The sequence below is a fragment of the Mangrovicella endophytica genome (assembly GCF_002893625.1).
Taxonomy (GTDB): Bacteria; Pseudomonadota; Alphaproteobacteria; order Rhizobiales; family Rhizobiaceae; genus Mangrovicella; species Mangrovicella endophytica.
The window spans coordinates 558671-616341 of record NZ_PKMZ01000002.1; the positions used below are offsets into that span (position 1 = coordinate 558671).

Here is a 57671-nt window from a genome sequence, read left to right on the forward strand (position 1 = left end):
ATGTTCCCGAGACGGAGGAGTACGGCGTCCGCTCCTTCGTCTACCGCGAGCGGCGGCCGTTCGACCCGGCGAAACTTGCGGCGTTCGTCAACAGGCCCTGGCCGGGCGTCGTGCGGGCGAAGGGCTTCTTCTGGCTCGCCACGCGACCGTACCATGTCGGCGAGCTCAGCCAGGCGGGCGCCTTGGTTAGGACGGCGAAGCGCGGTCTCTGGTGGGCCTCGGTGCCGAAGCACCAGTGGCCGGCCAATCCGGAATGGCGAGCGTCCATGAGGCCGTATCTGGATCCGGTCTGGGGCGATCGCCGGCAGGAGATCGTGTTCATCGGCTGCGATCCGATGGACGAACAGCGGATCTGCGCCGAGTTGGACGAGTGCCTCGTTCCGGCCGATGGCTTCACGCCAGCGGCATGGACGCGGCTGCCCGACCCATTTGCAAGCTGGTCGAACTGAGCCGCTGCTGCGCTGGCGAGGAACGTCCCGCTAGCCGGGGCGTCTCGCTAGGAGTTTGTCGAACGGGGGTGATCCGACTGGCTGCCCACCCGCCGGCGGGAGGTTCTCCTGCCGGCGGGTGACTGCTTATATCAGGCGATCCGGCCGCCGCCCTGCTTGGTGATGGCGAGCACCGAGGGGCGCACCGGCATGTCGTCCCGGAAGTCGGGCCAGCGGGTCGACAGGTCCTCGTAGTAGGAAGGACGTCCAAAGCCGTCCCAGTCATCGCCCCCATCGCCAGGATGCTGCACGGCGACGAAGGCCGTCTGCTCATCCGGCAGGATCAGCGGGCCGCACATCTCGGCGCCGACCGGCACCCGGAAGAACAGCTTCGACGTCCCGCGTGCATCGCCTTCGGTGTCCACCGCCCAGAGGCCGTCGGTGCGGCCGGTGTCCTTCGGCGAGTTGCCGTCGGTGGAAACCCAGAGGCGCCCGCTCGTGTCGACATGGCAGTTGTCCGGCATGCCGAACCAGCCATTCTTGGTGGTTTCGGTGGAGAAGGTCGCGCCGACCTCGGCAACCGACGGGTCGCCGCACTTCAGAAGCACCTCCCAGGTGCCGGTGGTCGCGGCGAAGTCACCGTCCTTCTCGGCAATCTCGATGATGTGGCCGAAGGCGTTCTTGGCACGCGGGTTGGCCGCGTCGACCTGCTCGTCCTTGCGCTTGGTGTTGTTGGTCAGCATCACGTAGACGCGGCCGGTCTTGCCGTCTGGGCCGATGTCTTCCGGGCGATCCATCGGAGTCGCTTCCAGTAGGTCGGCGGCACGGCGCGTCTCGATCAGCACGTCGGCCTGGCTGGCGAAGCCGTTCGCGTCGGTCAGCGGACCTTCGCCATGAACCAGCGGCAGCCAGGCGATCGTGCCGTCTTCCTCGAACTTGGCGACGTAGAGCGTGCCTTCGTCGAGGAGGTTCATGTTGGCGGCGCGGTCATCCGGATTGTAGGTGCCGGCCGTGACGAACTTGTAGACGTAGTCGAAGCGCTCGTCGTCGCCGAGATAGAAAACGACATGGCCGTTCTTCGACACGATGTTGTCGGCGCCCTCGTGCTTGAAGCGGCCGAGCGCGGTGCGCTTCTTCGGCGTGGAGTTCGGATCCTCCACGTCGACCTCGACCACCCAGCCGAAGCGGTTCGGCTCGTTCGGCTCCTTGGAGACGTCGAAGCGGTCGTGGAATTTGCCCCAGGCATAGGTGCTCTCGGGAATGCCCATGCGCTTGTAGTTCGCGGCCTCCGGGTGATCGGCGGGCAGCTCACCCATGAAGTAGCCGTGAACGTTCTCCTCGGCCATGATGTAGGTCCCCCAGGGCGTGACGCCGCCGGCGCAGTTGTTGACCGTGCCGAAGACCTTGCGTCCGGTGCTGTCGGCAGAAGTCTTCAGGCGATCATGGCCGGCAGCCGGGCCGGTGAGTTCCATCTCGGTCATCGCGGTGATGCGGCGGTTCTTGGCGCCGTCGCGCACCACCTGCCATTTGCCGTCGACCTTGCGGATCTCGACGACGGTGCCGCCATGGGCCGCCATCTCGACATTGACTCGGTTCTCGTCGGCATCGGCCAGTTCGAGCTCGGCGACCGTCTTGGTCGGATCCTTCTCGTCAGGCTTCTGGACGACCTTGACGATGCCCGGGAACATCAGGTGCTCGTTCGTGTACTCGTGGTTGACCACGAGGTAGCCGTGCTCCGAGGAGCCGTCGATCGGGATGAAGCCGACATAGTCGTTGTTGTAGCCGAACTGACGCGCCTGCGCCTCTGGCGTCTGCTTGGTCGGGTCGAACTCAGGTGAATCCGGAAAGAGCGCGTCGCCCCAGCGCAGCAGCACGTCGGCGTCGTAGCCTTCGGCTACATGGTGGTGCGCATCGACTCCCGCTTCCACTTCCTTGAAGTCGAAGCGCGACGTGGCGCCCTGCGCACGAGCGTTGTCTGCCGTGATCAGCGCCAGCGGGCTGACGGTGGCAGCGATCGCCGTGGCTGCCAGCGAGCCGCGCAGGAAGTTGCGGCGGGAGAAGCGTGCTGCGATGATTTCGCCCATCGTGCGGTTCGCGGTCGGGTTCAGACCCTCGCCGTCGGCATCTTCCAACTGGCTGGTGCGGAACGCCGCGCGCATGGAGGTGTGTTCGTTCATGGGACCATCCTCGTCGAAGCGGAGAATTGAAAACCGACGGAGAGGAGCCGTGAGGAGAACTCTCGAACGGTTCTAAAATCGTCTACTGTAACGATATAACAGCCATATGACAGGCCGCTGCGTCAGTCGTTCGTTGAGCTGTCGAGATGCACGCGGGGAGTGCTTGGGGGAGCGCATGGACGCAAGCATCCAGCGAAGATCGTGCTTCCTCGTCGCGCAGGCTGACGACGATGCGGCAGATGTCAGCGCTTCGACAAGTGGCTAGGGAGTAGACAGAGACATCCAACCGGCTGCGTCTGCGGCAGCAGATCCATAAAAACTGTAGCGAATAACGGCTTGAATGGTGGGCGCGACAGGGATCGAACCTGTGACCCCCTCGGTGTGAACGAGGTGCTCTCCCGCTGAGCTACGCGCCCGATCGCGCCGGCAGCAAAGCCGTAGCGCGAGGTGCGGCGATATAAGGCGGGAGGACCGGCGCCGTCAACAGTGCGGCGCATCTTGATCGACTGTCCTGTTGCGGCCATGCCGGCGGCTGACCAGAGCGCCGCGGCTTTCTGCGCAACGTGATGTCTACGCTTGCCCGGCGGACGACCGTTGACCTAACGTCGCCTTCCCGCGGCGACCGGAGCGGCGGCACATCGTCCGCCTTGTCTTCAGCCGCAGACGCATGCCGCTATCGATGCCATCAATCCGAGCCTATCGCCGCATGAGCTGGTGCAGCAGCGCCCCCTTTAGCTCCGAATAGGTCTCGATCACGCGGCTTGCCTTGGCTCGCGCCTCGGCGTCGGGCGCATAGCCGAAGTCGATGAGGATGCTGGGGACGTCAAGCGCCAGGGCGGCGGCGACATCGGTCATCGTGTCGCCGATCATCACGCTCGTCGCCGCGGCCGCGCCAGCGCGCGCGATGGTGCCGCCGAGATGCATCGGGTCCGGCTTGCGGCCGCCGAAGGTGTCGGCCCCGCAGATCGTTGCGAACCGGTCCGCAAGGCCCAACTCTCCCAGGAGCTTGACGGCGAGATGCTCGTACTTGTTGGTGCAGACCGCAAGCGTGAAGCCGTCACGCTCCAGCCGGTCCATTGCGGCGACGACGCCGTCAAAGGGCCTGGAGCGGACGCAGATATGCGCCTCGTAATGAGCGAGAAACCGCACCACCTGCTCGCCGAGTTCGTCGTCGCCAAGCGGACGGTCGACCCACTCATAGGCCTTGCGGATCATCACGCGGGCCCCGTGGCCGGCATGCGGGCGGATCAGCTCCAACGGCACCGGCGCCATGCCAACGGCAGCGAGGCAGTGGTCGAGGCTGGCCGAGAGATCCGGCGCGGTGTCGACCAGCGTTCCGTCGAGATCGAAGACGGCGAGCGGACGCGGTGGTGTTTCAGATCGTGCGGGCTGATCGAAGGATGGGCTCATCAGCCGGCTTTCGCCGCATTCGCGGCGTCGGTCAAGCAAGGCTCGCTTCATCGACAGGCTCTGCCTTTCACGCTATGGCCTGCCGCGAAGAGGCAGGAGCGGTGTGGATGGCGAGCGCCAGTGAACTGAAGACCAGGGCGGCGGAAGCTGCCGTTGCCGAGGTCGAGAATGGGATGCGGCTCGGCATCGGCACCGGCTCGACGGCCGAGATCTTCGTGCGCAAGCTAGCCGAGCGGGTTTCGGGCGGGCTCGAGATCATCGGCGTCGCGACATCGGAACGCACCGAGCAGCTTTGTCGCAGCCTCGGCGTGCCCACCGCCACCCTGGAGACGGTGCCCGAGCTCGATCTGACGATCGACGGCGCGGATGAGATCGATGGCGCGCTGTCGCTGATCAAGGGCGGCGGCGGGGCACTGCTGCGTGAGAAGATCGTGGCGGCCGCTTCGCGGCGCATGCTGGTGATCGCCGACGCCTCCAAGCGGGTCGAGGCGCTTGGCGCCTTTCCGCTGCCGATCGAGGTGAACGGCTTCGGGCTGATGGCGACCTTCCTGGCCATCCGCAAGGCCGGCGAGCGGCTCGGCCTCTCCGGCGACATCATCCTGCGCCGGCAGGGCGAGGAGCCTTACCTGACCGATGGCGGCCATCTCATCCTCGACGCATCTTTTGGCCGTATTCCGGATTCAGAAGCACTGTCCGGAGCCCTTCATGCCATTCCCGGCGTCGTCGAGCATGGCCTGTTCATCGGCATGGCCACGAGCGCGATCCTTGCCGGCGAAGGTGGGGTGGAGAGGCTGGATGCGCCGTCGCGTCGCTGATGGTTTCGCGCCCGCCACGCCCGCTGGGCGCTCTTGCAAGGCCTGATATAAAGCCGTTACTCAGCGCAGCTTCGAGCGAGCGGCCGAAACGGTGTCACACGAACGGAGAAGAAGCTCCCATGATCCTCAGCCTCACGATGCGCCGCGGCGTCCTTGCCGCCGCCGCCCTCGGCCTTCTCTGGGCCGCGCCGGTGCAGGCGCAGGAGTTGAGCCCGGCGCATCTGACGGCAGCGCGTCAGGCCGTCGATTCCATCGATGCGACGGAGCAATTCGACAACATCCTCCTGAACGCGGCTACGCAGATCAAGGCGGAGCTGATCGTCAACAACCCCAATCTGCAGAGCCAGATCTCGGACATGGTGGACGAGGCCGCGCTGGCGCTGGCGCCCCGCCGCGGCGATCTTGAGAACGAGATCGCCCGCGTCTATGCCAAGCTCTTTACCGAGCAGGAGCTGCGCGAGATCGCCGAGTTCTACAGTTCCGAGGCCGGGCAGAAGCTGATCAAGCAGGGGCCGCTCGCAACCCGCGAGATGATGGCATCCGCCGACGTGTGGTCGAACGGCATCGTGCGTGACCTGAGGCAGGCGGCGATCGACGGCATGCGCAAGCTTGCGCCCGAGGCTGCTGCCGCCAATGCTGCGCCGACCGGCCAGGGCACGGCTCCCGCTGGTCAGTGAGCGACCGGTCTCGCGCCGTCTGAGTATTCGAAAGCGGGCGGTCTTCGGGCCGCCCGTTTGTCTTCGTAGCGGGTTCATCCAAGGAGCGGCGCCGTGTCTGGCACGACCTACGACTTCGACCTCTTCGTGATCGGCGGCGGCTCCGGCGGTGTCCGGGCGGCGCGCCGGACGGCGGCCCTCGGCAAGCGCGTCGCCATTGCCGAGGAGTTCCGCTACGGCGGAACCTGCGTCATCCGCGGTTGCGTGCCGAAGAAGCTCCTCGTCTACGCGTCCCAGTTTTCCGAGAGCTTCGTCGACGCCAAGGGTTATGGCTGGACCGTCGGCGAGCGCAGCTTCAGCTGGAGCGAGCTCATCGCCAACAAGGACCGCGAGATCGACCGTCTCGAGCGGATCTATCGCGAGAACCTGGAAAAATCCGGCGCGCAGATCCTGAAGACGCGGGCGGTGCTGGAAGGGCCGCACGAGATTCGGCTGATCGAGACCGGCAAGGTCGTCACCGCGGACAAGATCCTGATCGCGACCGGCTCGCGCGCCAATCCGCATCCGGACCTCCCCGGTGCCGAGCACTGCATCACCTCCAACGAGGCGTTCCACCTGAAGCGCCTGCCGCAGTCGATCGTGATCCTCGGCGGCGGCTACATCGCGGTCGAGTTCGCCAACATCTTCCTCAATCTCGGTGTGGAGACGACGCTCGTCTACCGCGGCAAGGAAATCCTGCAGGGCTTCGACGACGATCTGCGCCACGAGCTGCACCAGGCTATGGCCAAGAAGGGCGTGCGCATCCGTTGCGAGGACTTGCTTAAGGAGGTCGTGCAGAAGGCGGACGGCCGCTTCGAGGCGCATCTGGCCAGCGGCGACGTCCTGGACGCCGACGAGGTGATGCTGGCGATCGGCCGCAAGGCCAACACCGACGATCTCGGCTGCGAAAAGGCTGGCGTCGAACTCGACGCGCGGGGTGCCGTCGTGGTGGATGATTACTCGCGCACCAGCGCCGCGAACATCTACGCGATCGGCGACGTCGTGCATAAGCTGCAACTGACCCCGGTGGCGATCCACGAGGCCATGTGCTTCGTCGACAGCGTGTTCCTGGGGAAGCCGACCAAGCCGGACTACGATCTGGTGCCCACGGCGGTGTTCTCGCATCCGGAGATCGGCACGGTGGGTGCGACGGAGGCTGAGGCCGCCAGGGAATTCGACGAGATCGAGGTCTACCGCGCCAAGTTCAGGCCGATGAAGAACACGCTGTCCGGCCGCGACGAGACCATGCTGGTGAAGCTGGTGGTCGACGCAGCGAGCCGCCGCGTCGTCGGCGCGCATGTGCTGGGTCCCGACGCCGGCGAGATGGCGCAGCTCCTGGGAATCGCGGTGAAGTCCGGCCTCTCCAAGGACGACTTCGATCGCACCATGGCGGTGCATCCGACGGCGGCGGAAGAGCTGGTGACGATGTATACGCCGAGCTACCGCATCCGGAAGGGCGAGAAGCTGGCGGCCTGACCGTCGCGGCTCGCCGGCAGGACGCAGTCCGCGGCTCGTGGGGCGGGCGGGTGAGGAGAGGCGCCGCGGCATGCGGATCCACGACGATCATCCCGACCTCATGCATCTCGCCGCCGGCGGCAACGTGGTGGCTTATTTCGGCTACGGCTCGTTGGTGAACCGGCTGACGCTGCGCACCAAGTTCCTCGCCATACGGCGCGCCGAAGTGTCGGGGTGGCGGCGCTGCTGGATCCCCAAAGCCGCCAATCCCGCGCTGGCGCTCCTGTCGGTGCGGCCGGAACCCGATCATGTGACGCAGGGCGTCGTCGTCTATGACCTCGCTGATCATCTGCCGTCGGTGGACGAGCGCGAGGCCGGCTACGCCAGGCGCATCGTCGATCTCGGCCGCATCGCGATCGACGGCGCGCCCGTGCATGACGTCCCGCTCTACATCTACGAGGCCAATCGCGCGACGCAGGAGGCCGGCGGTGTTGGCGCGGCGATCCTGCAGTCCTATCTGGATGCCGTGCTGCAGGGCTTCCTGGCGCTTTACGGCGAGGCGGGCGTGCGACGCTTCGTGCAGGAGACCGCCGGCTTCGAGACCGATGTGGTGCGTGACCGTTCGGCGCCGCGCTACCCGCGCTCGGTGTCGCTGCAGCGCGGCGAGGCCGCGTTCTTCGACGCGCTTCTGGAGGCGCGTGGGGTGCGGTATGTCGAGCGCGAAGCTGGTGTATCCGCCAATGCTTAGCGTGCTGCGTCATGGGTGACAAAACGCGACTTTGATGCTTAAAGGCGCGCAGCGCCGCTGCGGAAGGGCCGAACCATCGGGCCTCCGGCGATCCCGTCGACAACAACCAACGACAGGGCGGGACGAGCGGTGAAGGAGACAGCCATGGCCAAGAACTGGACGCCGCGGAGCTGGCGCGACAAGCCGATCGAGCAGGTTCCCGATTTTCCGGACCTGTCGGTCCTGGAGGACACGGAGAAGAAGCTGGCGAGCTTCCCGCCGCTGGTTTTTGCCGGTGAGGCGCGCAAGCTGATGCGCAGCCTTGGCGAAGTGGCCGAGGGCCGCGCCTTCCTGCTTCAGGGCGGTGACTGCGCCGAAAGCTTCGCCGAACACGGCGCCGACAACATCCGCGACTTCTTCCGCGCCTTCCTGCAGATGGCCGTTGTCCTGACCTTCGGCGCCTCCTCGCCGGTGGTAAAGGTCGGTCGTATCGCCGGACAGTTCGCCAAGCCGCGCTCATCCAATACCGAGACGAAGAACGGTGTGACGTTGCCGGCCTATCGCGGCGACATCATCAACGGCATCGAGTTCGACGAGGCGTCGCGCATCCCGAACCCGGAGCGCCAGCTCGAAGCTTATCGCCAGTCGGCGGCGACGCTGAACCTCCTGCGCGCCTTCGCGCAGGGCGACTACGCAAATCTGGAGAACGTCCACCAGTGGATGCTCGGCTTCATTTCCGGCAGCCCGCAAGGGGAGCGCTACGGGAAGCTCGCCGACCGCATTTCGGAGACGATGAACTTCATGCGGGCGATCGGAATCACCGCCGAGACGCACCCGGCCCTGCGCGTCACCGACTTCTTCACCAGCCACGAAGCGCTGCTTCTGGGCTATGAGGAGGCGCTGACGCGCGTCGATTCCACCTCCGGCGACTGGTACGCCACTTCCGGTCACATGATCTGGATCGGCGACCGCACCCGGCAGGAGGGCAATGCCCATGTGGAGTTCTGCCGCGGCATCAAGAATCCGATCGGCCTCAAATGTGGACCGTCGATGGACACGGACGGGCTGCTGCGCCTGATCGACGCCCTCAATCCGGAGAACAAGGCGGGCCGGCTGACGCTGATCACCCGCTTTGGCCACGAGAAGGTGCAGGCGCACCTGCCGCGGCTGATCCGGGCCGTGCAGAAGGAAGGCCGCAAGGTCGTCTGGTCATGCGATCCCATGCACGGCAACACGATCACGGTGAACGACTACAAGACCCGGCCGTTCGAGCGGATCCTCGCCGAGGTGCAGCACTTCTTCGACGTGCACCAGGCGGAGGGCACGCATGCCGGCGGCATCCATATCGAGATGACCGGCAAGGACGTGACGGAGTGCACCGGCGGCTCCCGACCGGTGCTCGCCGAGGATCTGTCGGATCGCTACCACACGCATTGCGATCCGCGCCTCAACGCCAACCAGGCGCTAGAGCTGGCCTTCCTCGTTGCCGAGCTCCTAAAGAAGGACCTCGCCGCGCAGGCACCGCGGCAGGCCGCTAACTTCTGAGTTGGCGGCGGCCGTCGGGCCGCCGTCGAGCTGCCGAGGCAGTGCGCCCGGATGCTGCGTCGCTGCGTGGCCCGCGCGAAAGATCTGACGCAGTGAACGCTGCGTCAGGCGCGGGCTCGGCAGACGCATGACGCCCGCTATGGCACTCCTGACGCCGATCGCCGCCGTGATCTTGGAAGCGGCGGCCGGTGCCAGGAGGCTTCCATGGCGGCGATGCCGACCCTCTTCATTTCGCATGGTTCGCCCGACATCGCGATCGCCGAAACACCGGCGGCCGAATTCCTGACAACCCTGGCGCAGTCGCTGCCGCGGCCAGCCGCCATTGTCGTCGCGTCTGCGCATTTCGAGAGCAGCCGGGTGCTCGCAAGCGGCGATGCCCGGCCTGAAACGATCTACGACTTCGGCGGCTTCGATCCGCGCCTCTACCGGATGCGCTATGAGGCACCGGGCGAGCCGGCACTCGCGGCCGATATCGTGGCGCATCTGAGCGCCGCCGGCTTCGATGCATCCGTTGCAACAAACCGCGGCTACGACCACGGCACATGGGTGCCGCTGACGCTCGCCTTCCCGAAGGGCGACATCCCCGTCGTGCAGGTCTCGATCGACCCGGCGCAAGGACCCGAGCACCATCTGCGGCTCGGCGCAGCGCTTGCCTATCTGCGGGAGCGCGGCGTCCTGATCATCGGGTCAGGCTCCTTCACCCACAATCTGCGCGAGGCCTTCACCAATATCCGCGCCGGCCGCCGCAACGTGGAGACGCCTGCCTGGGTGTCCGGCTTTGTCGCCTGGATGAGCGGGCGTATCGAGGCGGGCGACCGCGCGGCCTTGGCCGACTATCGTCGGCTGGCGCCCTTCGCGCGCGAGAACCATCCGACCGACGAGCACCTGATGCCGCTCTATGTGGCGATGGGGGCGGCGGGCGAGGGTGCGCGGGCGGAGCGCCTGCATGACAGCCGCGATTTCGGCGTGCTGGCCATGGAAGCCTACGCCTTCCACTGAGCGCTATGCCTGCCGATCCCGGCGCTCGCTCGACCGGCGCGCTGTGCTCCGGATGCCGGCGAGTTCGCCGCGTTCGTCCCGCATGCGCTGCCGGCGGGCACGGAACCTGCAGGTCACATGACGTTGAAAGAGCGGTCCCCATTGCCGCCACGCGAACCAGAGCGTCAGCGCCACCGCAACGACGCCGAGCGTGATGCCAATGCCCCGCTCGGCCGCTTCCAGCTGCGCGAAGACGCTGCCGATGGAGTAGCCGAAGACGTAGCCGAGCGTCGTGAAGAGACCTGCCCAGATGCCGGCCCCGAGGAAGTTCAACACGACGAAGCGTGGAATGCTGATGCGCGACAGGCCGAGCGCGATCAAACCCGGCATGCGAAGGCCGTAGATGTAGCGGTTCACGATTACGAAGAAGGCCTGGTAGCGCTCGACGAGTCGAATCGCCTTGGCGAATTTTGGCTTCTGCCGCCAGCGCGACACCCAACGATGGCCGGACCAGAATCGCGCGAACAGGAACACGGCGAGATCGCCGAAGAAGGAGCCGATGAAGGCAAGCGCCATCATCGTCTCCAGAGGATAGGCGCCCCGATAGGCCAGGAAGCCGCCGACGATCGCAAAGACCTCGCCCTCGAAGAACGTTCCGGCAAGAACGATCACCGGACCGAACTGCCCGATCAGACTGAGGATCTCGTACACTGTGTCTCCCGGCGCATCAGGACCGTCCCTGGCGTGCCCATTCGTCTGGCTGCTGCGACCATTCGTCCAGCCGCGGCGGCGTTGTTGCAAAGTTTTGCGGCGCGAAAAAGGGGGGGCGTCGCTCGTGGTGAACAAGGTGGGATGCGCCGCCCGCGCTTGCCATGGCAGGGCCGCCGATTAGATCGAGCTCAGAACGGCGTCAGGCTTGGGGATCAAGAAGCGATATGACTGGAATGATCGGGGACAGCTTCAAGCTTGCCGTGGCACAGCTCAACCCGGTGGTCGGTGACGTCGCCGGCAACCTTCAACTGGCGCGGCGGGCGCGGGAGCAGGCGGCGGCAGAGGGTGCCGACCTCGTACTCTTCACCGAGCTCTTCATCGCCGGCTATCCGCCGGAAGATCTTGTCCTGAAGCCGGCCTTCGTCGAAGCCTGCATGGACGCCGTCGCACAGTTCGCGAAGGACACGGCGGACGGCGGCCCTGGCGCGATCATCGGCTGTCCCTATCGCAACGCCGACGGCCTCTTCAACGCCGCGGCAGTCGTGGACGGCGGCGAGATCATCGCCTGGCGTTCCAAGGTCGACCTGCCGAACTACGGTGAGTTCGACGAAAAGCGCGTCTTCCAGGCCGGCGCCATGCCCGGGCCGGTCAGCTATCGCGGTTTGCGACTGGGGATTCCCGTCTGCGAGGACATCTGGGGCGATCTCGGCGTCTGCGAAACGCTCGCGGAATCGGGCGCGGAGATCCTCCTGTCGCCGAACGGGTCGCCCTACTACAAAGGCAAGATGGACGTCCGCCACCAGGTGGTGCTGCGGCAGGTGATCGAGACCGATCTGCCGCTCGTCTATGCCAATGAGATGGGCGGGCAGGACGAGCTCCTGTTCGACGGAGCGTCGTTCGCCTTCAACGCCGACCGGAGTCTGGCCTTCCAGCTGCCCGAGTTCGAAACCGCAGTCGCCATCAGCGAGTGGAAGCGTGTCGACGGCCGCTGGCGGTGCGATGCGGGCGAGTTCGCGGCCATCCCCGAAGCTGAGGAGGCGGTATGGCGCGCCTGCATGGTGGGCCTCAGGGACTATGTCGACAAGAACCGCTTCAAGGGTGTCGTGCTCGGCCTCTCCGGCGGCATCGATTCGGCCGTCGTCGCCGCAATGGCCGTCGACGCATTCGGACCCGAGCGTGTCCATTGCGTCATGCTGCCCTATCGCTACACCGCGCAAACGAGCCTGGAAGATGCGGAAGCCTGTGCGCGGGCGCTGGGTGTTCGCTACGACATCGTCCCGATCATGGAGCCCGTCGAGGGCGTCAACACCGCTCTTGCCGGGCTGTTTGCCGGGCATGCCCTTGATATCACCGAGGAGAACATCCAGAGCCGCATCCGCGGCACCATCCTCATGGCTATCTCCAACAAGTTCGGCGCCATGGTCGTCACCACCGGCAACAAGAGCGAGATGTCGGTCGGCTATGCCACGCTCTACGGCGACATGAATGGTGGCTTCAACCCGCTGAAGGACCTCTACAAGACCGAGGTGTTCCGCCTCGCGCGCTGGCGTAACGAGCATCAGCCGAAGGGTGGCCTCGGACCCGCCGGCGAGGTCGTGCCGAACCGCATTATCGTCAAGCCGCCCTCGGCGGAGCTGCGCGAGGACCAGAAGGACGAGGATTCGCTGCCACCCTATGACGTCCTCGATGCCATCCTCGAGCATCTGGTCGAGCATGACGGCAGCATCGGCGAACTGGTGCGCCGTGGTTTCGACCGCGACACGGTCCGGCACATCGAGCGGCTGCTCTATATCGCCGAATACAAGCGACGGCAGTCGGCGCCGGGCACCAAGGTGACCCGCAAGAATTTCGGCCGCGACCGCCGCTACCCCATGACCAACCGGTTCCGGCAGGGGGCGTGATCCCAGAGGTCGGCAGCCCGTCCGCCTTGCCCACAACTTCAGGAAGTTATACTTTGATATAACTTCGAGGGAGGTACAGGCATGGCGACGTCACGCCTAAGGAAGGTCGGAGGGTCGGTGATGCTCGCCATCCCGCCCGCCTTGCTGGAGCAGGCGAAGCTCGGCGCATCCTCGCTCGTCGACATCTCGCTGGACGAAGCCTCCGGGAGTCTTTCCGTGAGGCCGGCCCGGAGGCGCTACAGCCTGGCCGAGCTGCTGGCTGAGAGCGAACCGGCGGGGGAGATGCCCGATGAGGATCGGTTGTGGCTCGATTCTCCCGCAGTCGGTTCTGAAGACATCTGAGCATGCGGCGCGGCGAGATCTGGCATATCGACCTGGACCCGACACTCGGGACAGAGCAGCGCGGCAGGCGCTACGTCATGATCGTCTCGGCGGACGCCTTCAACAAGGCCGTGGGCCGCGCTGTGGTGGCGCCGATCCGCAGCGGCGGGGGGCAGTCCCGTCACAGAGGCTTTGCCGTGACGCTTTCGGGCGCGGGCACCAACGCGACCGGTGTGATCCTATGCGACCAGATCCGGACCGTCGATCTGCGCGCTCGCAACGGAAAACGCTCCGAAGCGGCGCCCGACTTCATCGTCGACGAAGTCTTGGCTCGGATCGCCGCGATTTTCGAGTAAGGGTGACGGCAGGAATCGAGCTCGCCGCTTGCGGGCTGCAGAAAGAGGTTCGCCCGACGCGATGATCGTCACCGTCCGCTTCGCGCCGTCACCGACCGGCTATCTCCATATCGGCAATCTGCGCACGGCGCTGTTCAACTGGCTGTTCGCGAAAGCTGAGGGCGGCCAGTTCGTGCTGCGCTACGACGACACCGACCGCGAGCGCTCGCGGCAGGAATATGCCGATGCCATCCGGGAGGATCTTGCCTGGATCGGCATCCAGCCCGACGCGGTGCTGCGGCAGTCCGACCGCATCGCTCTTTACGATGCGGCGGCGGAGCGACTGAAGGCGGCGGGGCTCCTTTATCCCTGCTACGAGACAACCGACGAGCTGGACCGCCGCCGCAAGCGGGCTGCGGCCCGCAACCTGCCGCCGGTCTATGGCCGCGAAGCCCTGCGGCTGACTGCCGAGGAAAAGGCGGCTCTGGAGACCGAGGGCCGTCGGCCGCACTGGCGCTTTCTCCTGCCGAATTTTGACGACGATCCGTTCAAGACCCGTCGCACCGAGGTCGCGTGGACCGATCTCGTGCGCGGCGAGCAGGTCGTCGACCTCGCCTCGCTGTCTGATCCTGTGCTGGTGCGCGAGGACGGCAGCGTCCTCTACACCTTCTGCTCCGTCGTCGATGATGGCGACAGCGGCATCACCCATGTGATCCGCGGCGACGACCACGTCACCAACACCGGTGTCCAGATGGCGATCTTCCAGGCTCTCGGCATACCGGCGCCGGCCTTCGGCCACCACAATCTGCTGACGACACTCAGCGGCGAGGGCCTCTCCAAGCGCAGCGGAGCTCTGTCGCTCCGCTCGCTGCGCGAGGATGGCTACGAGGCGATGGCGGTGGCGTCGCTGGCAACGCTTGTGGGTCTGCCGGGTTCGGTCGATGCCATGGCGGATCTCGAAAGCCTCGGGGCGCGCGTGGACCTCACGAAGATCTCGCCATCGGCCTCGAAGTTCGATCCGGCCGAGCTCGACCGGCTGAATGCCGAGCTCGTCCACGCCAAGCCCTATGGAGCGGTCGCCGAGGCGCTGGCGGCGCTGGACGTGCCCGAGCCCAAAGCGGAGGCGTTCTGGCTGGCGGTGCGCGGCAATTGCGAGCGCGTCGGCGAAGCGGCGCTCTGGCGCGACGTCGTTTTCGGCGCGCCAGCCTCTGCAGCCGAGCTGTCGGAGGAGGATCGGGCGTTTGTCAACGCAGCCTTCGACCTCCTGCCGGACGATCCCTGGGACGGGACGACCTGGAAGCGCTGGACGGACGCAGCCAAGGCTGCGAGCGGACGAAAAGGCCGCGCGCTGTTCATGCCCCTGCGCCTCGCACTCACAGGCCTCGATCACGGCCCGGAGATGGGTGCGCTGCTGCCGCTGATGGGCCGCGAGCGGGTGATCTCCCGCCGCCCCTGAGGCTTCCCCTCATCGTCCGCCGCCAGCAGTCAGCCGCGGCGGACGATGCTGTAGCCTCAGCTGCCGCGCTGGACGGCTTCGGCGACGGCGATAGCCGCGATGTTGACGATGCCGCGCGAGGTGACCGACGGCGTCACGATGTGCGCCGGCGACGCCGTGCCGAGGAGGATCGGCCCGACATGCAGCGCTTCCGTCATCGCCTTCACGACGTTGAGGGTGATGTTGGCGGCGTCGAGGTTCGGGAAGATCAGGAGGTTCGCCTCGCCGGTGAGCGCCGACGTCGGCATGGCTCGTGCACGGATCGGCTCGTTCAGCGCGGCATCGCCATGCATCTCGCCATCGATCTCGAAATCGGGCGAAGCCTTGCGGATCAGGGCCAGCGCCTGCCGGAGCTTGCGGGTCGCCTCGGTGTCGTCGCTGCCGAAGTTGGAGTGGGAGACGAGAGCGGCCTTGGGTTCGATGCCGAAGCGTCGGATTTCGGTCGCCGCAAGACCAGTCATCTCGGCGAGATCCTCAGCGGTCGGATCGCGCTGGACGTAGGTGTCGAGCAGGAACTTGGTGCCCTGCGAGGCGATCAGCACGCTTAGCGCCGCGAATTTGGTGACGCCGGGCGCAAAGCCGATCACCTGCTTGATGTGGCGCACGTGCTGGACGTACTTGCCCTCGAGGCCGCAGATCAGTGCATCGGCTTCGCCGCGGGCGACGGAGATCGCCCCGATCACCGTCGTGTTGGTGCGCACGATGGTGCGGGCGGTATCGGGATTGACGCCCTTGCGGCCGACCTTCTCGAAATAGTGGTCGACATAGTCGCGGTAGCGCGGATCGTCTTCCGGATTGACCACCTCGAAGTCCGTGCCCGGCCGGATGCGCAAACCATAGCGCTCCAGACGCGTCGCGATAACGCTCGGGCGACCGACGAGGATCGGCGTGCAGAGTTTCTCCTCCAGCATCACCTGCGCCGCCCGCAGGACGCGCTCGTCTTCGCCATCCGAGAAGATGACCCGCTTGCCGGAACTGCGGGCGATCGAGAAGATCGGCTTCATCATCAGGCCGGAGCGGAAGACGAAGCGGTTCAGCCGGTCGACATAGGCGTCCATGTCGGTGATCGGCCGGGTCGCGACGCCGGTCCTCTCCGCCGCTTCGGCCACCGCCGGCGCGATCTTCAGGATCAGCCGGGGGTCAAAGGGCGAGGGGATGAGATAGTCCGGTCCGAAGATCGGCGTTTCCGAGCCGTAGGCCTTTGCCGCGACTTCGGACACCTCTTCGCGCGCGAGCGCCGCGATGGCGTCGACGGCGGCGACCTTCATCTCCTCGTTGATCGAGGTTGCACCGCAGTCGAGCGCGCCGCGGAAGATGAAGGGGAAGCAGATGACGTTGTTGACCTGGTTCGGGAAGTCCGAGCGCCCGGTGCAGATGAGGGCATCGGGACGGATGGCGCGCGCCAGCTGCGGCATGATCTCCGGCGTGGGGTTGGCGAGCGCAAGGATCAGCGGCTTTGGTGCCATCTTCTCCAGAAGTTCGGGCTTCAGGACGCCGCCGGCCGACAGGCCGAGGAAGATGTCGGCCCCTTCGATCGCCTCGGCGAGCGTGCGCTGCTCGGTGGCGCGCGCATAGACCGCCATCCAGCGGTCCATCCGCGCCTGACGCCCCTCATAGACGACGCCGTCGATGTCCGTGCAGGTGATGTTCTCGACGCGCGCGCCGAGCTGGACGAGAAGGTTGAGGCAGGCGAGCGCAGCGGCGCCGGCGCCGGATGTCACGATCTTGACGTCCTCGATGCGCTTGCCGGCGAGAAGCAGACCGTTGCGGACCGCCGCCGCGACGATGATCGCCGTGCCATGCTGGTCGTCATGAAAGACGGGGATGCCCATGCGGGCGCGCAGCCGCTCCTCGACCTCGAAGCACTCCGGTGCCTTGATGTCTTCCAGGTTGATGCCGCCGAAGGTCGGCTCCAGCGCCGCGACGACGTCGACGAGGCGGTCGATCTCCTTGGCATCTACCTCGATGTCGAAGACGTCGATGTCGGCGAACTTCTTGAAGAGCACCGCCTTGCCCTCCATCACCGGCTTGGAGGCGAGCGGACCGATATCGCCGAGGCCGAGAACGGCCGTGCCGTTGGAGACCACGGCGACGAGGTTGGCGCGGCTTGTGTAGTCCGCCGCGAGCGACGGGTCGGCGGCAATCTTGCGGCAGGGCTCGGCAACGCCGGGCGAATAGGCGAGCGCGAGGTCGCGCTGATTGCCGAGCGGCTTGGTCGGCTGGATCGCAAGCTTACCGGGCTTTGGGTGCCGATGATAGAACAGCGCCTGCTCGTCGAGATCGTGCATCCTCTGGCGGGCCTTCTGGTCGTCGCTTTCGGACATGCTCTCTCCTCGATCTGCTGGACCAGCCAACAGCATATTGGCTTTGTGCTGGCACGAGCGTGACGGCGGTAAGCGCCTAACGGGCGCAACACGGCGGCCGTGCCGTCCCTCCGCTGACGCGACTAAGAATCGCCCGTTGGTCTAGAGCCTTTTGCCGCGAGGTGGAAGCACTCCAATCGTGCCAACTCCGTGCTGCGACAGCGAGTTACCCCGCTCAGAGGGACCCATCCCGTCATACGGGTGCAACAGGAATCAGCGATAGACGGGGAACAGCCAGCCAGGAGGCAGTTCGCCCATGCCGCTGACGCACCCATCGACGCCGCCGCGGCACGTGCGGACGCTCTTCATCTCAGACGTGCACCTGGGATCACGCGCGGCGAAGGCCGCCATGCTGATCGAGTTCCTGCGCGTCCACGACGCCGAGACGATCTATCTCGTTGGCGACATCGTCGACGGCTGGCGGCTCCGCCGCTCCTGGCATTGGCCGCAGCTGCATAACGACGTTGTGCAGAAACTCCTGCGCAAAGCGCGCAAGGGCACGCGGATCATCTACATCCCAGGCAATCACGACGAGTTCCTGCGCGATTTTCCGGGCCAGCACTTCGGGGGCATCGAGGTGCGGCTGACAGATGTTCATGAAACCGCCGACGGCAAGCGCCTGCTGGTGATGCATGGCGACGAGTTCGACGTCGTCGTCCGCAATGCCCGGCTGATCGCCTATCTCGGCGATTGGGCCTATGACGCGGCGATCGCGATCAACAGCGTCTTCAACCTCTTTCGCCGAAGGCTCGGCTTTCCCTACTGGTCGTTCTCTTCCTGGGCGAAGCTGAAGGTGAAGAACGCCGTCTCCTTCATCGGTGCCTTCGAGAGCGCGCTGGCTGCCGAGGCGGCACGGCGCGACTGCGACGGTGTCGTCTGCGGCCATATTCATCACGCCCAGATCGCCGAGCGCGCCGGCATCCTCTACGTCAACAGCGGCGACTGGGTGGAGAGCTGCACGGCCATTGCTGAGCATCATGACGGCTCGCTGGAGCTGATCGCCTGGACGGATGCCGCAGCCGCTGCACCCCGCCAGGCCGATACGGCCGCTCCCGAGGAGATGGTGCCCGTCGTCCTGAGCGATCTGGAGGCGGCGTGATGCGGATCCTGATCGCGACGGACGCCTGGCATCCGCAGGTCAACGGGGTCGTCCGGACGCTGGCAGCGCTGGTCGACGAACTGCGCCGGCGCGGCATCGAGGTCATGATCCTCTCGCCCGCCGATTTCCGCACGGTGCGCTGCCCGACCTATCCAGAGATTCGACTGGCGCTGGCGACAGGCGCTCGTATCGAGACGCTCCTGCGGGAGTTCGATCCGCAGGCCCTGCATATCGCCACGGAGGGACCGATCGGCCTGCAGCTCCGCCAGGTGGCGCTGCGACTGGGACTGCCCTTCACCACCAGCTTCCACACCCGGTTCCCCGAATATCTGCGCCGCCGTGTGCCGGTTCCGGAAAGCCTGACCTATGCCTGGCTGCGGCGCTTCCATGCGCCGGCGGCCGCCTGTCTGGTGCCGACCGAGGATGTGCGAACCGATCTGGCACAGCGCGGCTTCCGCAACCTGATGACCTGGACACGGGGCGTTGACCCCACGCTGTTCCGGCCGCTGCCGAAGCTGGATCTCGGCCTGAAGGGGCCGGTCTTCATGACAGTGTCGCGGATCGCGCCGGAGAAGGGGGTCGAGACCTTCCTCGACCTCGATCTTCCCGGCTCCAAGCTCGTGGTCGGCGCCGGCCCGAGCCTACCGGCGCTGCGCCGGCGCTATCCCGAGGTCTGCTTCGTCGGCAGCCAGAGCGGCGAGATGCTGACGCGCCACTACGCCTCTGGCGACGTCTTCGTCTTTCCCTCTCGCACCGACACCTTCGGCGTGGTGCTGCTGGAGGCACTGGCCTGCGGGCTGCCGGTCGCGGCCTTCCCGGAACCCGGCCCGCTGGCCGTGCTTGCCGGCTCCGAGGCGGGCGTCGTGTCGGACGATCTGAGGCTCGCCTGCCTTGCGGCGCTCGGCGTCTCCCGCGAGGCGGCGCTGACGCGCAGCCAGGACTTTACCTGGAGCGCCTGTGCCGACGTCTTCCTGTCGACACTGGCGCCGTATGGCAAAGTCGCAGCGGAGCGGATGTCCTGGGCAGCGTGACAAAGGCAGCAGCCGTTTTGCGAGCGCCTCGGACGTTTGCCTCCATGGATCTAGCTAACCCCAGAGCGCGCGTGTCGGCGGCGCTACCGTGGCACCGGCATAGACGAGGCCGCCGGGACGATCGTGCCTGAGGAGCAGCGGCCCGTCGAGGTCGATGACCTCGGCGCCTTGCGCCAGCAGCACCGCGGGCGCCATGGCGAGCGACGTCGCCACCATACAGCCGACCATGACCCCGAAGCCGTGCAGCCGGGCCTGCCGCACCAGCTCCATCGCTTCGGTGAGGCCACCGGTCTTGTCGAGCTTTACGTTCACGAAGTCGTAGCGGCCGACGAGTCCGGCAAGGTCCGCCGTGGCATGCAGCGATTCGTCGGCGCAGACCGGCACCGGGCGCGGCATGCGGGCAAGGATCGAATCGGCACCGGCGGGCAGGGGCTGCTCCACCAGCGCGACGCCGGCCGCGGCGGCCGCCAGCATGTTCGGCCGGATCGTCTCGTCGGTCCAACCTTCATTGGCGTCGATGATCAGCCGCGCCGCTGGCGCGGCCGTTCGAACTGCCGCGATGCGCGCGGCGTCGAGCCCGTCGCCACCGCCGACCTTCACCTTCAGGAGAGGGTGACGCGCCGCGGCGTCTGCGGCGGCCCGCGCCATGCCGTCGGCGTCGCCGAGCGAGATCGTGTAGGCGGTGAGAAGCGGCCGAGGATCGGGCGTGCCGAGGCTAGCAAGGATGTCGACGCTGCCGGACTTGGCATCGAGGTCCCACAGCGCGCAGTCGACGGCATTGCGAGCCGCGCCGGCCGGCAGACGCTGCTGCAGCTCATCACGGCCGATACCGCTCTCCAGCGCCTCGCGGATGCTCTCGATGGCAGCGACGACACTGTCGACGCTCTCGCCATAGCGTGCATAGGGCACGCACTCGCCGCGTCCGGCATGCGCATCCGCCTCGATCGTGCAGACCACCACGACGGCTTCCGTCTTGGCGCCGCGCGCGATCACGAATTCGGCGGCGAGCGGAAAGCGCTCCACTGTGACTGAAACACGACGCAACATCAAAAAACCTTTCGTGGCGGCGAATTAGTGTGCTCTCGCCATGACATTGGCGGGTCGGGCCGTTAACGATTTGAAGTCTGCGGCCGACCGGCGTTTTCCGCAGCTTTCGAGCGCCTCCGAATCAAGGTCAAGTCTGCCGCATGCTGGACACCGCACAAGCCGAGGCCATGGTCGACGGCGTCGCGCAGCCTTCGGCTGCGCCGCGCCTCGAGGCCGAAAAGGCCGACGGTGGTCTCGTGCTGAAGCTTGGCGGCGACTGGCTGGCCCGCACGATCGGATCGGTCGAGGCTCTTGTCGATGAAACCGCCAGCGCCGAGCTCGGACGGTCCGTCACCATGGACATGAGCGGCGTCGGCAAGGTGGACACCTCCGGTGCCTTCCTGATCGAGCGGCTGTCCACTGCGTTGAAGGCGCGCGATGTGGAGACGACGCTGGTCGGCGTCGAAGCCAAGGACGAGGCGCTGTTCGAGGCGGTGCGGCGTGCGTTGGCGCGCGAGCGGCCGGAACCTGTCACCGTCCGACAGTCCAGGGTCATCGCCGGCCTCGATTGGCTCGGCAGAAGCGTCGTCGGGATGAAGGACGAGATCATTGCCGGTCTCAACATCATCGGCGGCTCGATCTATGGCGCCGGCCGCCGGCTCACCGGCAAGACGCAGGTGCGGCCCGCCGCGATCTTCAACCAGATCGACCAGATGGGTGTGCGGGCCGTCCCGATCATCCTTCTGATGTCCTTCCTGATCGGCGGCATCATCGCGCAGCAGGGCGCCTTCCAGCTTCGCCGCTTTGGCGGAGAGGTCTATGCCGTGAACCTCGTCGGCATTCTGGTGCTGCGCGAGATCGGCGTGCTGTTGACCGCGATCATGATCGCCGGCCGCTCGGGGAGCGCCATCACCGCCGAGATCGGCTCGATGAAGATGCGCGAGGAGGTCGACGCGCTGCACGTCATCGGGCTCAACCCGATCGGCGTCCTCGTCTTCCCGCGTCTCGTCGCCCTGACGATCGCGCTGCCGCTGCTCTCGTTCATATCGAATCTGGCAGCCCTAGGCGGCGCCATGCTGACGCTGAAGCTTTATTCCGGCATCACGCCGGTGAACTTCGTCAACAACCTGCAATCCTCCGTCGACCTCTTCACCATCTTCTCCGGACTGATCAAGGCGCCGTTCATGGCGATCGTCATCGGCCTCATCGCCTCGCTCGAGGGCATGAAGGTCGGCGGCAGCGCCGAGAGCCTCGGCCTCCACGTCACCGCCTCGGTGGTGAAATCGATCTTCCTTGTCATCCTCATGGACGGCATTTTCGCGATTTTCTATGCCTCACTCGGACTCTGAACCACGCCCCGCCGCGGATGGCGCCCGCCGTAAACGAAGCGGCGGCGACGTCATCATCAGCGCCCGCGACGTCACGGTCGAGTTCGGATCGAAGACCGTGCTGGACGGGCTGTCGCTCGACGTGCGCCGCGGCGAAATCCTTGGCTTCGTCGGCGCGTCGGGCACCGGCAAGTCGGTGCTGCTGCGCACCATCCTCGGGCTCAACGCCAAGAAGAGCGGCACGATCGAGGTCTTCGGCATCGACTACGAGAAGGCCGACGACGACGAGCGTCTCTCGGTCGAGCAGCGCTGGGGCGTGCTCTTCCAACATGGTGCCCTGTTCTCCTCGCTGACGGTGCTGGAGAACATCGAGGTGCCGATGCGCGAATATCTCGATCTGTCGCCGTCGCTGATGCACGAACTGGCGCGGCTGAAGATCGACCTCGTCGGGCTGCAGCCGGACGCCGCCGACAAATACCCGGCCGAGCTCTCGGGCGGCATGATCAAGCGCGCGGCCCTGGCGCGGGCGCTGGCGCTCGATCCCGACATCGTCTTCCTCGATGAGCCGACCTCGGGTCTCGACCCGATCGGTGCAGCGGAATTCGACGAATTGATCATGACGCTGCGCGACACGCTCGGGCTCACCGTCTACATGGTGACACACGATCTCGACAGCCTCTACACCGCCTGCGATCGCATCGCAGTGCTCGGCCAGAAGCGTGTCCTCGTAGAGGGCTCGCTGGACGAGCTGCTCGCCTTCGACGATCCGTGGGTGCGTTCGTACTTCCACGGCAAGCGGGCCCGCAGCATCGACGTCACTGAAATGAACCAGCCGCCGCAAGGAGTCGCTTGATGGAAACCAAGGCGAACTACGTCCGCGTCGGCATCTTCACGCTCATCGTGCTCGTTCTGACCTTCGGCTTCACCTACTGGATGGTGTTCCAGGCCGACGGCAACGATCGCGTCCCGCTGCTCGTGCGCATCGAGGGATCGGTCACGGGGCTGCAGCAGGGCAGCCAGGTGCTCTTCAACGGCCTTCCGGTCGGCACCGTGACATCGCTGCGCATCGACAAGAACGATCCCAAGGTCGTGGTCGCCACGACGGCGGTCGATCCCGGCATTCCGATCCGGACCTCCACCAGCGCCAATATCGGCTTCCAGGGCCTGACCGGCTACGCCTTCGTCGAACTGAAGGGCGGCGACGTGGACGATCCCAATATTCTTGAGGTCAGCCGCGAGCAGGGAACCGTGCCGGTCATCACCGCCAATCCCTCCGACGTGACCGACATCCTGGCAACGGCGCGCGACATCGCAGAGCGCGCCAACAACATCCTTGCCCAGTTCGAGGGGATCGTCACCTCGGCGGGCCCGGATGTTCGCACCACCGTCGCCAACGTCGCCCAGACCTCGCGCAACGTCGAGACCTTCACCGCCAGCCTTGCTGCCAATTCGGACGGTGTGGACGCCTTCCTGAAGAACCTCTCCGAGCTTGCCGTCACCGTGAGGAACGTCGCCGAACGGCTGCCGGGCACGGTTGACGCGGTCACCCGTGTTGTCGAGGCGATCGACCCGGCCGCCGTGTCCACCACGGTGGCCAATGTCGCGGCGACGACGGACGCGATCCGAGCCCAGTCCGGCCGGATTGGGGAAGTCATGGACAATGTTGTGACGGCAGCGCGCAGCGTCGGCTCGATCGGCGACGCGGTGGCTCGCAACCAGGCCGGCATCGACCAGTTCCTCGGCAATATCGGTCCCATCTCCGAGACGGCAAAGAGCGTGGCGGCCAATCTCGACACGACGCTCAGCTCGGCCAGCACGGTGATCGCGGCCGTCGATCCTGCTCAGATTTCGTCCACCATCCGCAATATCGCTGATGTGAGTTCGACGATCAGCAGCCAGCGGGAGGCGATCGGCGACGTCATCACCAATGCCTCCGGCGCGACCAAGAACCTGAACGAACTGACGGCGACGCTGTCCGCCAATCGTGACAACATCAACAGCTTCATGGCGAGCCTCGGCCCGATCGCGGAGAATGCCAGCCAGGCCAGCACGCGCCTCAACGAGGTGCTGGATCAGGCGAACCAACTCGTCGCCTCGATCGACCGCAACCGAGTGAATGCGGTGATCGGCAACATCGACGACCTCACCGCGGCCCTGCGGGAGAAACGCACGGAAATCCAGTCGATCATCGACGGTGTCGATTCGACGGTGCTGACGCTCGACTCGACGCTGCGCGGCTTCAACGGCACGCGGCAGCGCGTCGATGCGCTGCTCGAGAGCGTCGATGCGCAGAAGGTGAACGGCGCCGTCGACGACGTGTCCCGTGCCGCTAACTCCATCGCCAGCATCACCGACGACATTGGGCGCCGGCGCGACGACATCAATGCGATCATCACCAACGTTCAGGAGACGAGCGCCAAGATCAACGCCGCCTCGAGCCGCATCGACGGGCTGCTCGTCTCGGTCGACAAGATGTTGAACAGCCCGGACGGGCAGAGCCTGACCAAGGAAGCCCGCGACACGCTGACAGCCATCCGCGAGACGGCGTTGTCGATCAAGGCGCAGGTCGGGCCGATTGGTACCAATCTGCAGAACTTTTCCGGTCAGGGCCTGCAGGAAGTCCGCGGGCTGGTGCGCAGCGTGACGCGCTCCGTCGAGCGTATCGAGGGTGCCGTGACGGACTTCTCCGAGAATCCGAGCAGGCTGATCTATGGCAGCGGCGGCAGCGGCGAGGTCAAGGAATTCAACGGGCGGACGCGGCGATGAGGGCGCGGCGCCTGGACGGACCTCAAGCGATCAACTTCGGATGTGATGCCGAAAAGGCAAAGATGACAGTGCAAAGGGTGAAGCGGATCATGCAGCCTGGCATGAAGGGGATTGTCGCTGGACTGCTGGCGCTGGGACTGGCCTCCTGTGCCAGCGGACCCGCTCCTGACACGTACGACATCGCGGCACCGAAGGTCGGGGCGAGTGCCCGTGGCAACTCGCGCGCGCAGGTGCTGATCCCGGAGCCGACGGCGATCAAGGCGCTCGACAGCGACAAGATCGTGGTCAAGCCGACCCCCTATACGGTGGAGAACCTCGGCAAGAGCCAGTGGAGCGACCGGCTGCCGAGGATGGTGCAGCTGCGCCTTCTCCAGGCCTTCGAGAACACCGGCCGGATCGGCGCCGTCGGCGTGCCCGGTCAAGGTCTTGCGATCGATTACCAGCTGGTGATGGAGATCCGGCGCTTCGAGATCGCCGCAGGCGGCGCGAACAGCGCGGTCGTCGAGATCTCGGTGAAGGCCCTCAACGACCGCAACGGAACAGTCGTCAAGACCCGTATCTTCAAGGACGAGGTGCCGGTGTCCGCCGCTTCCAACGCCGATTATGTGACGGCGTTGAATCGCGCCTTCGAGCGCGTCTCAAGCGACATCGTCAGCTGGACGCTGGGACTGATCTGATCCAGCTCGTCGCAGGCGGGCCGGTTCCAATCCGGCCCTCGGCACTTCAGTACTGATCGTCGCCGAGATCGATGGCACGCGTCGCCGTCATCTCGAGCTGGCAGGCCGAGGCAACGTTGGTGCGGATCGTCCCATCCTTGGCAACTTCGTAGAGGCGGTCGCACTCGGCGTCGCGATATGCGATCCAGGCTCGCTGCGCCTTGACGAGATCGTCGGCCGCGACCGCGCTTTCATCATCAGCGGCCTTGCGATCGGCGTCGATCTCCTTGGCCGTCTCCAGCGTCGTGGCATAGCGCTCGTTCAAAAGGACGTCCCAAGCCTCGGTCTCGCTCCCCAAGCAGGCGTCGACACCCTGCGTTGACGAGCCGTCCGGCTCATCCTGGCATGGATTCGAGACGATCCCGATGCAGCTGCGGGGATCGTCCGCGGCCGTCTCCAGACATTGTCTCACCGTCGCAAGCGTCTTTGCCGCATCGCTTTCGGCTGCCAGTGCCGCATCGCCCGAAACGACAAGACAGGCCGCGGCGATGATGAGGACGAGTTCGCGCACGATGACAACTCCGCAGGGAACGACAGGCGGCCAATCTGACGCGCATCCCTGATACCCGCAAGATGCCGGAGACTGGCCGGCTCTCTGCCGAACCAGCTCCATGCTGCCATCACGGAAACGAAAAGGGGCGGCTCTGGAGAGCCGCCCCTACATTCGTCCAGCGATGGTTCGAGCCGTCAGGCGTCGAAGCGGCCCGACGCATGCGCCAGCATGGTGTAGACCTTGCCGGTATCGGAGGTGAGGTAGGTCCGCGTCAGCGCGTTATCGGGATCCTTGCGGGCGACATCGGATAGCAGCATCTCGAAGTCTGAGATGTAGCGGTCCACCGCGCCCCGGAACTCGCCGTCGCGCTGGTACTTGCGGCGGATCTCGTCGAAGGTCTGCTGCCCCTTCATCGTATAGAGGCGGCGGGTGAAGACGTTGCGCTCGCCACGCCGGTAGCGATCCCAAAGCTCCACCGAGGCATTGTGATCGATCGCCCGGGCGATATCCACCGACAATGAGTTCAGCGATTCCACGACGTGGTCCGGCGAGCGATCCGCCGGAGGCTGGGCCGCCGGTGCGGCAGGCGCTGCCGCCTGACGCGGCTGCGGAGCCGCCGGTGCCGTGCGCTCGGCGGCCTCGGCCTCCTCGCGAGAGGCGCGCCGCAGCAGATCCGACACCCATCCGCCGCCGCGAGCACCGCCGGCATCGCCGGTGGTGCGGCTCGGCGCCGGAGCGGAAGCCGGAGCGGGCGCCTCGGCCCGCCGCTCGACCGGCGCGGCCGGACGCGGCTGCTGCAAGGCCGTCGGACGCTCAGGTCCGTAGCTGGAGCGCATGTCGCGGGCAAGATTGCCGTCGGTCATCATCGACCCGGCAATGCGCGCCTGGTCCTCGCTGTCTTCATCCTCGAAGACCTCCGGGACGCGCGCCTCGCTGCGGAAGGGTTCCTGCCGCTCCGGCCGCTGTGGTGCGAGGCTGCGGGCGGTGTCGGCATAAGACCGCGGCTGTGCGGCCGTCGCACGAACTTCGGCCCGGGCACGTGGCGCTTCCGACGCCGTACGCCGCTGGCCGATGTCGAAGGCGCGCCCGGACTGGGAAACGACTTCCGACAGGTCGCGGAGCGCCCGGATCTGGTCGGACACCGCACGACGCATCGCCTCGGCGCTTTCGCGCGTCTCCTCCGGCAGCTCGAAGACGCCACGCTTGATCTCGCCGCGGGTCTCGTCGAGCTCCTTGCGGATTTCGCCGGCCATGCGGCGCAGCTCGTCCGTCGCGCCTTCGAAGCGGGCGGTCGCATCCTCGACCACGGCCTGGATCGCCTCGCGGATCTCGGTGGCGGTGGCGCGCGAGCGCTCCTCCACTTCGTCGAGCTGCTTGCCGGTTTCGCCGAGCGAGGAGCCGATCTCCGTCGACAGCTGCGAGGACAGAAGACGCGAGCGCTGCTCGGTGCGGTCGAAGAGGCCGGTAATGACCTCCTCGAAGGAGTGCATCAGAGCGCCGATCTCTTCGGAGCGCTGCACCAGGCCGGTGGAGAGCTCCTCCAGGCTGCCGCGGCGCTCTTCCAGGCTGGTCTGCAGGTTCGACTGTGCCGACTCCAGGAGACCCGCCGCGTCGGTGAGCGTCGCGCCGTGCTGCTGGAACTTGTCCGCCATGGCCGCGACCTTAGAGAAGGCACTGCTAGCGAGCTGATCCAGCTTGCTGATGTTGCCATCAAGAAGGCGGGAGGTCAGCGAGATCGAGTTCGATGCCTGCTCCGCGCCCTCGGTGAAGCGTGTGCTGGCATCGCGCAGCGTCGTGTCGATGGCGCCGAGATTGCCCGCCGCCTCCTCGACAAGGCCGCGAAGCGAACTCGTCGACTGCGATAGGCGGCCGATCAGCGTGTTGACGTTGCGCGACAGCTCGTCACGCATTTCGGCAACGGCGCCGATGGCGACGGAGGTCTTGTCGTCGAGAGCGGTCAGGATGTCGGCCGAGGACTGGCCGAGCACCTCGACGGTTTCGTTGGCACGGCGGGTGAGCGCCGACAGGATCGCGGCGTTCTCCGTGCGCAGCCGCTCGGCGACGAGGCGTGAGCTCTCCTCGATGCGCACGACGGCGTCCGCGCCGCTCTGCGCAAGGCGGTCGACCACCGGCCGAGCCTCCTCGTCCAGAAGGCGGCTGATCTCGGCGCTGCGCCCGGCGAGCATCTCGTTGAGCTCGCGGGTACGGGCATCTAGATCCTCGGAGAGCGAACGTGTGCTCGCGGCGATCTCGCGCTCCGACTGGGAGACGCGGCCGGCGATCTCGTCACCAAAGGATCCGACGCTCTCCAGAAGCTGCTCGCGGGCACGGTCAGCCTCGACACGCATCGTGCCCTGGACACGCGCCAGCTGGTCGGCGACCTCGCCGGCCTGCTCGAAGATCGCTTCGCGGGCACGGTCGGCCTCGACGCGGATCGTGCCCGGCACGAGCGCCAGCTGGTTGGCGACTTCGCCCGCCTGCTCGATGATCGCTTCACGGGCGCGGTGTGCCTCGGAGCGGATCGTGTCGGGCACCAGCGCCAGCTGGTTGGCGACCTCGCCGGCCTGCTCGATGATCGCTTCACGGGCGCGGCCGGCCTCGGAGCGGATCGTTTCAGGCACGAGCGCTAGCTGGTTGGCGACCTCGCCGGCCTGCTCGATGATCGCCTCGCGAGCGCGTTCGACCTCGGAGCGGATGGTGACCGGCACCCGGGCCAGCTGGTCGGCGACCTCGCCGGTCTGTGCCAGGATCGCATCGCGGGCCCTGTCAGCCTCGACGCGGATGGTGCTCGGCACCCCGGCGAGTTGATTGGCGACCTCGCCGGCCTGCTCGATCATCGCTTCGCGCGCGCGCTCGGCGTCGCGCAGCAGAACTTCCGATGCGCCGGAGACATCGCTGCGCAGCCGATCGGCGACGCCGACCAGTTCATTGCGCAGCGTATCGGAGGCGCCGGAGACTTCCTGCCGGATTGCCGCGGCAGCCTCTTCCAGGTCGCGCCGGAGCGTCACGGAGGAGGAGCCGAGCAGATCGGCAAGCTGCGTCGACACGCCGGACAAGCCGTCGGCGAAACGGCTCGCCCGCTCCTCCAGCGTACCGGCGGCACGATCGGCCTCGTCGCGCATGCGGAGCGCCGCATCGGAGAGGAGCGCTGCAAAGCCGTCGGTGTTTTCGCCCAGCACCGAACGGACCTCGTCGGTACGGTCGCGCAGCAATGCTGCGGCGGCCTCCACCTGAGTCGCGATGGCGCCGGCGTCCGCCATGAACTGCTCGCGGGACGTATGACCGGCATTGCGCAGGCGGTCCGCCGCTTCGGCGAACTGCGCACCGAGCGCCTCCGACTGGCGGGCGAGCTCCTGGCGCGCCTCGTCGGCATCAGCGCGCAGGCGGCCGCCGAATTCGTTGAAGCCGCCGGCAAAATCCTCGACCAGAGAGCCGAGACGCTCGCGTGCCGCCTCGACCTCACTGCGCATCAGCATCGCCGCGCCGCTGAGACGATCGGCAAAGGCCGCGCCGTCGCCGGCGAGATCGCCACGCACCTGATCCGCCTCGCGGCGCATCAGACCGGCGACCTCGGCGAGTTCGGTGACGAAGTCGCGGGCGATCGCGGTAAGGCGTTCGCGCGCCTGATCGGCCTCCGAGCGCAGCGCCAGCGAGGCGCCGCCGATCTGGCTGACGAAGGTGGAGCCTTCGGCAGCGATGCCGCCGCGGGCCTCTTCGGCTTCCTTGCGCATCTGTGCCGACATGCGGCGGATGCTGTCTGCGAGACCCTCGGCATCGGTGGTGAAGCGCATGTGCGACTGGTCGGCGATGGTGCGGATGACGTCCGCCGCCTTGCCGATGCTCTCGGCAATGTGCTCGCCCTCTTCGGACAGATCGCCTCGGGCGCGTTCGGCGCGCGCGGTGAGATCGCCGGCGATCGCCTGCAGGCGTTCCGACAGGCGCTCGGCCTCCGCGGCGATGCGCGAGCGTGCATCCTCGCCGGCCCGTTCGAACAGCGAGCCGAGACCGGCAACGCTCGCCGCGATCTTGCGGCTCTCGTTCTCCAGCGCGCGGCGGGCCTCCTCGGCCTCGCCGGCCATGGAAGCAGTGACGGTCGCGATCGTCTGGCGCAGCGTATCGGCAATGGCGGCCGTGCGCTTGTTCAGCGTCGTGTCGACATTGCCAAGGCCCCGCTCCAGCGCGACCGAGATTGCGGTGGTGCGCTGATCGAATGCCTCGGTGAGAGCCGACGTGCCGGTCGACAGCGTCTCGGCCAGTTCGTCGCGGCGCAGCTCCAGCGTGCGGCTGACGCCGCCGACGCTTTGCTCCATTGCCCGGCGAACGTCGTCGGCGCGGTCCTCAAGCGTCGCGGCAGCCGAGCGAGCGGCTTCGTCGATGATGCCGGCGAGGCTGTCGCGGCGCTCTTCCAGGGCGGCGGCGAGGCGCAGATCGGCCTCGAACAGCGCATCCGAGATGCCGGCGACGCGCTCGTCCATGACCTCGGCGATCGAGAGGCGGCCGCGCTGCAACTCCTCGCCGATGCGGGCGGTGCGCTCGTCGAGCCCGTTGAGAAGGCTGTTGTCGGCACCATCCACCACGCCGTGGAGCACCTGCATGCGCTGGTCGAGACCATCGAGAAGGACGCTGCGCGCTTCCTCGATCATGGCCCGCAGATCCTCCGCGCGCGTCTGGAGACCATCGCCCAGAGCGCCGGTGCGCTCGCCCAGCTCAGTGGCCAGGCGGTCGATGCGCTCGTCGATGGAGGACAGAAGGCCGGCACGGGTGTCGTCAACCATGGAGCGGATGAGGGTCGCGCGGCGATCCATCTCTTCCGTGAGATCGGCCGTGCGACGGTCGAGGTCGCCGACGACGAGGTCGCGCGAGCTTTCAACAGCCTCGCGCAGGGTGACGATGCGCGCCGCCAGCTCGTCCGTCACGCGGCCGACCGCGTCGTCGAAGCCGCCGGAGATGCCGGCGAACTGATCGGCAAGGCCGCTCGACAGGAGCGCGCCGCGCTCGTCGAGGGCCCGGATCAGACCGCCCGTCCGCTCATCGACGTCGTCGACAAGGCGATTGGTGCGTTCATCGAGCCCGCCGAGCAACTGTGCCGAGCGCTGGTCGACCGCATCACCGAGGACGCCGGCGCGCTCCGAGAGGAGGCGGCCGATCGCATCAATGCGCCGGTCGATGCCGTTGATGAGGTCGTCACGGCCTTCCTCAACCAGCGCGGCCATCGCGGCCTTGCGCTCGTCGAGGAGGCTGGCAAGGCTGCCGACGGCCTCGTTCATGCCGACCTGGATCGAGCCTTCGGCGCCGCCGAGCAGCATCTGCAGCCGCTCGACATTCTCGTCGATGGCGCGCGTGATGGCGTTGCCGCGTTCGTCGAGGCTGCCGAGAAGGTTCTGGTGCGAGAAGGCCAGGGCCGCCTCGATATCGTCCGAACGGCCGGCCAGCGTTCCATCGAGGCCGGCGAGCTGACCCTCGATCGTGGTGATGAAGCGTTCGGTACCGGCGGCCACGGCTTCCTCGATGCCGCGCTGACGGGCATCCAGAAGTTCGGTCAGCCGTCCGAGCGTATCGCCCAAACCGGTTTCGAGACGCTCGGCGCGCTCGCTGAGCGCCGTGATGCGGTCGGCCGTCGCCGCTTCCAGGCTGCCGAGGCGGCCGTCGAGCGTTTCGGTGATGTCGCGGCCGCGCTCATCCATGACGTTTCGGAACAGCGTGATGCGATCGTCCAAGGCCGAGCGGACGTCGGCGGAACGGGCGTCGAGCATGTCGACGATGTCGCGGCCACGCTCGTCCATGAGGCTGCGGAACAGCGTGATCCGCTCGTCGAGGGACGCGCGAATATCGGCCGCGCGGCTATCGAGCGTTTCGGTGATGTCACGGCCGCTCTCGTCCATGAGGCCGCGGAACAGCGTGATGCGATCATCGAGCGTCGCGCGGATATCCGCCGTGCGGGCGTCGAGCGTCGTCGCAGCATTCTGCAGCGCATCGGCTGCCGTCAGAGCAAGATCGGACTGGCCGGTGGCAAAAGCCTGACCGATCTCGCGGGTGCGGTCCGAGAGGGTGCGGGCGAATTCCAGCGAACGCTGCTGCAGCGCCTCGGTGATGCGGTCGGTGGATCGGTCGATGGCCGATGCCCGGCTGTCAATGGCGGAAACGAGGGCGCCGCCGCGCTCCGTCAGCGCCGTTTCCAGCGACTGGAGCTTGCTGTCGAGACCGCCGATCGCGTCGGAGCCGGTGTCGGACAGGAGGCGCGACACGCGTTCGCCGCGCTCCTCAAGCCCCTCGAGCAAGCGCGAGCCTTCCAGCTCCAGCGTGATCGCGCGGCTATCCACTGCCTCCGAAAGGCCGGCCAGGAAGGCGCCATTGCGCGCTTCGAAGGCCTGCAGCCGGTCGTCCAGCGTGCCGCTGAGGCGCTCAAGGAACAGGCGGCCGTCCTCGTCGAGACTGCGGCTGCGCGTGTCGAGCGCCTCAGTGATGGCGCGGCCCGTGTCGTGCAGGCGTGTTTCGAGCTCGGCGGCGAGCTGCTGAACGCCATCGGTGGTCAGCTGCAGCCGCTCGGCTGCCGTATCGGCGGATCCGGCGATGCGCGCGATCAGCGCCTCGCTGCTGGCCTGCAGCCGCTCGTCGGCCTCACGGCTGCGGGCCTCGAACAGAGCGACCAGGCTCTCGCTGCGCTCGCCATAAGAGCGCGCCAACTCATCGCCGCGCTCGGCGAGAAGGGCGTTGAAGCGGTGGGAAGCATCCTCGATGCGCTGCAGGATCTGCTCGGAGGCCTGGTCGACATCGGCGACCAGGCGCTGATGCGAGCCGACGACCGACGAGCGCAGGCGCTCGGCATGTGACAGCATCGCCTCGCGCTCGCTGCCGAGATCGCGCACCAGGGCGCGGATCTTCACCTCGTTGTCGGCATAGGCGCGTTCGAGAGCGGCGACTTCGGAATGAACGATCGACTCCAGCTCGGAGGTGCGGCCGAGCGCACGCTCGACGCCTTCGCCAAGCGCGGCGACCTCGCGGCGGATCGCCTGGCCGACGCTCATCACGCGCTCGGTTGCGACGGATTCCGGCTCGGCAAGACGCAGCGCCACCTCCGCCATGGAACGGCTCATCAGCCGGAGATCGGCGGAGCGGCGGATCATCACGGCGAAGGCAAAGATCAGCATCACCGGCACGGCCGCTGTCGCAGCCAGAAGCGCGGCATCGAAGGCCGTGTCGGCATCCGACAGGTTCTGCGGCAGGTCGATGAGGTCCATGCCCCAGAGGCTGGCAGCAGCCCAACCGACAAGAGCGATCCAGCTGACGGACACGCCGAGCGCAATCCAGATGGGCGTGCGCGAGGCGCGGCGCGACAAGAGCGCCTGCGCCATCACCGAGGTGCGGCGCTGCTCGTCATTGGCCGCCTGCTGGCGGCGGGCACGCGCATCGGCCTCCGAGGCGGGGCCGTTCGCGGCTGCGGGCGCCGCCGCCGGCGCGGCAGACGGACCACGGGCATTGGCGGCATTGGCACCAAGGCCGGGCAGGGGCTGGGTGGTAGCGCGGCCCTCGCCGATGAACGGGTTGGCGGAGGGCGCCGAAGCCGTAGAGGCGGCAGCCTGTGCGGCCGCCGCTGCCGCCGCGACGCCGGTAAAGGCGCCGCCGGCCGGCGCGAACACCGGGCCGGTCGTGCCGGTGCCGAGCACACGCTCGGGCACGGCCTCGTATTCGGTCTGGGCAACGGCATGTGGAACCGCGCCGGCGCTGGCCGAGGCGGCGAGCGCCTCGTCCTCCATCAAGGCCGCGGCGATCGCATCGGCTGCCTCATCGCCGGCCATCTCCTCGCGCAGCGTGTCGGCCGCTTCCTCGACGCGCCGATCGAAGTCCTCGAAGGCGAAGTCGATCTCGATGTCGTCGGGCGTCAGGCTTTCGGTCTCGATGTGCCCCGCCGCGGAACCCTCGGCGGTCGCCATCGGCGGCTCGCCGGTTTCTTCGTCCAGAAAGTCGATCTTCAGAGCTTCCTCGAGCTCGCTGACCGCATCGTCGGAGAGAAGATCGTTTGTCTTGGTCTTCGCCATATCGCCGTCGAGCCTCGATACTCGTTACTTCGGACCACGTCCGCTGAGGTTCATCTTCGCCGCCATCGTGCCTGCGGCGAAAACGGGGTCATGGTCGGTACCGGCAATCCTGGATGAATCGATGGCCGGCACTTTCGCACTGAACATGCTAGTTAGGGGGGCGATCGAAAGAAACCGTAAAACCGCCCGATCCTTACAAGTTTAAACATAAGGTTAACGATAGCGGCGGAAAGTCGCGGATTTGCGAGCGCTATCCCCTATAGGACAGGGGTTGCACGATCGGCAGACTCGTTAACGCCGATGCCGGTCGACGCAATCCTGTGCGACGCCTCAACCAATCCTACACCAAGCTTCGCCATGATCGAAGTGGATTGGTCTTACTGTGTCCACAACTCGGACGGACAGAGAGGCCAGAAACGATCTGAGGCGGTGTTGCATGGCGGTTGCGGCAGTTGAGAGCGATTATCCGGACGCAGCGGCCGAGGCCGGGCCGTCCCGGGCCCGGCCAGTGGATCTCGTGCATCTGGCCCGTCAAAGCTATGGCGACCGGACGCTGGAGCGCGACGTTCTTGCAATCCTCTCGCGCCAGATCGCCGCGGCCGCGCCGCGGCTCGCTCTCGTCAACCCCGATGAGAGGCGCCAGATCGCCCACAAGCTGCGCGGTGCGGCCCTGAGTGTCGGCGCCTTTCCGCTGGCCGACGCCGCCGACGACGTGGAGAGCATGCCGGACGATGCAGCCGCTCTGCTGGCGCTGATCGGCGAGATCGACCGCACGCGCCGCTTCATCGAGAACCTTTAGGACCCTCACATAGAAGGCTTCGGGCACGGCGCACATGACTGTGCCGGCTGCATCCGACGTCGCGGGCGCCTGAAGCCGCTGCCGCCCAGCTTTGTGTATTGGTGAGACTGGCGGACCCGCTTGCTGCCCTGATCCGGTTGACTTCGCCCCGGCTATGTCCATAACCGGGGCGCCGGCACCTTCCGCCGGCGAGCTTCCCCAGCCGAAGTCTTTTCCGCGATGACCCAGATCACCTTCGTCGCCTTCGACGGGACCCGCTACGACATCGATGCGCAGAACGGTTCCACGGCTATGGAAAACGCCGTGCGCAACGCCGTTCCCGGTATCGACGCCGAATGCGGCGGCGCCTGTGCCTGCGCGACCTGCCACGTCTATGTCGGGGAGGAGTGGAAGGAGATCGTCGGCGAGCCGGAGCCGATGGAGGAGGACATGCTGGACTTCGCCTATGACGTCCGCCCGAACTCCCGCCTGTCCTGCCAGATCAAGATCCGGGACGAGCTCGACGGGCTCGTCATGACTGTGCCCGAGCGGCAGAGCTGACGGGGCCGTTCTTCGAAGCAGCGGCCTCACGCAAACCTAAACTCCGGCACCTGCGAGATTTGGATCGGCTTGGCTCGAACTAAGACCGCTGACGGGGGATGCCTCTGGCGCATGGTTCGCCCCGCCGGCTTGGCGCCGGCGTTGTAGAGTGGAGACAAGAGAATGGAACGCATCAAGACCGATGTGGTCATCGTCGGAGCCGGCCCGGTCGGTCTGTTCGCGGTCTTCGAGCTCGGCCTCTACGATCTCAAATGCCACCTCATCGACATTCTCGATCGCCCGGGCGGGCAATGCGCCGAGCTCTATCCCGAGAAGCCGATCTACGACATTCCGGCCTGGCCGATCATTTCCGGACAGGAGCTGACGGACAAGCTCTTGGAGCAGATCGAGCCGTTCCACCCGACCTTCCACTACAACCGCATGGTGACGCAGCTGACGCGCCAGGCGGACGGCAGCTTCGTCGTGACGACGGACGAGAACGAGGAGTTCGAGTGCAAGGTCGTGGTGATCGCTGCCGGCGGTGGATCGTTCCAGCCCAAGCGTCCGCCAGTGCCCGGCATCGAGGAGTTCGAGGGAAAGAGCGTCTTCTATTCGGTGCGCCGGATGGACGAGTTCCGCGACCAGGACATCCTGATCGTCGGCGGGGGTGACTCGGCGCTCGACTGGACGCTGAACCTCCAGCCGATCGCCAGGAGCCTCACGCTGGTCCACCGCCGCGACCAGTTCCGCGCCGCCCCCGACAGCGTCTCGAAGATGATGAAGCTGCGCGAAGAGGGGAAGATCAACTTCCAGATCGGCCAGGTCACCGGCATCGTCGGTCGCGACGGGCAGATGCAGGGCGCTCTGATCAAGGGCGACAAGGGCGATGTGGAAGTCGCGGCGACGCGCATGCTCCCCTTCTTCGGCCTGACCATGAAGCTCGGGCCGATCGCTGACTGGGGGCTGAACCTCCACGAGAACCTGATCCCGGTCGACACCGCCAAGTTCGAAACGTCCGAGCCCGGCATCTTCGCCATCGGCGACATCAATTGGTATCCGGGCAAGCTGAAGCTGATCCTCTCCGGCTTCCACGAGGCGGCTCTGATGACGCAGGCCGCCAAGAAGATCGCCCATCCCGAGGACCGCGTCGTGTTCCAATACACGACGTCCTCGACCAATCTGCAGCGCAAGCTCGGCGTCGCCTGAGGGTAGGGCGCCGATCTATGCTCGGCTGCGCCGCGCAGCTGAAGCCCCTACTTGCGGCGGCCTGACGCGGGCGTTTCCTTGGCGGCCGCGCCGGCCGCCTCGCTTTGTGCGAGCGCGGCTTCGAAGGCGCGGCGCAGGCGGTCGTTGATCTCGCGCGCCTCCACGGCATCGAAGCGGATCTGCGCCTGATCGTGATCGGCGATGTAGCGGGCGGTGACCGCCCCGACGGTCTCTTGCATCGTCTCACAGTCGCGCTCGGCGCTGAGGTTGCGGATGGCGCTCTCCATCTTCTTCAGCCACAGCCGCGCGATGGCGCCGTGCTCCGCCTCGTGCCGGCGGATGTCGTTCTCCAGCGTCTTCCAGATCAGCGCCATTCGCTTCGACGGTTTGCGAGAGGGGCGCCAGCGCGGCAACGTGACGGTCAAGTCGAGCTTCAACGCGGCCGTATCGACGGCGCAGCCTGCCGGGACGGTGCGGTAGGTGACGCGGCCGGAGAAGGTCACCTGAGTCGTGCCGGGATGATGCAGGCCGGTCTCCGCCACCAATGGTCCGCTGCGGCTGAGGTCGCGGTCGAGTTCCTCCGGCGTTGAGCCGCGTATGGTGAAGTACTTCACCTGCTCGTTGACGCTCGCCGCACCGGCCGGTCCGGCGATCAGGAGCGTCAGGGCGGCAAAGGCGGCGCAACGACGTTTCTGCATGCCGGTCTCCGGAGCTGCTGAGACGGTGAACCTAGCGCAAGCCGCGCTAATAATCCGTACCCGTATGTCGTTTAACGAAAATGGGATTCGCCGACGGCGTCGATCCCGCCTGCGCACAAAGGCTCGGTTGCGCTGAAAGAGGCGAATGCCTAAGCCGGCACAAACGGGAGATTGCCGATGATCGAGCCGCGCGGCGGACGGTGGAGAGTGGCGCATGGCCGGGTGCTGGAACTCGGCTCCAACGCCACGATCATGGGCATCCTGAACATCACGCCGGACAGTTTTTCCGACGGCGGACGCTACCGCAACGTCGACGCGGCTGTCGTGGCGGCGATCGCTATGGTGGGCGAGGGTGCTCAGATCATCGACGTCGGCGGCGAATCGACCCGGCCCGGCGCAACGCCGATCGAGCCAGCGGAGGAGCAGCGGCGCATCCTGCCGGTCATCGAGGCGCTGGCGGCTGCGTCCGACTGCCTGATCTCCGTCGACACCTACCGCTCGGAGACGGCGCGGCTTGGCGTGGCAGCCGGCGCCCACATCGTCAACGACGTGTTCGGCGCGCAGAAGGATACCGCCATCGCACGGGTCGCCGCCGAGACCGGGGCCGGGCTCGTGCTGATGCACACCGGCCGCGAGCGGGAGAAAGTCGCTGATGTCATCGAGGATCAGCACCTGTTTCTCGAACGCTCGCTGACAATCGCCCGCGAGGCCGGCGTTCCCGACGAGGCCATCGTGCTCGATCCGGGCTTCGGCTTCGAGAAGAACGGGCGCGAGAACCTGGCGCTGCTTGCGCGCCTGGGCGAGCTGCAGAGTTTTGGCTATCCGATGCTGGTTGGAACCTCGCGCAAGCGCTTCGTGCGGGGCGCGATCGGTCGCGAGGATCCGGAACCCGATATCGCGACGGCCGCGACCAGCGTGCTGATGCGCGAGCGCGGCGCCGACATCTTCCGCGTCCACAACGTGTCCGCCAACCGGGACGCTCTCGCGATCGCCGACGCGATGATGGCGGCCATGCGCAGCCCCGCGCCGTGACGAGGCGCGCCTATCTCGGGCTCGGCGGCAATCTGGGTGATCCCGCCGCATCGATGGCGACGGCCCTGCAGGCGATCGACGCGCGGATGGATGCGGAGGTTGCGGCGGTGTCGCGTCTCTACCGGACGCCGCCCTGGGGCGTGACGGACCAGCCGGACTTCATCAACGCCTGCGCCGCGGTCGACACGGACCTCTCGGCACTGGCGCTGCTCGATCTTTGCCTGTCGCTGGAGTTGACGCTGAAGCGCGAGCGGCGCCTGCGATGGGGCCCGCGTACGGTCGACATCGACCTCCTCGACTATGCCGGCGAGATCTGGACAAGCGATCGTCTTACGCTGCCGCATCCCAGGATCGCCGAGCGCGCCTTCGTACTGGTGCCGCTGGCGGAGATCGCGCCGGATCTTCCGATCGAAGGCGCGACGGTGTCGGAATGGCTGGAACGCGTTGACGCCAGCACCATCCAGCCCGTCAGTGCGGATGGAAGCTGGTGGCGGACGGCCGGCTGACCGGCCGCCCCGGCTCGAAAGCGAGCTTTGGACTACTCGGACAGCGCGGTCTGACGGACGAGGCCCTGGCTGCGCTTCAGGTTCATGCCGATGACCGGAACGAGGTCGCCGGCCACGCGCACCGAGACGGTGATGTTCATGGCGTTGTTGTCGTCGAGGCGGGCGACCATAGCACCCTTCAGCTGCTTACGGTCGAGCCCGACCACCATGCGGTTGCGGTCGACGGCACCGGAAACGATGTCGAGGCCCTTGCCCTTGGCGCCGTCCTGGAACGCACCGGTATAGCTGGAGCCGCTGCGTACCACCTCGGCCCGCATCTTCTGGGAAAAGAGGCCGACGCGGCAGGAGCCGTCGAGCGCCATGCCAGTCTTCGTCTGATGGCTGGAGCCGTCGAAGTCGCAGACGAACTTGGTGCCCTTGTACTTGCCCGCGACGATCTCGCCGGGGCCTGTCCAGTGGCCGGAGACGGAGCGGAAGAAAGCCTCGTCGGATTCGGCGGCGGCGGGGGTCGCAACGGCGCAGCCCGCCGCAAGAGCAAAGCCTATACCGGCTGACAGCACTCGGATCATGACGAACCTTTCCGGGGCGAAGGGCTGGCGAAATCAACGCCTTCTTTATCGCTCGGATCGGTTAACGCGCCCTTTCCGCGGCGCTGCGACGTCGCTCCGCCTCAACTTCGGCGGGGCTGCGCGTGCCGGGACGGCGCAGTCCGGCGACAGTCGAAAGATCACCGATGAAGTCGCCGACGCTCGGACGGCGCAGGCGCAGGAAGGGCAGCGGGCGGCAGAGATCCATGGCCGACAGGCCGATCCGCGCGGTCAGAAGACCGTTGACGACGCCCTCGCCAAGCCGCGCCGACAGCTTCGCTGCGAGGCCGTGGCCGACCACCTGCTGCACCAGCCCGTCTCCCAGGGCGATGGAGCCGGTGACGGCAAGATGCGCCACGACGTTGCGCACGAGGCGCAGGAGCCCGATCGTGCCGGGCCGGGCGCCGTAGAGCTCCGACATCAGCCGGATCAGCCGGACGGTCTCGAAGAGGACATAGGCGATATCGACGAGCGCCTTCGGACTGGCGGCCGTGACCACCGACACTCGCTTGGAGGAAGCGAGCACCAGCGCCCGCGCCTTGATGTCCAGCGGAGCCAGGAGCTCAGCCTCGGCAATGGCGATCATGTCGCGGCCGTCGATCACCTCCTTCTCGAGGCCCGCGACGCGCGCGCGCGCCTCCGCCGTCTCCGGCCGCGTGGCCAGAAGGGCGGCAAGGCCCGTCACCGTGCGCCGCGCGCCATCCAGCGAGTCGGCCTCATAGGCGGCGAGCCCTTCGCGGCGCTCGCGATCAACGGCGGCCAGGCGCATCAAGGCCATGGTCTCGCGGGTGACGATGCCGATGGCGGCGAGCGCCAGCAGCACGGCCAGCGCGACGGCAACCCAGCCGAGCCACTCTGCCCGCGCGAAGAGGTCGCGGGTGAGCGCATCAACGGCAAGGCCGATGGCCAGCGAGATGAGGGCGCCGAGCGCTCCGACGAACAGCTTGCCGAAGGAAAAGCCGCGGCGGCGCGTCACGACGACCGGATCGGCGGCCGGGTCGAGCGCGACGAGATCGGCCTGGTCGATGGCATCCTCGGGATCGAGTTCCAGCGCCGCGACATCCTCGATGGCGCGGGGCTGGCGTGGCTCTGCCATAGGCGCCGCGGCTTCAGGCTTGCCCGTGCCGAGCCGATAAGCGCCCGGGCGCCGGCTGCTGGGCGGGAAGGGCGGCTCGTCGCTCATGCCAGCCTGTCTCCGAGAAGGAACTGCAGCGCCCGGTCCAGCCGGATATGCGGCAGGGAGAGCGTCAGTCCCTCTGCCGTACGCTCCAGCCGCGGCGGCTGGAACCGTACGAAGCTGATCGGGTCGAGACGTGCCGTCCCGTCCGCGAATAGTTTTGCCGGATCAGCCGGAAGGTCGCCCGGGAAGATGGCTGTTTCGGTCCGCCCGTCGAAGCGGTCGGCGCCGATCGTCTCGCCCTGCATGGGCGTCCCGACGATGACGGGCAGGGTATCGCCGCGATCCTCGACGCTGGCCTCGCGCGTCGCGCGGATCGCCGCGAGCGCGATCACCTCCGTCTTCGCGCCGGAAAAGTCGGCCCGCCTGATGGCGTCATCCATCAGGCGCCGCACGATCGCCTCCAGCCGGCGGTGGCTTTCGCGGTGGAGATGGTCCGCCTTGGTCGCGGCGATGAGGATGCGGTCGATGCGCCGCGTCAGGAACGAGGCGAGCCAGCTGGCGCGGCCGGGCCGGAAGGCCGTGAGGATGTCGGCCAGCGCATTTTCGAGATCGCGCACAGCTTCGGGGCCGGCGTTCAGAGCTTGAAGCGCGTCCACCAGGATGATCTGGCGGTCGAGGCGGGCGAAGTGATCGCGGAAGAAGGGTTTGACGACGACGCTCTTGTACGCCTCGTAGCGCCGCTGGAAGACGGCGGCGAGCGAACCCTTCGGATAGCTCCGGTTCGGCTCGACCGGCAGCGGGGCAAAGGTGAGGGCGGGCGAGCCCTCCAGATCGCCCGGCATCAGGAAACGGCCAGGCGGCAGCGTCGACAGGGCCGTACGATCCCTGCGGCAAGCATTGAGATAGGCCGTGAACGCAGCCGCCAGCGCTTGTGCCGCAGTCTCCTGCAGCGGAGCCGCGATATCGATCGCAGCCAGTGCCGAGAGGTAGCCCGCGGCGAGGGCATCACGGCCGGGGCGTCGGGCGCGCTCCAGCGCCTCGGTGGAGAAGGTCGCGAAATCTTTCTCCAGAAGCGGCAAGTCCAGCAGCCACTCGCCAGGATAGTCGACGATGTCGATCGACAGACGCCCGGCGGAAAACAGCCGTGACCAGCCGGAGGCGGACTGGAACTCCACGGTCAGCCGCAGCTCCGAGATCGCCCGCGTCGACTGCGGCCAGGCGCGTTCCTCCAGGATGGTGCGGATGTGATCCTCGTACTGGAACCGCGGCACCGCGTCGTCCGGCTGCTCCTCCAGCCGGCTGCCTGCGATGCGCCCGCTCGCCTGCGCCTCGAACAGCGGCAGCCGGCCGCCATGCAGGAGATTGTGGACAAGCGCGGTGATGAAGACCGTCTTGCCGGCCCGGGCGAGACCGGTAACCCCGAGCCTCATCGTCGGCTGGAAGAGGCCGGCGGTGCGGTCGGTGAAGGTGCCAAGGGCGAGCAGGGCCTCGTCGGCGATCGAAGTCATGGTACCCAGGCGTCAGAGCAGGATAGGGGGCGGTCAGAGCCGCCGAGGCAGTTGCGGGACGATATAGGTTCGCACAGCGCCCGCCGTAAGAGACGTCCTATGCGGAGGCATCCGGCACGAGGAAGTGCGTCAGCGTGCCTTTGCCGTGCGCAATGTCGGCGAGACATCCATGAAAGCTGATGACGGCAAGGGCGCATGTGGGGAAGCCGCCGCGCAGCCGCGCGCAGAGCGATGGATCGCCGCCCCCCACGAGGGTGAGGGCCAATTCTTCGACGGCGGGGTTGTGCCCGATCACCATGAGGGAGGCGGCGCCCTGCTGTGCCCGTGCCTGCGCGAGGTAGACATCGGGACCGCCGGCATAGAGCGCCTCGCAGAACTCGATCGGCATATCGGCTGGCAGCGCGGCTCGGATGCCGTCCAGCGTCTCGCGCGTCCGCCGGGCGCTCGAGCAGAGCACCCGGTCGGCCGTCAACTGATGCACGCCAAGAGTGTCCGAGAGCTGCACGGCGTCGGCGCGGCCACGATCATCGAGCGCCCGGTCGAAGTCGCGCGCGCCCGGTGACGGCCACGCGGCATGGGCGTGCCGAAGCACGAGAAGGCGGCAGGAGGAGGTCGGGTCCATCGCCAAGGGGTAGGCGCAAAGGTGACGTCGGGCAATGCCGCTGAAGGTGGAGCAGCGAGGCGAAGCCGGCGCATGGCTGGCGCAACCTTACATGCCTATGAGTCAGGCGGAACATTGTACGGGATCAGCGCAAACTGCATCCCGATGGTGCAATGCAAAAAATTAACGAGCGAAGTCAGCGTGTTAGGGACGAGGATCAAGAGCTTATAACAATCTTGAATCCGCTTGTTCCCGTTTCGAACCGCCGGTATAAGCTCGCCCCATCGGCGATGGAGATGCGTGATGAGTGAAACTCTGCATATCGATGCCCCCCTTCCCGACGATGGCCCTTTCATGAACGATCGGCAGCGGGACTATTTCCGCCGCAAGCTTCTGGCATGGAAGGCGGAAATACTGCGGGAGTCGCGCGAAACGCTCGATGCCCTCGCCAACGACAATTCCAACCTCGCCGACCTCGCCGACAGGGCCTCGTCCGAAACGGATCGGGCGATCGAACTGCGGGCGCGCGATCGCCAGCGCAAGCTGATCTCCAAGATCGACTCGGCACTGGAGCGTATCCAGGACGGCTCCTACGGTTATTGCGAGGAAACGGGTGAGCCGATCAGCCTGAAGCGTCTCGACGCTCGGCCGATCGCCACGCTCTCGCTGGAGGCGCAGGAGCGTCACGAGCGGCGCGAGAAGGTTTATCGCGACGAATAGGCCGTCGGCCTGTCTCAGCCAGAATTGTAGAGGGTCGCTTCGGCGGCCCTTTTTCGTCTGGATTGCCGTATTCGTCCCGGCGGCGGGCAGCGGGCCCGGCCGGCCTCGATATGCCTGAGCGGCCAATCAGCCGCCGCCTCGAAAGGCTTTTCCGGCACGTGGAGCTTGCGCGGCGACCACGTCGTGAGCTGGCCTGCTTGCCAAGTCGAATCCGCCGGCCGTCTCAAGTGATTGAGCGAACGGCATCTTCCAAGTTTGACCCACGGTCGCATCGAGACGATGCCGCAGATATTGGCTATCGCCTGCCTCCGGCATTCGGGTCTGAGAACCTGAGTCCGCCCGAGCGGCGAATCTCTTGATGCTGCTAGCACTTCCGAAATCGGAGGTGCCGGCGCCGGCACCGGCGTTGCCTTCCTCCCGCGCAGGCAGTCGCGCCAAGCGCCGCGACGATCAGCGCTCCGGCGGCCGGCGGCTGAACTCGCTGAGGAACTGCTCCATCTCCTGCTCCAAACTCATCGCCACAGGCGGCTTTGCCTCCGGCAAGGGCGATGACGGGGCAAAGCCGAGATCGCCGGCGGCTGGCGACGGAGCTTCGTCCAAGTCACTATTCTCGGCTGCCCGAATGTTGCTATCGGCGTCGAGCTCAGCAGAGAGGATGTCCTCGAGGCTCGGCTCGGCGCTGGCCTCGTTCGGTGCCGACTGCAACTGCGGCTGCAAGGCCGGCTGCGCCGCAACGGGGATGGCCGCTACAGGTACAGCCGCAGCAACGGCAGGCGCTGCGACAGAGGCGCGCGGATCCTCGGCTGGTGCTGCGGGTTCGAAGGTGGAGCGGCGGTTCTGGATGGTGCTGGCGAAGCTGCGGACCGAGAGCGGCTGACGCCCCTCGGCATCGCGGTCGACCGGGATCGCCGGCGCCGCCTGCGGCACGAAAGGCCTGATTCCAACAGCCGGTGCCGGCTGCTCAGGCGCCAAGGGTGAGCCGGGGGCCGCGGCGGCAGCCGTAGCGGGCGGCGGCGATGCCTCGCTTGGCGCGGTGCGCATCGTCGGGAAGACGGGCATCGCGACGGCCGGCGGGTCACGGCGCACGGTCGTCGGCCCTGCGCTCGCGGGCGCCGACGGTGCAACGGGCGTATCAGCCTGGGGCCGCGCGGGAAGCGTCGGCGTTGCCATGGAACGCGGTGGACCGGCCGGCGGCGCGACGGGCGGGACAGTGCTTCGCCCGGACGGCATCGGCGGCGTCCGACGCTGCGGCTCGCCGGCTGTTGCCACGGACGGTGCTCGACGCTCGCCGGCCATGGCGCTGCGCACGATGTCGGCCGGGTCGATCGAGGGCGCCGCCGGCCGCTGCGGCGGAACGGCTTCGCGGCGCGGGGCCGCCGCTGCCGGCGGTACGGCGGCGATCGGTCCATCCTGTGCCGGCGACACAACCGGCGCCGCCTGGCGCGGTTGGAAGGAGCGATCGGCAACGGGTGCGACCGGCGGTGCAACGGCCGGAATCGGAGCGGGCGCGGGTGAAACAGCCGGCGCTGCGACCGCGACCGGTGCCGGAGCCGCGGCGGGCACCGGTGCCGCCGGCGGTACGGCGCGATCCTCAGCCCGCGTCGTCAGCTCAGAGTTTGCTTCAGTCTGCACCGGCTGCTGGACCGCTTGCGACGGCTTGGCCTGCACGACGGGCACTTCGATGGCTGGAGCCACGAACGCGACACCGGGTGCGACCGCCGGCGCGACACTCGGCGCCGTGCGGGGCGGGGCGGCGACCGGTCGCTCCTGCTGCTGTGAGGCCATGATGCGGTCGAGGATGGCGTTGTTCTCAAAATCCTCGGCGCCGAGCTCCGCGATGCCCGCCTCATGGCGGGGACGTGCAGCCGCCGGAACCCGCAGGATGCCGGATTCGACCACGAGATCATTGCCGCCGCCGATCAGGATGAGGTGCTCGACCTCGTCGCGCCGGACCAGCACCAGCTTGCGCTTCTGATCGACGCCGGCGACGTCCATGACAGCCAGCCGAGGCGCTCGGCCTTTGGCGCGCATACCTATGGAGCCGCCAAAGGCCTTGCGGGCGAGCGTGATCATCAGCATCGCCAGGGCGATCACGATCACCGCTGCGATCGCGACCCATACGATCGGCGCGAGGCTTTCCCCCACCAGATCGACCAGCCATTGCGGCATTCTGTGCTCCTGTCGATGATGTTCCAGCGCGCCGACCGCACCATGAATGCGGTAAGCACCAAAAGATGGCGCAAACGCCCGGCGGCAAGGGCGGCGCCAGCCTCGCCCCTCATATCCGCTTAATCATGTCGCACGAAGCTACGCCAGGCAATTTCGGCAATCGGCCGCTCCGACGCCCTGATCGGCAGCTACAGGGCCGCCTCTCGCCATTGCATGGCTTTTAATTCACAATCGCGGCCGCTGGCGGAGTAATGCGAATCATGACGGACGGAGCGAGCGTGGCGACGCCCGACAAGCCCTTCATCGACCGGAGCGCGAATGCGGCCGGAGTCCGCCGGCTGCTGATGCTGGGAGGATCGTTGATCCTTCTCGCGGCGCTTCTGGCGCTGTTCGGCCATGCCTACGGGCTGGCAGCACTTTTGACGATCTTCGCCGCACTCGCGGTCATCGGCATCGCGTCGATCTTCGCGTTCGCGCTTGGGGTCGTCCAGCTGAGCGTACGCTCATCGGACAAGTCCGTGACCGGCGACATCGTCGATTCCATGGCGACCGGGACGCTCGTTGTCGATCGCAAGGGGCGTATCATCTACGCCAACCGGGCCTATGGCGAGATCACCGGGGCCGGCGGCGCCGACGACGTGAAGACGCTGGAGCGCCTGCTCGGCCGCGATGCCGAGGCGTCCGAAGCCATCTACAAGCTCGCCAATCTCGCGCGTGAAAACCAGGCGGGACAGGAGGAGTTTCGCCTTGCCCGCGGCCTGGCCGGCCGGGGTACGCCGCATTGGTACCGGATCTCGGTGCGGCCGTTGCGCAACGCCAACGCGCATCTGCAGGCCTGGCAGATCGCCGACATCAGCAGCGAACGGCAGGAGCAGGAAAGCTCCTTTCGCGAACTGCAGCATGCGATCGACTACCTCGACCACTCGCCCGCGGGCTTCTTCGCCGCGGACGAGTCCCTGCAGATCGCGTATCTCAATGCCACGCTCGCCAACTGGCTCGGCATCGACCTCGTCTCCTTCAAGCCATACGAGCGCTCCGTCCTCGACTTCGTGGCGGACGGTTCGCGGGCGCTCTTGAAGGCCGCAGCGAGCGCCGAGGCCGCTGCCGACCAGCCGGTGCTCGACATCGACCTTGTCACCAGCGCCGGGCAGATCCTGCCCGTCCGCCTCCTGCGCAACGGCGAACGCGGTCGCGACGGCACCGCCGGGCTCAGCCGCACGCTCGTCCTCCATCGCAGCGTCGACAGCGACGGCACCGGGCCGGTGGATGCCGCCGAGGTGCGCTTCACACGTTTCTTCAATTCCTCCCCGATGGCGATCGCCGCCATCGACGGGCAGGGGCGTGCGACCCGAGCCAACGCCGCCTTCGCGCGGCTGCTTGGGCCCGCCGCGGCGGCCGGTACGCAGCCCCTGTCGGAGTGCCTGCGTGAGGACAGCCGCGAGGCGCTGCGCCACGCACTGGAAGCCGCGCTCCGCCGCCAGCCGAACATCCCGGCCGTCGATGCCGAGACGGCCGGCGAGCCGCAGCGCACGCTGCGCCTGTATGTCAACGGCATCGGCGACGTCTCCGACAGCTCGGAGGAGGCGGTGATCCTCTACGGCGTCGACATCACTGACCAGCGCGCCCTTGAAGAGCAGTTTGCCAAGAGCCAGCGCATGCAGGCGATCGGCAATCTCGCCGGCGGCATCGCGCACGACTTCAACAACGTCTTGACCATCATCACCGCGTCGGTCGACTTCCTGCTGCTCAACCACCGCACCGGCGATCCGTCCTTCCAGGACCTTCTGCTGATCAAGCAGAGTGCCAACCGGGCCGCCTCGCTGGTCCGCCAGCTGCTGGCCTATTCGCGCCGCCAGACCATGCGGCCGAAGATGCTGAACCTGACCGACGTCATCGCCGACATGCATCTTCTGCTGAAGCGGATCTCGGGCGATCTCGCCAAGCTGGAGCGCCACCACAGCCGCGATCTATGGCCGGTGATGGCCGATATCGGCCAGTTCGAGCAGGTGATCACCAATCTCGTGCAGAATGCGCGCGACGCCATGACCGATGGCGGCACGATCACCATCTCGACCCGCAACGTCCCGGCGGCGGAAGCCGTCAGCTTCGGCTATGCCGAGCTGACCGAGGGCGACTACGTGCTGGTCGAGGTCGCCGACACGGGGTCCGGCATGCCGGCCGACGTCGTGGAGCGGATCTTCGAGCCCTTCTTCACCACCAAGGAGATCGGCAAGGGCACCGGGCTCGGCCTCTCCATGGTCTATGGCATCGTCAAACAGTCCGGCGGCTACATCTTCGTGGAATCGAAGCCCGGCAGCGGCACGACCTTCCGCATCTTCCTGCCGCGCCATGTGCCGGTGGAGAGCGCCGCGCCCCGCGTCGAGACCGGATCACCGACTGCGAGCGCCAAGACGGATCTCTCCGGCACCGCCTCGATCCTTCTCGTCGAGGACGAGGATCACGTGCGCGCCGGCAATGTCCGTGCGCTCAAGATGCGCGGCTACGAGGTGCACGAGGCCTCGTCCGGCGTCGAGGCGCTGGAGGTGATGGAGGAACTCGAGGGCAAGATCGACCTTGTCGTCTCGGACGTCGTGATGCCTGAGATGGACGGGCCGACGCTCCTGCGCGAAATGCGCAAGACGCGGCCGGACCTGAAGTTCATCTTCGTTTCCGGCTATGCCGAGGAGGCTTTTGCCAAGAACCTGCCGGAGGGCGAGAAGTTCGGCTTCCTCGCTAAGCCCTTCTCGCTGCGTGACCTTGCCGTGTCGGTGAAGGACATGCTGGACGAGTAGGCTCTAAGGTCGGGCCGCTGCAACGTCGCGGCCGCGGCCTCATGGTCGAGGCGGCGGCCGCGTCGTCCCAGGCCGCCCCGGCGCAGTCGAGGCTTGGTCAGGAGACCCGTTGCGCGGCCTTCAACGCCACCGCGATCTCCGCCGCCAGCCTGGCGTTCGATTCCACCAGCGCGATGTTGGCGACGAGCGAGCGGCCGCCGCTGAGCTCGAACATCTTCGACAGGAGATAGGGCGTGACCGCCTTGCCGGTGATGCCGTCTTCTTCGGCTGCCCTCAGAGCCGAGGCGATCCAGCCGTCGATCGTCTCGCGTCCGATCTCGGCTTCGGCTGGAATGGGATTGGCGATCAGCATGCCGCCGGGAATGCCCAGCGCTTCGCGCGCGGCCTGGAAGGCGGCGATCTCGCCGGCGCTGTCGAGCCGCAGCGGCGCCGTCAGTCCGGAGGAGCGCGACCAGAAGGCGGGGAACTCGGCCGTGCCGTGCCCGACGACCGGAACACCTTTGGTCTCCAGGACTTCCAGCGTCTTGCTCAGATCCAGAATCGCCTTGGCGCCGGCGCAGACGACGATCACGGCCGTGCGCGCCAACTCCTCCAGATCGGCCGAGATGTCGAAGCTCGTCTCGGCGCCGCGGTGGACGCCGCCAATGCCGCCCGTCGCGAAGACGCCAATGCCCGCGGCTGCGGCCGCCAGCATTGTCGCGGCGACCGTGGTCGAACCGGTCCGGCCGGTCGCAATCGCGAAGGCGAGGTCGGCGCGCGAAAGCTTCATCGCGCCGCTGCTTCGCGCCAGGCTTTCAAGATCGGCAGGGTCGAGGCCGATGCGCAGCGTGCCGTCTAGAACGGCGATCGTCGCCGGCACCGCGCTCGCCTCGGTGATGATCGCCTCGACACGCTGCGCCATACGCAGATTGTCCGGCCAGGGCATGCCATGCGTGATGATGGTCGATTCGAGCGCGACGATCGGGCGCCCGGCGGCAAGCGCGGCCGCGACGGCGGCGGAGGGGCGGAAGGCGGGTTCGGCCATGGTGCGGGACCTTATGTGATGCGCCGCGGCTGCGGCATTTGGCCGACGAGCGCTGCGATCTGCGTCTCGAAGTCGTGGGGCGGAAACGAGGCGGGCGCGGTGATCCGCAGTGCCGCTGCGGCCTGGCCGCGCTGCACTGCCGACAGGAGCGACTCGCCCGAAAGGATGGCGTGGAATGCGACGCCGGCCAGCGTATCGCCAGCGCCGGTGACGTCCACGGGTGAAACTGCTGGCGGCGACTGCCGGTAGACCCCGCCGCCGTCGAGGATCGCGGCGTCGTGCGGACCATCTGTGATGACGGCCGCCTTCAAGCCGACCGCGGCAAGCCCGCCCGCCAGCGCGCCGACATCGGTCAATGCTCCGTCGCGACCATGGGCCTCTGTCTCCAGCGAATCGAGCAGTGCCGAGGCTTCGGCCTTCGATAGGAAAGCGACGGACAGGAACGGCAGGATGCCGCCCAGCCGAGGCGCCTTCGCCGGTGAAACACCGATGGCGGCGATCGGCCGTCCATCGGCCAGGGCGGCGAGGTGGCGCAGGCCGCTCTCCGGCAGATTGGCATCGACGAGCAGGGCGTCGGCTTTTGCCGCCAGATCCCGAAAATGCTTCCGGGACAGGGCGCGTGCCGTGAGGAGATCATAGAGGCCCATATCGGCAACGCCGACGATGAGTTCGCCGTCGCAGTCCAGGACGGCCGTGTAACTCGGCGTCCGGCGGTCCAGCCAGACGACCCCCGCGTCGATCATGCCCGCCCGCGCGATGGCAACGGCGACCTCGTTGCCGGCCGTATCACCGCCGCGCGCGCCGACGACGTGCACTATTCCGCCGAGAGCGCTCATCGAGAGGGCTGCATTGAAGCCGCCGCCGCCGATCCGCTGAGAGCTTGTGCCGGGGTTCGACGCGCCTGGCGTGGCCGGCGCGGAGGTGCGGCAGATGGTGTCGCGATGCGCACCGCCGACCACCACGATCTCGAACTGGCTTTCGCTCTGCTCGTTCATCCCGCGTTAACCCTTCGACGCGGCGGCGAATGCATCGAATCGGCCAGCGAAGCTAGAACAAAACGCTATCATGACTTGCAGGACGAGAACAAAAGAGGTACATAGAAATCCCCGGCGTGATTGCGCCCATTCCCAACGCGTGGAATAAGGTCCCAGCCCATGGCACAGAATTCGCTTCGTCTGGTTGAGGATAACGGATTGGACAAGACTAAAGCCCTCGACGCGGCGCTTTCGCAGATCGAGCGGGCCTTCGGCAAGGGCTCGATCATGCGTCTCGGCCAGAATGACAAGATCGTCGAGGTGGAGACCGTCTCCACCGGCTCGCTGGGGCTTGATATCGCCCTCGGGATCGGCGGTCTGCCGAAGGGACGTATCATCGAGGTCTACGGACCCGAGAGCTCGGGTAAGACCACGCTGGCTCTCCACACCATCGCCGAGGCTCAGAAGAAGGGCGGCATCTGCGCCTTCGTCGACGCCGAGCACGCGCTGGATCCCATCTATGCCCGCAAGCTCGGTGTGGATCTCGAGAACCTCCTGATCTCGCAGCCGGATACCGGCGAGCAGGCGCTGGAGATCACCGACACGCTGGTGCGCTCCGGCGCGATCGACATCCTCGTCGTCGACTCCGTCGCGGCGCTGACGCCGCGTGCCGAGATCGAGGGCGAGATGGGCGACTCGCTGCCCGGCATGCAGGCGCGCCTGATGAGCCAGGCGCTGCGCAAGCTTACCGGCTCGATCTCGCGCTCCAAGTGCATGGTCATCTTCATCAACCAGATCCGTATGAAGATCGGCGTCATGTTCGGCTCGCCCGAGACGACGACCGGCGGCAACGCGCTGAAGTTCTACGCCTCGGTCCGTCTCGACATCCGCCGCATCGGCTCCATCAAGGAGCGCGAGGAGGTTACCGGCAACCAGACCCGCGTGAAGGTGGTGAAGAACAAACTCGCCCCGCCGTTCAAGCAGGTCGAGTTCGACATCATGTATGGCGAGGGTGTCTCGAAGAGCGGTGAGCTCATCGACCTCGGGGTCAAGAGCGGCATCGTCGAGAAGTCGGGTGCCTGGTTCTCCTATAACAGCCAGCGGCTCGGCCAGGGCCGCGAGAACGCCAAGCAGTTCATGCGCGACAATCCCGATGTCGCCAACGAGATCGAGCTGGCGATCCGGCAGAATGCGGGTCTGCTGGCTGAGCAACTGCTCGACACCGGCGATGACGGCGCTGACGGCGAGGACTGACCGGATCGAATGAGAGTGGCTGGTGCACTGACGGGCACCAAACGCTTCAGTTCGGAATGTCGCGGAGGGCGGTGCGTGGAAGCGTGCCGCCCTTCGGCTTTTCGGACATGGCTTGTTTCGGCGCGGGTTGACGGCCGCAAGATGGACAGGGTCCGGACGCCCCGCTAAAAGCGGCTCGCCAGCGCAGCGGACCTTTCGGCACCTCGCGCACGGCCTGTTTTCCAAAGCGGTCCAAAAGGTTGCTTCATGAGTGGCGTGAACGACATCCGGTCGGCGTTTCTGCAGTTCTTCGCCAAGAACGGCCACGAGGCCGTTGCCTCATCGCCTCTGGTGCCGCGCAACGACCCCACATTGATGTTCACCAATGCCGGCATGGTCCAGTTCAAGAACGTCTTCACGGGTCTTGAGAGCCGTCCCTATTCGCGCGCCGCGACGTCGCAGAAGTGCGTGCGCGCCGGCGGCAAGCACAACGATCTCGACAATGTCGGCTACACCGCCCGGCATCACACCTTCTTCGAGATGCTCGGCAACTTCTCCTTCGGCGACTATTTTAAGGAGCACGCGATCGAGCTGGCCTGGAACCTCCTGACCAAGGAGTTCAGGCTGCCGCAGGAGAAGCTGCTCGTCACCGTCTACCATGATGACGACGATGCGGCCTCGCTCTGGAAGCGCATCGCCGGCCTGTCCGACGACCGCATCATCCGCATCGCCACCTCCGACAACTTCTGGCAGATGGGCGATACCGGCCCCTGCGGCCCGTGTTCCGAGATCTTCTATGATCACGGTGAGGGCATCTATGGCGGCCCTCCGGGCAGCCCCGAGGAAGATGGCGACCGCTTCATCGAGATCTGGAACCTCGTCTTCATGCAGTTCGAGCAGATCGAGCCGGGCAACCGGGTTCCGCTGCCGCGACCTTCGATCGACACCGGCATGGGCCTCGAGCGCGTTGCTGCCGTGCTGCAGGGCGTCCACGACAATTACGACATCGATCTTTTCCGCACGCTGATCCGCGCCTCCGAGGAGCTGATCGGCGTTGATGCCGTCGGCGAGCGCCGCGCGAGCCACCGCGTCATTGCCGACCATCTGCGCGCAACCGCCTTCCTGATTGCCGACGGCGTTCTGCCCTCCAATGAGGGCCGCGGCTATGTGCTCCGGCGCATCATGCGGCGCGCCATGCGCCATGCGCGCCTTCTCGGTGCGCGCGAGCCGATCCTCTACCGCCTGCTGCCGACCCTGGTTGGCGAGATGGGCCGCGCCTATCCTGAGCTGGCACGTGCCGAGGCGCTGATCTCCGAGACGCTGAAGCTGGAGGAGAAGCGGTTCCTGCAGACGCTGGATCGCGGCCTCTCGCTCCTCGCCGATGCCACCGAGGGCATGGATGCCGGTGCCAAGCTTTCGGGTGAGACGGCCTTCAAGCTTTATGACACCTACGGCTTCCCTCTGGACCTGACGCAGGACGCCCTGCGCCAGCGCGGCATCGAGGTGGACACGCAAGGCTTCAATGCCGCGATGGAGCGCCAGAAGGCGGAGGCGCGCGCAAGCTGGGCCGGCTCCGGTGAGGCCGCGTCTGACACGATCTGGTTCGGCATCCGTGAGCGGGCCGGCGCGACGGAGTTCCTCGGCTACGACACCGAGCAGGCGGAGGGCGCCGTCCTGGCCATCGTCAGGGACGGCGTCGAGGTCGATACAGCTCAGACGGGCGAGGAGGTGGCGCTGGTCCTCAACCAGACGCCGTTCTACGCCGAATCCGGCGGGCAGCTCGGCGATACTGGCACGATGCGGGGCGACGGCGTGGTGGTGACGATCACCGACACGCAGAAGGCGGCCGACGGGTTGTTCATCCACAAGGGCCGCGTGGCCGAGGGCACGCTGCGCAAGGGTGCTGCACTGGAGCTGAGCGTCGACCATACACGGCGCAGCCGCATCCGCGCCAACCACTCGGCGACCCATCTTCTCCATGAGGGCTTGCGCGAGGTCCTCGGAAGCCATGTCGCCCAGAAGGGCTCGATGGTGTCGCCGGAGCGTCTGCGCTTCGACTTCTCCCACCCCAAGCCAATCGAGGCGGGCGAGCTCGCCGAAGTCGAGCGGCTGGCGAACGGCATCATTCGGCAGAATGCCGCCGTCGAGACGCGCCTGATGGCCGTCGATGACGCGATCGCGTCCGGCGCCATGGCGCTGTTTGGCGAAAAGTATGGCGACGAGGTCCGAGTCGTCTCGATGGGCATGGCGGAGGAGGGCGAGAAGGCCGGCCGCTCCTATTCCGTGGAACTGTGCGGTGGCACCCATGTGCGCGCCACCGGCGATATCGGCCTTGTCCATGTGCTGAGCGAGAGCGCGGTCGGCGCTGGCGTGCGGCGCATCGAGGCGCTGACTGGCGACGCGGCGCGCGCCTACTTCCTCGAACAGGAAGCGCGGGTGCGCCGTATGGCGGCGGCGCTGAAGGTCGGGCCGGCCGAGGTGGCGGACCGGCTGGACGCCATCGTCGAGGAGCGCCGGCGGCTCGAGCGTGAGCTTGCCGATGCCCGCCGCAAGCTGGCTCTGGCAGGGCCGGCAGGCGGTGGCGACGCCGGGGCGAAGACCGTGAACGGCGTGAGCTTCCTCGGCCGCGTGCTCGACGGTGTGCCGGGCAAGGACCTGAAGGGCATGGTCGACGAGGCGATGGCCGGCCTGTCCTCGGGCGTCGTGGCTTATGCCGGTGTTGCCGAGGGCAAGGCGAGCGTAGTCGTGGCCGTCAGCAAGGACCTGACCGGCCGTTTCGATGCCGTGCAGCTCGTGCGTGCGGCAAGCGGCGCCATCGGCGGCAAGGGCGGTGGCGGACGTCCCGACATGGCGCAGGCGGGCGGGCCCGATGGCGACAAGGCGGCGGAGGCGATCGCGACGGTGGAGAAGGCGCTCGCCTGATCGAAGGGCGGGCGGCGGGGATCATCCCGCCGCGGTCATCTTTTCCGGCGCCGTCTGAAACGACATCATGAAAAAGCCCGGCGCATCGGCCGGGCTTTTCTTTGTCTGCGGTGGCGATAGCCGCCGTCAGGCGGCCATCGCCTTCTGGAGGTTCTCGTCGATCTTGTCGAGGAAACCCGTGGTGGACAGCCAGGGCTGATCCGGACCGATGAGGAGGGCGAGATCCTTGGTCATGTGACCAGCCTCGACGGTCTCGACGCAGACGCGCTCCAGGGTCTCGGCAAAGCGCTTCAGCTCGGCATTGCTGTCGAGCTTGGCACGGTGGGAGAGGCCGCGCGTCCAGGCGAAGATCGACGCGATCGAGTTGGTCGAGGTCTCCTGGCCCTTCTGATGCTGGCGATAGTGGCGGGTGACGGTGCCGTGCGCGGCTTCCGCCTCGACGGTCTGGCCGTCCGGCGTCAGCAGCACCGAGGTCATCAAGCCGAGCGAGCCGAAACCCTGCGCCACGGTATCGGACTGCACGTCGCCGTCGTAGTTCTTGCAGGCCCAGACATAGCCGCCGGACCACTTCAGCGCCGAGGCGACCATGTCGTCGATCAGGCGATGCTCGTAGGTGATCTTGGCCGCCTTGAAGCGGTCCTCGAACTCGGCCTCGTAGACTTCCTGGAAGATATCCTTGAAGCGGCCGTCATAGGCCTTGAGGATGGTGTTCTTGGTGGAGAGATAGACCGGATAGCCGCGCTGCAGGCCGTAGTTCATCGAGGCGCGTGCAAACTCGCGGATCGACTCATCCAGATTGTACATGCCCATAGCGACGCCGGACGACGGCGCGTCGAAAACCTCGTGCTCGATGGTGTTGCCGTCCTCGCCGACGAACTTGATCGACAGCTTGCCCTTGCCCGGGAACTTGAAATCGGTCGCCTTGTACTGGTCGCCGAAAGCGTGGCGGCCGACGATGATCGGCTTCGTCCAGCCCGGCACCAGGCGCGGCACGTTGCGGCAGATGATTGGCTCACGGAAGATGACGCCGCCGAGGATGTTGCGGATCGTGCCGTTCGGCGACTTCCACATCTTCTTGAGGCCAAATTCCTCGACACGGGCTTCGTCCGGGGTGATCGTGGCGCATTTTACGCCGACGCCGTACTTCTTTATGGCGTTCGCCGCATCCACCGTCACCTGATCGTTGGTGGCGTCGCGGTTCTCCATCCCGAGATCGTAGTAGTGAAGATCGATGTCGAGGTAGGGGTGGATCAGCTTGTCCTTGATGAACTGCCAGATGATCCGGGTCATTTCGTCGCCGTCGAGTTCCACAACCGGGTTGTCGACCTTGATTTTCGCCATGGACAATGCCTCGATTCTCAGCGACGGGCGCCGCATCTGCTTCACGGAAGGTTCGCGGCCCTATAGCACCCCGGGCTGGAGAGGCAAAGCAGGTGCGCGCTCCCCGTGCCGTTTCCGCATGGTCCGGAATCATGCGATGATCGCCTTCGAAGATGTTCAGTGGTTCCGACGTCACGCCGCCTGTTGCGGTCGGCAGCTTCCGCAACGAGCGAGCCGGCGACTGCCACGACATCTTCAACAGAACTGTTGCGGTCCTCTGACGGCCAGTCAGAGAAACCATTGACGATGCGACCACTTTCAAGGTTGCCGCTATGAGACATCTGCATGCACTGCTTTTGAATTTGGCAGGGAGAGGTCGTCGTTTACAGCAAAGGAGGTTGAGCCGAGCCGAAGCCGAGACGCTGTCCCCGGGCGCTGACCACTATGCAGCCTATGTCGGGCCGCCGACGGAGTGGGACCTCATGGGTGCCACGCAATTCCGGCTGTTGTGCGCGCTGGGCCTGCGCGATCATCACAAGGTGCTGGACGTGGGATGCGGGTCATTGCGGGGCGGGCGGTTTCTGCTGCTCTACCTCGATAGAGGCAACTACTACGGCATTGAGCCGAACCGCTGGCTGATCGACGACGTCGTCGCGCGTGAATTGGGCGAGGAGCTCATTCGGCTGCGGGCACCCCGCTTTTCCAGCCGGAACGATTTTGATCCTTCCGAATTCGGCACTGCATTCGACTTCGTCATCGCGCAGTCGATCTTCTCGCATGCGGGCCCGGACATCATCCTGCCTGCGCTGCGGAACCTGGGACGCTTCCTGCGACCTGGCGGGCTGATCCTCGCCACTTTCATCCACCGCGAGACTAATCGCGAGATGCCCGAAGAAGCGCCGGGCTGGACCTATCCCGGCTGCACGACCTACTCGGCGCCTCGGATCCTGGAGCTTCTAGGGCAGGCCGGGATGATCGGACGGATGCTGCCCTGGTATCATCCGCGCCAGAGTTGGTACGCGATCGCCTCACGTCACGAGGACATTCCTCCGGAAGAATTCGACGTGCACCTTTCGGGTCAGGTCCGGAGTGGCTTTGAGTAGGGCGAGCTTCGGCCTGGTAATGGCACGAGGCAACGGCCAAGCATCGAACATCTGCCGGCAGGTCTTGTGGACCTGCCGGCAGCAGGGATCAGCGCTGCGCGACCGGGGTCGGGGCGACGCCGTCAGACGTATTGGCGTTCACCTGGTTGGTGCCGTAGGAGTAGATGGTGCCTCCCGAAGCCGTCTGCAGGCCGGTGCCGTTGTTGGTAACCGACGAACGTCCGATCAGGATCGCGGAGTTTGCGCCGACGGAGCGGACGCCTTCACCGGCATTGTTGGCAACGAGCACCCCATCCAGCATCATCCTGACGACGCCAGTTCCGGCGATTGCCGTAAAGCCATGGAATGGCGCATCGCTCGTCGAACTGTTCCGGATGCTGACGTCGACGTCACCGGTTGTTCCCGACGAGTCGGCCCGGACCCCGACGACGTTGTTCGAGAAGACCGTGTTGGCGACGGTCACCTGCGCGGCCGCACTTCCCGTAGGCGCGATCTGAAGCCCCGCCCCGTTCGTCGAGCTGCCATTGTTCGTGATCGTGCTGTTGGCCAGCGTCAGCCTGGCCGTCCCCGTGGAGTTGTTGACGAAAACGCCGAAGCCGTTAGGCGCGTCACCTTTGAAGCCGTTGATCGTCACTCTGTCGACGAGAACGGAGTTTGCCTGGAGATAGCGGATGCCGTTCAGGCCAGGGGCTGTTACCGGGGCGCCGTTGATGGAAATGCCACGCAGCACGACGTTGATGTCAGCGCCATTGACGATGATGCCATTGGTGGCTGAGGAGAGTGCTGACCCGAAGGTGCCACTGCAGTCGATCGTGATCGACTTGGTGATGGTGACGGTGCCGTAGCCGGCGGGATCGAGGCAGTTGATCTCGCCGCTTGCAGCCGTCTTGGAGATGGCGCCGGCAAAGGTCTTGCAGGGCGCGGTGCGGCTGCAAGGATTGACGTCATCACCGACGCCGGACACCCAGGTACGGGTGGCCTGCGCGG

The 57671-nt window shown here is 66.7% G+C and carries 44 protein-coding genes and 1 tRNA gene (2 of these 45 running past the window's edge); 27 read left to right on the plus strand and 18 right to left on the minus strand.

Annotated elements, in window-relative coordinates; all coding sequences use genetic code 11:
• Positions 1 to 449, plus strand: partial view of a zinc metallochaperone GTPase ZigA gene (gene zigA / locus C0R46_RS08255; protein ID WP_102959104.1) — the 3' end only. The gene continues 766 nt to the left of window position 1, outside the view; the window shows 449 of its 1215 coding nt (coding positions 767-1215); the start codon falls outside the window, past its left edge; the stop codon is at positions 447 to 449.
• Between the two features lie 131 nt (positions 450 to 580).
• Here the strand turns inward: zigA and C0R46_RS08260 are convergent, their stop codons facing one another.
• The 3 genes from C0R46_RS08260 to C0R46_RS08270 form a co-directional block, all read right to left on the minus strand.
• Positions 581 to 2605 (minus strand): PhoX family protein, encoded by a 2025-nt coding sequence (locus C0R46_RS08260; RefSeq protein ID WP_102959105.1) that lies wholly within the window; start codon positions 2603 to 2605, stop codon positions 581 to 583.
• A 341-nt stretch (positions 2606 to 2946) separates the two neighbouring features.
• Positions 2947 to 3021: transfer RNA gene (locus tag C0R46_RS08265), tRNA-Val, on the minus strand.
• Positions 3022 to 3301: 280 nt separating this feature from the next.
• Positions 3302 to 4015 (minus strand): HAD hydrolase-like protein, encoded by a 714-nt coding sequence (locus C0R46_RS08270; protein WP_102959271.1) that lies wholly within the window; start codon positions 4013 to 4015, stop codon positions 3302 to 3304.
• Positions 4016 to 4122: 107 nt separating this feature from the next.
• Between C0R46_RS08270 and rpiA the strand changes: the two genes are divergently transcribed.
• The 6 genes from rpiA (at position 4123) to C0R46_RS08300 (ending at position 10251) form a co-directional block, all read left to right on the plus strand.
• A complete protein-coding gene (rpiA, locus tag C0R46_RS08275; protein WP_102959106.1) occupies positions 4123 to 4830 on the plus strand; it encodes a ribose-5-phosphate isomerase RpiA in 708 nt (235 codons plus the stop codon).
• 119 nt (positions 4831 to 4949) lie between these two features.
• Positions 4950 to 5507 (plus strand): DUF2059 domain-containing protein, encoded by a 558-nt coding sequence (locus C0R46_RS08280; RefSeq protein WP_102959107.1) that lies wholly within the window; start codon positions 4950 to 4952, stop codon positions 5505 to 5507.
• A 93-nt stretch (positions 5508 to 5600) separates the two neighbouring features.
• Positions 5601 to 7001, plus strand: a complete 1401-nt coding sequence (gor, locus tag C0R46_RS08285; protein ID WP_102959108.1) for a glutathione-disulfide reductase — start codon at positions 5601 to 5603, stop codon at positions 6999 to 7001.
• A gap of 70 nt (positions 7002 to 7071) precedes the next feature.
• On the plus strand, positions 7072 to 7728 hold the full coding sequence (locus C0R46_RS08290) for a gamma-glutamylcyclotransferase family protein (RefSeq protein ID WP_102959109.1): 657 nt from the start codon (positions 7072 to 7074) through the stop codon (positions 7726 to 7728).
• Between the two features lie 144 nt (positions 7729 to 7872).
• On the plus strand, positions 7873 to 9252 hold the full coding sequence (locus tag C0R46_RS08295; RefSeq protein WP_102959110.1) for a class II 3-deoxy-7-phosphoheptulonate synthase: 1380 nt from the start codon (positions 7873 to 7875) through the stop codon (positions 9250 to 9252).
• A gap of 204 nt (positions 9253 to 9456) precedes the next feature.
• Positions 9457 to 10251, plus strand: coding sequence for a DODA-type extradiol aromatic ring-opening family dioxygenase (locus C0R46_RS08300; protein WP_102959111.1), 795 nt, complete (start codon positions 9457 to 9459; stop codon positions 10249 to 10251).
• A 3-nt stretch (positions 10252 to 10254) separates the two neighbouring features.
• On the opposite strand, the gene C0R46_RS08305 is transcribed toward C0R46_RS08300, so the two are convergent.
• A complete protein-coding gene (locus tag C0R46_RS08305) occupies positions 10255 to 10941 on the minus strand; it encodes a DedA family protein (RefSeq protein WP_102959112.1) in 687 nt (228 codons plus the stop codon).
• 224 nt (positions 10942 to 11165) lie between these two features.
• Here C0R46_RS08305 and C0R46_RS08310 point away from each other — a divergent pair, with 224 nt between their 5' ends.
• From C0R46_RS08310 to gltX, 4 genes are all read left to right on the plus strand, one after another.
• The gene (locus tag C0R46_RS08310; protein WP_102959113.1) at positions 11166 to 12842 is read left to right on the plus strand and encodes an NAD+ synthase; all 1677 of its coding nucleotides are present in this window, start codon (positions 11166 to 11168) and stop codon (positions 12840 to 12842) included.
• Positions 12843 to 12923: 81 nt separating this feature from the next.
• Positions 12924 to 13184 (plus strand): AbrB/MazE/SpoVT family DNA-binding domain-containing protein, encoded by a 261-nt coding sequence (locus tag C0R46_RS08315; RefSeq protein WP_102959114.1) that lies wholly within the window; start codon positions 12924 to 12926, stop codon positions 13182 to 13184.
• A gap of 2 nt (positions 13185 to 13186) precedes the next feature.
• Positions 13187 to 13519 carry a type II toxin-antitoxin system PemK/MazF family toxin gene (locus C0R46_RS08320; RefSeq protein ID WP_102959115.1) on the plus strand — a complete coding sequence of 111 codons (333 nt, stop codon included), beginning with the start codon at positions 13187 to 13189 and terminating at the stop codon, positions 13517 to 13519.
• Between the two features lie 61 nt (positions 13520 to 13580).
• A complete protein-coding gene (gltX, locus tag C0R46_RS08325; RefSeq protein WP_102959116.1) occupies positions 13581 to 14954 on the plus strand; it encodes a glutamate--tRNA ligase in 1374 nt (457 codons plus the stop codon).
• 56 nt (positions 14955 to 15010) lie between these two features.
• On the opposite strand, the gene C0R46_RS08330 is transcribed toward gltX, so the two are convergent.
• Complete coding sequence (locus C0R46_RS08330; protein ID WP_102959117.1) at positions 15011 to 17317, minus strand: NADP-dependent malic enzyme; 2307 nt, start codon at positions 17315 to 17317, stop codon at positions 15011 to 15013.
• 295 nt (positions 17318 to 17612) lie between these two features.
• Here C0R46_RS08330 and C0R46_RS08335 point away from each other — a divergent pair, with 295 nt between their 5' ends.
• Positions 17613 to 18455 (plus strand): UDP-2,3-diacylglucosamine diphosphatase, encoded by an 843-nt coding sequence (locus C0R46_RS08335; protein ID WP_102959118.1) that lies wholly within the window; start codon positions 17613 to 17615, stop codon positions 18453 to 18455.
• A complete protein-coding gene (locus C0R46_RS08340) occupies positions 18455 to 19486 on the plus strand; it encodes a glycosyltransferase family 4 protein (RefSeq protein ID WP_245413470.1) in 1032 nt (343 codons plus the stop codon). The genes C0R46_RS08335 and C0R46_RS08340 overlap by 1 nt, the downstream gene beginning before the upstream one ends.
• A 54-nt stretch (positions 19487 to 19540) precedes the next feature.
• Here the strand turns inward: C0R46_RS08340 and dgcA are convergent, their stop codons facing one another.
• Positions 19541 to 20533 (minus strand): N-acetyl-D-Glu racemase DgcA, encoded by a 993-nt coding sequence (gene dgcA, locus C0R46_RS08345; protein ID WP_102959120.1) that lies wholly within the window; start codon positions 20531 to 20533, stop codon positions 19541 to 19543.
• Positions 20534 to 20673: 140 nt separating this feature from the next.
• Here dgcA and C0R46_RS08350 point away from each other — a divergent pair, with 140 nt between their 5' ends.
• From C0R46_RS08350 to C0R46_RS08365, 4 genes are all read left to right on the plus strand, one after another.
• On the plus strand, positions 20674 to 21861 hold the full coding sequence (locus C0R46_RS08350) for an ABC transporter permease (RefSeq protein ID WP_102959121.1): 1188 nt from the start codon (positions 20674 to 20676) through the stop codon (positions 21859 to 21861).
• The gene (locus tag C0R46_RS08355) at positions 21842 to 22693 is read left to right on the plus strand and encodes an ABC transporter ATP-binding protein (protein WP_102959122.1); all 852 of its coding nucleotides are present in this window, start codon (positions 21842 to 21844) and stop codon (positions 22691 to 22693) included. Before C0R46_RS08350 ends, C0R46_RS08355 begins: the two co-directional genes overlap by 20 nt.
• Positions 22693 to 24606, plus strand: a complete 1914-nt coding sequence (locus C0R46_RS08360) for an MCE family protein (RefSeq protein WP_102959123.1) — start codon at positions 22693 to 22695, stop codon at positions 24604 to 24606. Before C0R46_RS08355 ends, C0R46_RS08360 begins: the two co-directional genes overlap by 1 nt.
• 62 nt (positions 24607 to 24668) lie before the next feature.
• Positions 24669 to 25283 carry an ABC-type transport auxiliary lipoprotein family protein gene (locus tag C0R46_RS08365; RefSeq protein WP_245413471.1) on the plus strand — a complete coding sequence of 205 codons (615 nt, stop codon included), beginning with the start codon at positions 24669 to 24671 and terminating at the stop codon, positions 25281 to 25283.
• 46 nt (positions 25284 to 25329) lie between these two features.
• On the opposite strand, the gene C0R46_RS08370 is transcribed toward C0R46_RS08365, so the two are convergent.
• Together C0R46_RS08370 and C0R46_RS08375 are read right to left on the minus strand one after the other, a co-directional pair.
• The gene (locus C0R46_RS08370; RefSeq protein WP_157944588.1) at positions 25330 to 25833 is read right to left on the minus strand and encodes a lysozyme inhibitor LprI family protein; all 504 of its coding nucleotides are present in this window, start codon (positions 25831 to 25833) and stop codon (positions 25330 to 25332) included.
• 176 nt (positions 25834 to 26009) lie between these two features.
• Positions 26010 to 33851 carry an apolipoprotein A-IV repeat region-like domain-containing protein gene (locus C0R46_RS08375; RefSeq protein ID WP_102959125.1) on the minus strand — a complete coding sequence of 2614 codons (7842 nt, stop codon included), beginning with the start codon at positions 33849 to 33851 and terminating at the stop codon, positions 26010 to 26012.
• A 436-nt stretch (positions 33852 to 34287) separates the two neighbouring features.
• Here C0R46_RS08375 and C0R46_RS08380 point away from each other — a divergent pair, with 436 nt between their 5' ends.
• The 3 genes from C0R46_RS08380 to C0R46_RS08390 all read left to right on the plus strand — a co-directional run bounded on the left by C0R46_RS08380 (position 34288) and on the right by C0R46_RS08390 (position 36375).
• Positions 34288 to 34650 carry an Hpt domain-containing protein gene (locus C0R46_RS08380; RefSeq protein ID WP_102959126.1) on the plus strand — a complete coding sequence of 121 codons (363 nt, stop codon included), beginning with the start codon at positions 34288 to 34290 and terminating at the stop codon, positions 34648 to 34650.
• Between the two features lie 219 nt (positions 34651 to 34869).
• Complete coding sequence (locus C0R46_RS08385; protein ID WP_102959127.1) at positions 34870 to 35190, plus strand: 2Fe-2S iron-sulfur cluster-binding protein; 321 nt, start codon at positions 34870 to 34872, stop codon at positions 35188 to 35190.
• 162 nt (positions 35191 to 35352) lie between these two features.
• Complete coding sequence (locus C0R46_RS08390; protein WP_102959128.1) at positions 35353 to 36375, plus strand: NAD(P)/FAD-dependent oxidoreductase; 1023 nt, start codon at positions 35353 to 35355, stop codon at positions 36373 to 36375.
• A 47-nt stretch (positions 36376 to 36422) separates the two neighbouring features.
• Here C0R46_RS08390 and C0R46_RS08395 read toward each other — a convergent pair whose 3' ends face one another.
• Positions 36423 to 37073: a DUF922 domain-containing protein gene (locus tag C0R46_RS08395; protein ID WP_157944589.1), complete on the minus strand. Its 651-nt coding sequence runs from the start codon at positions 37071 to 37073 to the stop codon at positions 36423 to 36425.
• 177 nt (positions 37074 to 37250) lie between these two features.
• Between C0R46_RS08395 and folP the strand changes: the two genes are divergently transcribed.
• Positions 37251 to 38105, plus strand: a complete 855-nt coding sequence (gene folP, locus C0R46_RS08400) for a dihydropteroate synthase (protein WP_102959130.1) — start codon at positions 37251 to 37253, stop codon at positions 38103 to 38105.
• A complete protein-coding gene (gene folK / locus C0R46_RS08405) occupies positions 38102 to 38611 on the plus strand; it encodes a 2-amino-4-hydroxy-6-hydroxymethyldihydropteridine diphosphokinase (RefSeq protein ID WP_102959131.1) in 510 nt (169 codons plus the stop codon). Before folP ends, folK begins: the two co-directional genes overlap by 4 nt.
• A 32-nt stretch (positions 38612 to 38643) precedes the next feature.
• On the opposite strand, the gene C0R46_RS08410 is transcribed toward folK, so the two are convergent.
• The 4 genes from C0R46_RS08410 to C0R46_RS08425 form a co-directional block, all read right to left on the minus strand.
• Positions 38644 to 39180: a hypothetical protein gene (locus tag C0R46_RS08410; protein WP_102959132.1), complete on the minus strand. Its 537-nt coding sequence runs from the start codon at positions 39178 to 39180 to the stop codon at positions 38644 to 38646.
• A 61-nt stretch (positions 39181 to 39241) separates the two neighbouring features.
• The gene (locus tag C0R46_RS08415) at positions 39242 to 40381 is read right to left on the minus strand and encodes a YcjF family protein (protein ID WP_102959133.1); all 1140 of its coding nucleotides are present in this window, start codon (positions 40379 to 40381) and stop codon (positions 39242 to 39244) included.
• On the minus strand, positions 40378 to 41826 hold the full coding sequence (locus C0R46_RS08420; protein ID WP_102959134.1) for a YcjX family GTP-binding protein: 1449 nt from the start codon (positions 41824 to 41826) through the stop codon (positions 40378 to 40380). The genes C0R46_RS08415 and C0R46_RS08420 overlap by 4 nt, the downstream gene beginning before the upstream one ends.
• Positions 41827 to 41923: 97 nt before the next feature.
• Positions 41924 to 42448: a SixA phosphatase family protein gene (locus C0R46_RS08425; RefSeq protein ID WP_102959135.1), complete on the minus strand. Its 525-nt coding sequence runs from the start codon at positions 42446 to 42448 to the stop codon at positions 41924 to 41926.
• 282 nt (positions 42449 to 42730) lie between these two features.
• Between C0R46_RS08425 and dksA the strand changes: the two genes are divergently transcribed.
• Positions 42731 to 43147: an RNA polymerase-binding protein DksA gene (gene dksA, locus C0R46_RS08430; protein ID WP_102959136.1), complete on the plus strand. Its 417-nt coding sequence runs from the start codon at positions 42731 to 42733 to the stop codon at positions 43145 to 43147.
• 450 nt (positions 43148 to 43597) lie between these two features.
• On the opposite strand, the gene C0R46_RS08435 is transcribed toward dksA, so the two are convergent.
• Entirely contained in the window at positions 43598 to 45316 is a 1719-nt protein-coding gene (locus C0R46_RS08435) for a flagellar biosynthetic protein FliO (protein ID WP_102959137.1), read from the minus strand.
• 260 nt (positions 45317 to 45576) lie between these two features.
• Between C0R46_RS08435 and cckA the strand changes: the two genes are divergently transcribed.
• Positions 45577 to 48108: a cell cycle histidine kinase CckA gene (cckA, locus tag C0R46_RS08440; protein WP_102959273.1), complete on the plus strand. Its 2532-nt coding sequence runs from the start codon at positions 45577 to 45579 to the stop codon at positions 48106 to 48108.
• Positions 48109 to 48205: 97 nt separating this feature from the next.
• On the opposite strand, the gene C0R46_RS08445 is transcribed toward cckA, so the two are convergent.
• Complete coding sequence (locus C0R46_RS08445; RefSeq protein ID WP_102959138.1) at positions 48206 to 49132, minus strand: pseudouridine-5'-phosphate glycosidase; 927 nt, start codon at positions 49130 to 49132, stop codon at positions 48206 to 48208.
• A gap of 11 nt (positions 49133 to 49143) precedes the next feature.
• On the minus strand, positions 49144 to 50127 hold the full coding sequence (locus C0R46_RS08450) for a carbohydrate kinase family protein (protein ID WP_102959139.1): 984 nt from the start codon (positions 50125 to 50127) through the stop codon (positions 49144 to 49146).
• A gap of 159 nt (positions 50128 to 50286) precedes the next feature.
• On the opposite strand from C0R46_RS08450, the gene recA reads away from it, so the two are divergent.
• Together recA and alaS are read left to right on the plus strand one after the other, a co-directional pair.
• Entirely contained in the window at positions 50287 to 51360 is a 1074-nt protein-coding gene (gene recA / locus C0R46_RS08455; protein ID WP_102959140.1) for a recombinase RecA, read from the plus strand.
• A gap of 246 nt (positions 51361 to 51606) precedes the next feature.
• A complete protein-coding gene (gene alaS / locus C0R46_RS08460) occupies positions 51607 to 54261 on the plus strand; it encodes an alanine--tRNA ligase (RefSeq protein ID WP_102959141.1) in 2655 nt (884 codons plus the stop codon).
• A gap of 126 nt (positions 54262 to 54387) precedes the next feature.
• Here the strand turns inward: alaS and C0R46_RS08465 are convergent, their stop codons facing one another.
• Positions 54388 to 55602 carry an NADP-dependent isocitrate dehydrogenase gene (locus C0R46_RS08465; protein ID WP_102959142.1) on the minus strand — a complete coding sequence of 405 codons (1215 nt, stop codon included), beginning with the start codon at positions 55600 to 55602 and terminating at the stop codon, positions 54388 to 54390.
• Between the two features lie 461 nt (positions 55603 to 56063).
• On the opposite strand from C0R46_RS08465, the gene C0R46_RS08470 reads away from it, so the two are divergent.
• Positions 56064 to 56684 carry a class I SAM-dependent methyltransferase gene (locus tag C0R46_RS08470; protein WP_157944591.1) on the plus strand — a complete coding sequence of 207 codons (621 nt, stop codon included), beginning with the start codon at positions 56064 to 56066 and terminating at the stop codon, positions 56682 to 56684.
• An 88-nt stretch (positions 56685 to 56772) separates the two neighbouring features.
• Here the strand turns inward: C0R46_RS08470 and C0R46_RS08475 are convergent, their stop codons facing one another.
• Positions 56773 to 57671 carry the 3' portion of a right-handed parallel beta-helix repeat-containing protein gene (locus C0R46_RS08475; protein WP_102959144.1) on the minus strand. The gene runs 73 nt beyond the window's last position, so the window shows 899 of its 972 coding nt (coding positions 74-972); its start codon lies beyond the right edge, outside the window; it ends in the stop codon at positions 56773 to 56775.

Coding starts and splice junctions, on each gene's coding strand:
- recA (WP_102959140.1), top strand. CDS start 50,287: ATGGCACAGAATTCGCTTCGTCTGGTTGAGGATAACGGATTGGACAAG.
- C0R46_RS08295 (WP_102959110.1), top strand. CDS start 7,873: ATGGCCAAGAACTGGACGCCGCGGAGCTGGCGCGACAAGCCGATCGAG.
- C0R46_RS08350 (WP_102959121.1), top strand. CDS start 20,674: ATGCTGGACACCGCACAAGCCGAGGCCATGGTCGACGGCGTCGCGCAG.
- C0R46_RS08290 (WP_102959109.1), top strand. CDS start 7,072: ATGCGGATCCACGACGATCATCCCGACCTCATGCATCTCGCCGCCGGC.
- C0R46_RS08340 (WP_245413470.1), top strand. CDS start 18,455: ATGCGGATCCTGATCGCGACGGACGCCTGGCATCCGCAGGTCAACGGG.
- C0R46_RS08260 (WP_102959105.1), bottom strand. CDS start 2,605: ATGAACGAACACACCTCCATGCGCGCGGCGTTCCGCACCAGCCAGTTG.
- C0R46_RS08380 (WP_102959126.1), top strand. CDS start 34,288: ATGGCGGTTGCGGCAGTTGAGAGCGATTATCCGGACGCAGCGGCCGAG.
- gltX (WP_102959116.1), top strand. CDS start 13,581: ATGATCGTCACCGTCCGCTTCGCGCCGTCACCGACCGGCTATCTCCAT.
- C0R46_RS08445 (WP_102959138.1), bottom strand. CDS start 49,132: ATGGCCGAACCCGCCTTCCGCCCCTCCGCCGCCGTCGCGGCCGCGCTT.
- C0R46_RS08365 (WP_245413471.1), top strand. CDS start 24,669: ATGACAGTGCAAAGGGTGAAGCGGATCATGCAGCCTGGCATGAAGGGG.
- C0R46_RS08420 (WP_102959134.1), bottom strand. CDS start 41,826: ATGACTTCGATCGCCGACGAGGCCCTGCTCGCCCTTGGCACCTTCACC.
- C0R46_RS08425 (WP_102959135.1), bottom strand. CDS start 42,448: ATGGACCCGACCTCCTCCTGCCGCCTTCTCGTGCTTCGGCACGCCCAT.
- dgcA (WP_102959120.1), bottom strand. CDS start 20,533: ATGTTGCGTCGTGTTTCAGTCACAGTGGAGCGCTTTCCGCTCGCCGCC.
- cckA (WP_102959273.1), top strand. CDS start 45,577: ATGACGGACGGAGCGAGCGTGGCGACGCCCGACAAGCCCTTCATCGAC.
- C0R46_RS08450 (WP_102959139.1), bottom strand. CDS start 50,127: ATGAACGAGCAGAGCGAAAGCCAGTTCGAGATCGTGGTGGTCGGCGGT.
- C0R46_RS08410 (WP_102959132.1), bottom strand. CDS start 39,180: ATGATCCGAGTGCTGTCAGCCGGTATAGGCTTTGCTCTTGCGGCGGGC.
- alaS (WP_102959141.1), top strand. CDS start 51,607: ATGAGTGGCGTGAACGACATCCGGTCGGCGTTTCTGCAGTTCTTCGCC.
- C0R46_RS08465 (WP_102959142.1), bottom strand. CDS start 55,602: ATGGCGAAAATCAAGGTCGACAACCCGGTTGTGGAACTCGACGGCGAC.
- C0R46_RS08415 (WP_102959133.1), bottom strand. CDS start 40,381: ATGAGCGACGAGCCGCCCTTCCCGCCCAGCAGCCGGCGCCCGGGCGCT.
- dksA (WP_102959136.1), top strand. CDS start 42,731: ATGAGTGAAACTCTGCATATCGATGCCCCCCTTCCCGACGATGGCCCT.
- C0R46_RS08320 (WP_102959115.1), top strand. CDS start 13,187: ATGCGGCGCGGCGAGATCTGGCATATCGACCTGGACCCGACACTCGGG.
- rpiA (WP_102959106.1), top strand. CDS start 4,123: ATGGCGAGCGCCAGTGAACTGAAGACCAGGGCGGCGGAAGCTGCCGTT.
- C0R46_RS08270 (WP_102959271.1), bottom strand. CDS start 4,015: ATGAGCCCATCCTTCGATCAGCCCGCACGATCTGAAACACCACCGCGT.
- C0R46_RS08470 (WP_157944591.1), top strand. CDS start 56,064: ATGGGTGCCACGCAATTCCGGCTGTTGTGCGCGCTGGGCCTGCGCGAT.
- C0R46_RS08330 (WP_102959117.1), bottom strand. CDS start 17,317: ATGTCCGAAAGCGACGACCAGAAGGCCCGCCAGAGGATGCACGATCTC.
- C0R46_RS08390 (WP_102959128.1), top strand. CDS start 35,353: ATGGAACGCATCAAGACCGATGTGGTCATCGTCGGAGCCGGCCCGGTC.
- C0R46_RS08335 (WP_102959118.1), top strand. CDS start 17,613: ATGCCGCTGACGCACCCATCGACGCCGCCGCGGCACGTGCGGACGCTC.
- C0R46_RS08355 (WP_102959122.1), top strand. CDS start 21,842: ATGCCTCACTCGGACTCTGAACCACGCCCCGCCGCGGATGGCGCCCGC.
- C0R46_RS08375 (WP_102959125.1), bottom strand. CDS start 33,851: ATGGCGAAGACCAAGACAAACGATCTTCTCTCCGACGATGCGGTCAGC.
- folP (WP_102959130.1), top strand. CDS start 37,251: ATGATCGAGCCGCGCGGCGGACGGTGGAGAGTGGCGCATGGCCGGGTG.
- C0R46_RS08360 (WP_102959123.1), top strand. CDS start 22,693: ATGGAAACCAAGGCGAACTACGTCCGCGTCGGCATCTTCACGCTCATC.
- C0R46_RS08280 (WP_102959107.1), top strand. CDS start 4,950: ATGATCCTCAGCCTCACGATGCGCCGCGGCGTCCTTGCCGCCGCCGCC.
- C0R46_RS08385 (WP_102959127.1), top strand. CDS start 34,870: ATGACCCAGATCACCTTCGTCGCCTTCGACGGGACCCGCTACGACATC.
- C0R46_RS08435 (WP_102959137.1), bottom strand. CDS start 45,316: ATGCCGCAATGGCTGGTCGATCTGGTGGGGGAAAGCCTCGCGCCGATC.
- C0R46_RS08300 (WP_102959111.1), top strand. CDS start 9,457: ATGGCGGCGATGCCGACCCTCTTCATTTCGCATGGTTCGCCCGACATC.
- C0R46_RS08310 (WP_102959113.1), top strand. CDS start 11,166: ATGACTGGAATGATCGGGGACAGCTTCAAGCTTGCCGTGGCACAGCTC.
- C0R46_RS08395 (WP_157944589.1), bottom strand. CDS start 37,073: ATGCAGAAACGTCGTTGCGCCGCCTTTGCCGCCCTGACGCTCCTGATC.
- C0R46_RS08315 (WP_102959114.1), top strand. CDS start 12,924: ATGGCGACGTCACGCCTAAGGAAGGTCGGAGGGTCGGTGATGCTCGCC.